The sequence below is a fragment of the Nautilia sp. PV-1 genome (assembly GCF_004006315.1).
Lineage (GTDB): Bacteria > Campylobacterota > Campylobacteria > Campylobacterales > Nautiliaceae > Nautilia > Nautilia profundicola_A.
Genome location: NZ_CP026530.1, coordinates 1,537,573 through 1,592,500 on the forward strand (window position 1 = coordinate 1,537,573; position 54,928 = coordinate 1,592,500).

The 54,928-nt window shown below is 35.0% G+C and carries 39 protein-coding genes and 1 tRNA gene (2 of these 40 running past the window's edge); 11 read left to right on the plus strand and 29 right to left on the minus strand.

Going from position 1 to position 54,928, the window contains the following annotated elements:
• The 3 genes from C3L23_RS08115 to C3L23_RS08125 all read right to left on the minus strand — a co-directional run.
• Nucleotides 1-1,360, minus strand: the 5' portion of a protein-coding gene (locus tag C3L23_RS08115; protein WP_127681623.1) for an autotransporter domain-containing protein. Its footprint begins 4,481 nt before the window's first position; only the first 1,360 of its 5,841 coding nucleotides appear in the window; the start codon lies at nucleotides 1,358-1,360; its stop codon lies off the left edge, out of view.
• 151 nt (nucleotides 1,361-1,511) lie between these two features.
• Nucleotides 1,512-13,190 carry a filamentous hemagglutinin N-terminal domain-containing protein gene (locus C3L23_RS08120; RefSeq protein ID WP_127681625.1) on the minus strand — a complete coding sequence of 3,893 codons (11,679 nt, stop codon included), beginning with the start codon at nucleotides 13,188-13,190 and terminating at the stop codon, nucleotides 1,512-1,514.
• Between the two features lie 9 nt (nucleotides 13,191-13,199).
• Entirely contained in the window at nucleotides 13,200-14,672 is a 1,473-nt protein-coding gene (locus C3L23_RS08125; RefSeq protein WP_168175730.1) for a ShlB/FhaC/HecB family hemolysin secretion/activation protein, read from the minus strand.
• Nucleotides 14,673-14,853: 181 nt separating this feature from the next.
• On the opposite strand from C3L23_RS08125, the gene C3L23_RS08130 reads away from it, so the two are divergent.
• From C3L23_RS08130 to C3L23_RS08150, 5 genes are all read left to right on the plus strand, one after another.
• Nucleotides 14,854-15,909 carry an AraC family transcriptional regulator gene (locus C3L23_RS08130; RefSeq protein ID WP_127681629.1) on the plus strand — a complete coding sequence of 352 codons (1,056 nt, stop codon included), beginning with the start codon at nucleotides 14,854-14,856 and terminating at the stop codon, nucleotides 15,907-15,909.
• Nucleotides 15,910-15,984: 75 nt separating this feature from the next.
• Nucleotides 15,985-20,361 carry a glutamate synthase large subunit gene (gltB, locus tag C3L23_RS08135; protein WP_127681631.1) on the plus strand — a complete coding sequence of 1,459 codons (4,377 nt, stop codon included), beginning with the start codon at nucleotides 15,985-15,987 and terminating at the stop codon, nucleotides 20,359-20,361.
• 9 nt (nucleotides 20,362-20,370) lie between these two features.
• Nucleotides 20,371-21,078, plus strand: a complete 708-nt coding sequence (locus C3L23_RS08140) for a (Fe-S)-binding protein (RefSeq protein ID WP_127681633.1) — start codon at nucleotides 20,371-20,373, stop codon at nucleotides 21,076-21,078.
• Between the two features lie 57 nt (nucleotides 21,079-21,135).
• A complete protein-coding gene (locus C3L23_RS08145) occupies nucleotides 21,136-22,437 on the plus strand; it encodes a lactate utilization protein B (RefSeq protein ID WP_127681635.1) in 1,302 nt (433 codons plus the stop codon).
• Between the two features lie 13 nt (nucleotides 22,438-22,450).
• A complete protein-coding gene (locus C3L23_RS08150) occupies nucleotides 22,451-22,792 on the plus strand; it encodes an LUD domain-containing protein (RefSeq protein ID WP_127681637.1) in 342 nt (113 codons plus the stop codon).
• On the opposite strand, the gene C3L23_RS08155 is transcribed toward C3L23_RS08150, so the two are convergent.
• Nucleotides 22,785-23,837, minus strand: coding sequence for an HD-GYP domain-containing protein (locus C3L23_RS08155; protein WP_127681639.1), 1,053 nt, complete (start codon nucleotides 23,835-23,837; stop codon nucleotides 22,785-22,787). The genes C3L23_RS08150 and C3L23_RS08155 overlap by 8 nt on opposite strands.
• A 64-nt stretch (nucleotides 23,838-23,901) precedes the next feature.
• On the opposite strand from C3L23_RS08155, the gene C3L23_RS08160 reads away from it, so the two are divergent.
• Genes C3L23_RS08160 through C3L23_RS08175 form a run of 4 tightly spaced genes read left to right on the plus strand, consistent with a single transcriptional unit; the run spans nucleotide 23,902 to nucleotide 26,448 of the window.
• Nucleotides 23,902-24,168 carry a NifU family protein gene (locus tag C3L23_RS08160; RefSeq protein ID WP_127681641.1) on the plus strand — a complete coding sequence of 89 codons (267 nt, stop codon included), beginning with the start codon at nucleotides 23,902-23,904 and terminating at the stop codon, nucleotides 24,166-24,168.
• A gap of 10 nt (nucleotides 24,169-24,178) precedes the next feature.
• Nucleotides 24,179-24,634 (plus strand): hypothetical protein, encoded by a 456-nt coding sequence (locus C3L23_RS08165; RefSeq protein WP_127681643.1) that lies wholly within the window; start codon nucleotides 24,179-24,181, stop codon nucleotides 24,632-24,634.
• Nucleotides 24,631-25,605, plus strand: a complete 975-nt coding sequence (locus C3L23_RS08170) for an NAD(P)/FAD-dependent oxidoreductase (protein ID WP_127681645.1) — start codon at nucleotides 24,631-24,633, stop codon at nucleotides 25,603-25,605. The genes C3L23_RS08165 and C3L23_RS08170 overlap by 4 nt, the downstream gene beginning before the upstream one ends.
• Before the next feature lie 24 nt (nucleotides 25,606-25,629).
• Nucleotides 25,630-26,448 (plus strand): PLP-dependent cysteine synthase family protein, encoded by an 819-nt coding sequence (locus tag C3L23_RS08175; RefSeq protein ID WP_127681647.1) that lies wholly within the window; start codon nucleotides 25,630-25,632, stop codon nucleotides 26,446-26,448.
• Here C3L23_RS08175 and C3L23_RS08180 read toward each other — a convergent pair.
• From C3L23_RS08180 to C3L23_RS08240, 13 genes are all read right to left on the minus strand, one after another.
• Nucleotides 26,435-27,586 (minus strand): murein transglycosylase domain-containing protein, encoded by a 1,152-nt coding sequence (locus C3L23_RS08180; protein WP_168175731.1) that lies wholly within the window; start codon nucleotides 27,584-27,586, stop codon nucleotides 26,435-26,437. The genes C3L23_RS08175 and C3L23_RS08180 overlap by 14 nt on opposite strands.
• Nucleotides 27,587-27,697: 111 nt before the next feature.
• Nucleotides 27,698-27,773 (minus strand) — tRNA-Asn (locus tag C3L23_RS08185).
• Between the two features lie 82 nt (nucleotides 27,774-27,855).
• Complete coding sequence (argJ, locus tag C3L23_RS08190) at nucleotides 27,856-29,040, minus strand: bifunctional glutamate N-acetyltransferase/amino-acid acetyltransferase ArgJ (RefSeq protein ID WP_127681651.1); 1,185 nt, start codon at nucleotides 29,038-29,040, stop codon at nucleotides 27,856-27,858.
• Between the two features lie 39 nt (nucleotides 29,041-29,079).
• Complete coding sequence (locus tag C3L23_RS08195; RefSeq protein ID WP_127681653.1) at nucleotides 29,080-30,228, minus strand: TrkA family potassium uptake protein; 1,149 nt, start codon at nucleotides 30,226-30,228, stop codon at nucleotides 29,080-29,082.
• A 21-nt stretch (nucleotides 30,229-30,249) separates the two neighbouring features.
• The gene (gene rpmB, locus C3L23_RS08200) at nucleotides 30,250-30,435 is read right to left on the minus strand and encodes a 50S ribosomal protein L28 (RefSeq protein WP_127681655.1); all 186 of its coding nucleotides are present in this window, start codon (nucleotides 30,433-30,435) and stop codon (nucleotides 30,250-30,252) included.
• 105 nt (nucleotides 30,436-30,540) lie between these two features.
• The gene (locus C3L23_RS08205) at nucleotides 30,541-31,704 is read right to left on the minus strand and encodes a 2,3,4,5-tetrahydropyridine-2,6-carboxylate N-succinyltransferase (protein WP_127681657.1); all 1,164 of its coding nucleotides are present in this window, start codon (nucleotides 31,702-31,704) and stop codon (nucleotides 30,541-30,543) included.
• A gap of 27 nt (nucleotides 31,705-31,731) precedes the next feature.
• Nucleotides 31,732-33,786, minus strand: coding sequence for an EAL domain-containing protein (locus tag C3L23_RS08210; RefSeq protein WP_127681659.1), 2,055 nt, complete (start codon nucleotides 33,784-33,786; stop codon nucleotides 31,732-31,734).
• Nucleotides 33,787-33,802: 16 nt separating this feature from the next.
• The gene (gene glmS / locus C3L23_RS08215; protein WP_127681661.1) at nucleotides 33,803-35,575 is read right to left on the minus strand and encodes a glutamine--fructose-6-phosphate transaminase (isomerizing); all 1,773 of its coding nucleotides are present in this window, start codon (nucleotides 35,573-35,575) and stop codon (nucleotides 33,803-33,805) included.
• Nucleotides 35,575-36,387 carry a UTP--glucose-1-phosphate uridylyltransferase GalU gene (gene galU, locus C3L23_RS08220; protein WP_127681663.1) on the minus strand — a complete coding sequence of 271 codons (813 nt, stop codon included), beginning with the start codon at nucleotides 36,385-36,387 and terminating at the stop codon, nucleotides 35,575-35,577. Before galU ends, glmS begins: the two co-directional genes overlap by 1 nt.
• A complete protein-coding gene (locus tag C3L23_RS08225) occupies nucleotides 36,387-37,997 on the minus strand; it encodes a cation:proton antiporter (protein WP_127681665.1) in 1,611 nt (536 codons plus the stop codon). The genes galU and C3L23_RS08225 overlap by 1 nt, the downstream gene beginning before the upstream one ends.
• On the minus strand, nucleotides 37,990-38,376 hold the full coding sequence (locus tag C3L23_RS08230) for a secondary thiamine-phosphate synthase enzyme YjbQ (RefSeq protein WP_127681667.1): 387 nt from the start codon (nucleotides 38,374-38,376) through the stop codon (nucleotides 37,990-37,992). Before C3L23_RS08230 ends, C3L23_RS08225 begins: the two co-directional genes overlap by 8 nt.
• Nucleotides 38,364-39,155, minus strand: a complete 792-nt coding sequence (locus C3L23_RS08235; protein ID WP_127681669.1) for a pseudouridine synthase — start codon at nucleotides 39,153-39,155, stop codon at nucleotides 38,364-38,366. Before C3L23_RS08235 ends, C3L23_RS08230 begins: the two co-directional genes overlap by 13 nt.
• A 119-nt stretch (nucleotides 39,156-39,274) precedes the next feature.
• The gene (locus tag C3L23_RS08240; RefSeq protein ID WP_127681671.1) at nucleotides 39,275-40,219 is read right to left on the minus strand and encodes an SIS domain-containing protein; all 945 of its coding nucleotides are present in this window, start codon (nucleotides 40,217-40,219) and stop codon (nucleotides 39,275-39,277) included.
• A 131-nt stretch (nucleotides 40,220-40,350) separates the two neighbouring features.
• On the opposite strand from C3L23_RS08240, the gene acnB reads away from it, so the two are divergent.
• Nucleotides 40,351-42,945, plus strand: coding sequence for a bifunctional aconitate hydratase 2/2-methylisocitrate dehydratase (gene acnB / locus C3L23_RS08245; RefSeq protein ID WP_127681673.1), 2,595 nt, complete (start codon nucleotides 40,351-40,353; stop codon nucleotides 42,943-42,945).
• A 116-nt stretch (nucleotides 42,946-43,061) separates the two neighbouring features.
• Here acnB and C3L23_RS08250 read toward each other — a convergent pair whose 3' ends face one another.
• From C3L23_RS08250 to pseB, 10 genes are all read right to left on the minus strand, one after another.
• Nucleotides 43,062-43,412, minus strand: coding sequence for a phosphate-starvation-inducible PsiE family protein (locus C3L23_RS08250; protein ID WP_127681675.1), 351 nt, complete (start codon nucleotides 43,410-43,412; stop codon nucleotides 43,062-43,064).
• Nucleotides 43,413-43,448: 36 nt separating this feature from the next.
• Complete coding sequence (locus C3L23_RS08255; protein ID WP_127681677.1) at nucleotides 43,449-44,168, minus strand: DUF445 domain-containing protein; 720 nt, start codon at nucleotides 44,166-44,168, stop codon at nucleotides 43,449-43,451.
• The gene (locus tag C3L23_RS08260; RefSeq protein ID WP_127681679.1) at nucleotides 44,165-44,506 is read right to left on the minus strand and encodes an arsenate reductase family protein; all 342 of its coding nucleotides are present in this window, start codon (nucleotides 44,504-44,506) and stop codon (nucleotides 44,165-44,167) included. Before C3L23_RS08260 ends, C3L23_RS08255 begins: the two co-directional genes overlap by 4 nt.
• Entirely contained in the window at nucleotides 44,503-44,874 is a 372-nt protein-coding gene (locus tag C3L23_RS08265) for a rhodanese-like domain-containing protein (protein ID WP_127681681.1), read from the minus strand. The genes C3L23_RS08260 and C3L23_RS08265 overlap by 4 nt, the downstream gene beginning before the upstream one ends.
• An 89-nt stretch (nucleotides 44,875-44,963) precedes the next feature.
• Nucleotides 44,964-45,983, minus strand: a complete 1,020-nt coding sequence (gene pseI / locus C3L23_RS08270; RefSeq protein WP_127681683.1) for a pseudaminic acid synthase — start codon at nucleotides 45,981-45,983, stop codon at nucleotides 44,964-44,966.
• Complete coding sequence (pseH, locus tag C3L23_RS08275; protein WP_127681685.1) at nucleotides 45,964-46,410, minus strand: UDP-4-amino-4,6-dideoxy-N-acetyl-beta-L-altrosamine N-acetyltransferase; 447 nt, start codon at nucleotides 46,408-46,410, stop codon at nucleotides 45,964-45,966. Before pseH ends, pseI begins: the two co-directional genes overlap by 20 nt.
• Nucleotides 46,376-47,212, minus strand: a complete 837-nt coding sequence (locus tag C3L23_RS08280; RefSeq protein WP_127681687.1) for a UDP-2,4-diacetamido-2,4,6-trideoxy-beta-L-altropyranose hydrolase — start codon at nucleotides 47,210-47,212, stop codon at nucleotides 46,376-46,378. Before C3L23_RS08280 ends, pseH begins: the two co-directional genes overlap by 35 nt.
• Entirely contained in the window at nucleotides 47,193-47,864 is a 672-nt protein-coding gene (pseF, locus tag C3L23_RS08285) for a pseudaminic acid cytidylyltransferase (RefSeq protein WP_127681689.1), read from the minus strand. The genes C3L23_RS08280 and pseF overlap by 20 nt, the downstream gene beginning before the upstream one ends.
• Nucleotides 47,861-48,964, minus strand: coding sequence for a DegT/DnrJ/EryC1/StrS family aminotransferase (locus C3L23_RS08290; protein ID WP_127681691.1), 1,104 nt, complete (start codon nucleotides 48,962-48,964; stop codon nucleotides 47,861-47,863). Before C3L23_RS08290 ends, pseF begins: the two co-directional genes overlap by 4 nt.
• 11 nt (nucleotides 48,965-48,975) lie before the next feature.
• Nucleotides 48,976-49,965, minus strand: coding sequence for a UDP-N-acetylglucosamine 4,6-dehydratase (inverting) (gene pseB, locus C3L23_RS08295; protein WP_127681693.1), 990 nt, complete (start codon nucleotides 49,963-49,965; stop codon nucleotides 48,976-48,978).
• A 66-nt stretch (nucleotides 49,966-50,031) separates the two neighbouring features.
• Between pseB and C3L23_RS08300 the strand changes: the two genes are divergently transcribed.
• On the plus strand, nucleotides 50,032-51,960 hold the full coding sequence (locus C3L23_RS08300; RefSeq protein WP_127681695.1) for a motility associated factor glycosyltransferase family protein: 1,929 nt from the start codon (nucleotides 50,032-50,034) through the stop codon (nucleotides 51,958-51,960).
• A 105-nt stretch (nucleotides 51,961-52,065) separates the two neighbouring features.
• Here the strand turns inward: C3L23_RS08300 and C3L23_RS08305 are convergent, their stop codons facing one another.
• Both C3L23_RS08305 and C3L23_RS08310 read right to left on the minus strand, forming a co-directional pair.
• A complete protein-coding gene (locus C3L23_RS08305; protein WP_127681697.1) occupies nucleotides 52,066-53,553 on the minus strand; it encodes a flagellin A in 1,488 nt (495 codons plus the stop codon).
• 190 nt (nucleotides 53,554-53,743) lie between these two features.
• On the minus strand, nucleotides 53,744-54,928 hold the 3' portion of the coding sequence (locus C3L23_RS08310) for a flagellin A (RefSeq protein WP_127681699.1). It continues 300 nt past the right edge of the window; 1,185 of the gene's 1,485 nt are visible here — the last part of the coding sequence; its start codon lies beyond the right edge, outside the window; the stop codon is at nucleotides 53,744-53,746.

Below are 54,928 nucleotides of genomic sequence, written 5' to 3' on the forward strand. Positions count from 1 at the left end.
CAACTTGTATACCCAATCCGGAATAAATATAAGCAATATTAGATATTAGATTATTATTATTTTGAACAAATATCCCCCCGTAGCCACCTGTTATTTGTCCACGATTTTCAACAAGACTGTAATTTGTACCATTAACTTCTAAAGAAAATTTACCACTTGATATGGTTGCTCCCCAGTCGTTTAACAAATAACCGTAATTATCTGATACCAATATTGCACTATTAGAAGTAGACATTGTTCCATCATTTGAAACAGTGCCGTTATTTGTTTGAACTATTATTCCGTCATTATTAATTATTTCATTGCTATTTATAACACTACCGCTATTATTATTCACATATATTGCGCCTAATGCAGCTGCATTTATTGAACCGTTGTTAATAATGTTTCCACTATTACTAGTCACTTCTATACCATAAGCATTTGTACTTGAAATAGTTCCGTTATTAGTAATACCCCCTCCGTTATTTGATACTTTAATAGAACTTTCGCTAGAATTAATTTGTCCATCCGTATCATTTACTATAACACCATTATTAATCATTGCTGATATTCCGCTACCATCACTGCTTGTAAGCGTTCCGTTATTTGTTATATTATTTTCATTATCATATACTAATATTGAAGATTTTTTTGAGTTTATGTCTTTATAATTAATAATAGTCCCATTATTATCTTGTGTAATTTCTATACCGCTTCCCTCATCACTGTTTATTACACCATCATTTTGAATTCCTCCAAAAACACTGCCTATAACATAAACAGCACTTAAATTTGCATCAATTTCACCACCCGTATAATTATCTATAACTCCGTAAGTATCAAAATTCACTATTCCGTTACCGGATATACTATTTAAAGTTCCTTTATTAGTTATAAACTGATTATTACTTCCTGTTGTTATTGCAGTTTTTTTTGATGTTATAACGGCACCTACATCATTAAGTATTGTACCTTCATTGTATCCTCCAACAACAATACCTGAATCTACCATATCAACCAATGAGCCTTTATTAATAATTTCACCATAATTATTTTCATACACTCCTATTGAAATTTGCGATGAATTAATTTTTCCGTCTGTATCATTGATTACAGTTCCATTATTGTCTTTTTCCAGATATATACCAATACGATCGCTTGTAATATTTCCGTCATTGGATATTACATATCCACTTAACAGTGTGTCAGAAACATCAATACTACTTACACTAGTAGTAATACTTCCTGTATTAGTCACTGTTATATTTTCATCTCCTGCACTTGTTATTTGAGATGTAGTTGAAGAATCTATTGTCTGATTAGCCAATGCTATACATGCAACTATACTTAATAAAAAGATTTTTTTTCCGACGTTCATAGTTAACCTTTTTTTTATAAAGTTTTAATTCTATTTTAATAAAATAAACAAATTGATGCCATGACATTTCAGCTCAAAATTGAATTAGTTTATTTTTTATTTGCAGTAACTTTTTGAAGTAAAAAAAAGAGTGAAAGAAAAATTAATATAATTAAATTTTTCCTTCTGTATTAATAATATTTTCTTTTTTCTGTTTTACGTCAGCATTAGGATTAGTTGTGTTTTGCAATTTATGATAAACAGAGAACAGAGTACTGTTATACATATCTATAAGAGTACCGCTTATAACTCTGTTGTTAAATACAATTAAATCCAAATTTATAAACGAATCGGACGGCAATAAATTACTAATCAAATAAGCTGACAATAAATTTTTTGATTCTAATGCGGCAACATTGACTTCTCCTCCTGATAACACATTTAAAGGTGTATCAGGAGCACCAATAATACCGTTTAATGCAGTTAAAAGCACATCGTTTGAAGCTACAATATTATAAGGCAGTTTTTCATTAGGGAAAATATTTCCATCTTCGGAAGTTATATATGCATTTTTAGTTTCTATATAAGATACAAGAACATCGTCTTTAGCATCGATATAAGTATTTGCTCCCAAAATTTCACTGCCGCTTTGCTGAGTGAACGCGCCGTCGGTTAAAATGTTAATATCTCCGTTTTTATTGTAAAGAGCATAACCGTCTCCGTCTATATCCGAAGCTGTAATTGATTTGTCGTTTCTGATATCGATATTGTTAGCCGCACTGTTATATGCGTCTATATAATTAACATCTGTATCCAGATATTTCTCATTTACCCCGTCATCTCCGATACCGTTTGCGGCTTTTGCTAATAAGCTGTCGCCTACGATATCAACATCTTCATCTCCGTCTTGAGTTATTGCGCCATTTTGTGATTCAAGAGATATCTCTTTTGGTGACTGAACATAATCGATATTCATATTTCCTGCGGAATTCAATGCCACGTTTCCGTTATCAGAAACTATATTAGAACCTTTTGCCTGTGTAAACGTTCCGTCTGTTGAGAATGTAATATCTCCTGACGCCTGAAGTCCACTTAATGTTCCTACCGCTCCTACAACTGTGTCTTTGCTGTTATGTAAATTTATATTGCCGTTACTGCTTACTGCCGCAACCACATCCGCTGAAATTTTTATAGCTTCATTTAATACTGACTGAATGCTTCCGGCTGCCTGAAGCATTACATTGTCTCCCGCTATATTCATACTTGATGCGTCATCACCTGATATTGCACCGTTTAACGTAGTAATATATGCGTTTTTACTTTGAAGGTCAGACAATAAGATATCGTCTTTGGCATTTATAGTCACATCCTGACCTGATATTTTTGTAGCACTTTGCTGAGTGAACGCGCCGTCGGTTAAAATGTTAATATCTCCGTTTTTATTGTAAAGAGCATAACCGTCTCCGTCTATATCCGAAGCTGTAATTGATTTGTCGTTTCTGATATCGATATTGTTAGCCGCACTGTTATATGCGTCTATATAATTAACATCTGTATCCAGATATTTCTCATTTACCCCGTCATCTCCGATACCGTTTGCGGCTTTTGCTAATAAGCTGTCGCCTACGATATCAACATCTTCATCTCCGTCTTGAGTTATTGCGCCGTTTTGTGATTCAAGAGATATCTCTTTTGGTGACTGAACATAATCGATATTCATATTTCCTGCGGAATTCAATGCCACGTTTCCGTTATCAGAAACTATATTAGAACCTTTTGCCTGTGTAAACGTTCCGTCTGTTGAGAATGTAATATCTCCTGACGCCTGAAGTCCACTTAATGTTCCTACCGCTCCCACGACTGTGTCTTTGCTGTTATGTAAATTTATATTGCCGTTACTGCTTACTGCCGCAACCACATCCGCTGAAATTTTTATAGCTTCATTTAATACTGACTGAATGCTTCCGGCTGCTTGAAGCATTACATTGTCTCCCGCTATATTCATACTTGATGCGTCATCACCTTGAATATCCCCGTTGCTGACCAGATACAAATCTTTACCTGTCAATGAGTCTATTGATAAAAGAGTCGGAGCAAACAGATAAATATTGTTACCGGTTGTAGCTTTTACAACACCGTTTGTATAAATAGGATTTTCCTGCGTTCCTATAGGAGTATCGTTCAACATAGTTAAAATTATATTTTTAGAATCTATTAAATTAGTTCCTAAATTATAAACACCGTTATTACCGTTTATTTCAGTAGTTCCACTTTGATTGTCAATATTTCCGTTTAACTGAACTTCTCCTCCGTTATTGCTGTTTACAACAACACTTCCGCTGTCATACCCCATACCGTTAAGTTCTATATTACTGTAGCTTTGCTGTTTAACTCCGTTGATATATAGTCCGTTATCCGGATTGCTGTTCGTATTGATTTCTTGTAAATTTACATTTTTACTTGTAAAGTTATTTACTGTAATATGAGTATTACCGTTGACATAACTGACTTTTCCGCTGCCTTCAAATGTTGCATCGTTTAAGTTAATATTGACAGCTCCTCCAGGCTGAACGATATCTTTAAGATATACTGTACTGTCATCAGAAGAAGCAATATAACGTGCATCCTCACTGTAAGGGTCAATATCGGAATAAATATTTACTGTCTGATCTGTAACACCGCTTTGCATTGTACCGTCTAAAACTAAAGAAACGCCTTTTTCAGCATTAATATTTATATTGCCGTTAGCTGTAATATTATCAATATAATATTTTGATTCCGCCGCGGTTTGTAATATATTCTCAGTTGAAATTTGTTCTCCTGTATCAGGGTCGGTAGAATATGTGTAATATTTATAATATGTAGCTCCCGGATTAAGTGTTAAGAAAAGATCTCCTTCGGTTTTAATATTGCTTAAATCCAATCCGTCTATGACATAATCTTCATTTAACGGAACATCTGTAAGTTCACTCAGTTTCAATCCAAGATAAGTGTCATAAAAACTGTTTGTAGTTATAGAAGGATTATCGCTGTCGCTTTTTTGAAGTTCAATTTCTACAGGATTTTCACTGCTTCCGATTGAACCTTTTACTGCGTTTATATTAATATTTTTTGACAGTAATAACGCTCCGCTGTTAGAATAAATATTCCCGTATGAATTATATACTGAAGTTTCTCCTCCGTAATTAGACACAACGCCGTTAAACACAACATCTCCTGAACCGTAATTGTTAATGTTTACGCTATGGTCCACACTCATTGAATGATATACCGGAATAAACGGAACAACATCTTCACTCGGCACATAAGACATTTGTAAATTAGGCTCGTTTGCATTATCGCTTTCAACATTAATATTATTTAATTCTAAATTTTTATTCGAATAGTTGTTAATGGTTACATCAGGATATACATTTTGAATGTAAATATCGCTTGTACCTGTTATTTGACCGTTGGAATTAAGTTCTATCAGTCCTTTATCGTGATTAATTAAATCATTAACAACTATATTGTCTCCGTCAGTTTGTGCTGAAATATCTCCACCCTGAGCGGTAATAGTGCCGTCGGCAGCAATATTAAGAGCTTGTGAAACTGAAGATTCCTGATAAATTTCCGAATTCATACTTATAACAGAACTGCCGTAATAATCACCGCTCATTTTTGAAACTTGCGTACTGTTTGTAAATTGAGGAACCCATTCATCGACAACTTTCCATACTTTTTTTACAATCCATCCGATAATAGGAATATTAGACACTACATCTACAAGTTTTTTGGTTTGTGTTAATACCCATGTTACAACCGTATGACTGGTTGTATCAGCAACATTTACATAAGTATCTGCATCTTTTTCTGGAGCATAAGTCTGAACATAAAGATCGGTAGTGATTAATTTGCTTCCGCTTTCGAAATTAGCATTGGAATTTACATGCATTTCATTATCGGTATAAGCTCTTAAACTACCGGTAACTCCTGCATCAATTGTAGCATTGGAATCGGTTTTGGATAAAAAGATATTGTCTTTATCCTGTTTGCTGATTACACTTATTTTGTAAGCTGCATTTAATGTGGCTCCGCTGTTAATATTTATATTGGTATTAGATGTTGCATCAACATTCGCATACGCTTCCGAATTAGAATCAGCCGCTACTGTTTCTGACGTAGCATGGGAATTCGCTTCAAAACTTGTAACTTCTGCTAATATGTTGATTGTTTTTGCTTTTAATTCTGCATTTTCTTTTACATTTACCTCAACATTTTGATTAACGTTGACATTTGTTTCAGTTTGATTATAAGTAACAGCCGATCCTGTAACAATACTGGCGACTGCATGAGCATTTACATAACTCAAAGCATTTAATCCTATATTTTCACCTGCAAGAAGACTTGCTCCGGCTTCAATATTCGTATAAATATTAGCATTAATATTAGTAGTGGCTATCGTACCTGTAGTAGTCAACAGTCCTCCCGTACCTCCGAGAGTATTACTTAATGCTTCATTTCCGGCATATGCATTAATACTGATATCCCTTCCGGCATTTAATACATTATCATCTCCAATTACCGAACCTACATTTGCATTGCTTGTAGAAACGGCTTCTGTTGCACCAGCAGCTAAAGCGCTGTACATAAATCCGTTGCTTGTAGCCTGTGTTTTACCAAAAGCTTTTGAATTTATATATATATCTCCATTTGTAGAAATTTGCGTATTATCACCGGTAACACTTAATATATTGGCGTTTCTTGTTGCTTCAGACAATGACCCGGTACCTCCGACTAAACTTTCCCCTACAGCTGAAAAAGCTTTCGCGTCAATTGTATTGTCGGTAAAATAATTACCGTTGTCATCCGTATTTTCAAAAGCTTTCATATAAAAATTATTCGCTTTTATATTATTATCAGAGCCTACCGTACTTGTTAAAGTAGGAGTCCATGTTGCAACAGCCTTAGAAAGTCCTACAGTTAATCCTCCTAAAGACACATCAACACCGTCGGCTTCACTTGAAAGAGTTGCAATAGATGATGATAAAATTGAAGTATCTCCACTGCTTGTTGAAATAACTCCGTCACCAAATCCGGCAATAAGAGTAGGAGTTAATTCTATATCGCTAAATGAACCTGTCCCGCTTAATATACCGCCTGCAGCCGCCTGGGCAAGAGAACTGGAGTTGTACTCATTATCTGACGCGCTTATATTTATATTTCCGGTTGTATCGACTTTAGAGCTTTTAACAATAGCGGTTGTACTGCCTTTTTGAATAAATTCAGCTTTTACTATACCGGCTGCAGCCGCTCCTATTGCCGCTCCGTAAGCAGTTACACTATTTGATGACAAATCACTGGAAGCCGCAATATTAAAATCACCTTTGCTAATTGTCAAAACAGAACCGCTGTCTGTATAAGCTTCATTTGTATAATTTACATTAAACTCTGAAACAGCCGCACCCAGACCAACTGAACCGGCAGCTCCGGCATAACTTTTAATACTGTTTTTATTCAAAATCAGATTACTGTTAATATTTAATGACCCTGTATTTATATTTACATTTTTACCTATATATGCTTTGGTATCGGCTCCGACATTAGCTATACTGACAGCTCCTCCTATACCTAATACACCGGAAACTGATATACCGCCTGAGATTAAATCTAAAGAAGTGGTATCAGATGTTTCAACTGACGTTGCCCCTCCGACATTTAAAACACTGTTATCTCCAATTGCCGCCTGAGTTGTTTCGTTTGGAACATAATCCGGATCAAATGCATTATCAACATTCAAGCTTGTAGTTTCAGCGTCAATTTCACTTTTTGCGCTTGTTGCGGTATCGGAATCTCCAATCTGATCACCTACATCACTTTTTGATATTAACGTATCTGTTTTATCTTTAGTATCTTTAGAAGCATCTAAAGCGTCGTCGTTTATATTCGTATTAATATTTGCAATTGAAACCGAACCTGACACGCCCTCAGCCAAACTTCCAGAAAGCGTACTCACTTCACTAGTAACACTTTTATAAGCTTCAGCACTTATTAAAAAATCTCTTCCCGCATTTAACAGGGTATAATCACCTAATTTTGCAGAAGAGGTATTATGAATCGTCGCTACGTCTATAGAACCGCTGACACCTACAGCACCGTCACTTCCGGCACCCGGTGAAGAATCTATTGATGAATGGTTTTTACTTTGGATTTTGACATCCTGCACTGAAGTTTTGTAATTATCGTCCTGATTGATTAACATTTTATTTGCGCCGCTTGCATATGTATATGCTTTTGCCGTTGAATCTATTGTATTAATTGTTACTGAACCTGCAGCCCCTGCAAAAGCGCCTACACTGCCGGTTGCCGCAAATGTAATGGTATCGGCATAATTATCAGCCAGTATTGACATAATTCCTTTTGCGTTTAAGATAGAATCCTGGGCATAAGCATTAGTGTTTTGAGTAACACTGGTAACTACAACTGAACCTCCGACACCTGCTACAAGTCCAATACCTGTGCCTCCGGCAAGGATACCTTGTTTTGTTTCATTGTTTAAAGTTCCGAGTTTTGTAGTATCAGAAGCGGAAACTCCCAAATCACCTTCCGAATTAACATTAGAATTTAAAATATAAGCGTTGACATGATTATCAACATTTATCACTGCAGCAGAACCTGCTAAAGACGCCCCTCCTGAGAATCCTCCGCTAACTACTACAGAGTTTAAATATTCCAAACTTTGCGCATTAACATTAACTGCTTTTTTGGCATATACATTACTGTTTTGAATATATGCGTTTAGAGTGTTTTGAAGCATACTTGTATCGCTTGAGGCGCCTATTCCGGCGTCTCCTCCTATAGCCAAACCGCCTATATTAGATTTAATATCATTATAACTTACCGCACGGACTCGGACTTGCTGAAGGGCATTTGCATTGTCATTATCGCTGTTAATATTAGATGAGTCTATATAGCTGTCTATACTGTCTCTGAGCAGATTAACCGAAACGCTTGCCGCAACACTTGTACTGCCGCTTCCTGAAAGATTGGCTACATCAGACTCTATTTTTTCACTTGCCGATGCCAATATATCTATACCGTTAATATTTTCTGTATCACCGCTTAAATCTGATTTTAAAGTTTCTACCGCTGCATTTCCGTCAGCTTTAACGCTGCTGCTAAAAATATATGATTTAATTGTATTTTCAATAATATTAGTCACAATTGAACCGTCAGCCCCTAAAGCAACGCCTACTGATAAAATCCCTGACATTGCTGTTAGAACATTTTTTTCTTCTGAAAGAATAGAAATTGAATTCTCAGCAACCACTGAGCTGTATGAAATATAGCTATTCATTGTATCTTTAATAGTATTGATTACCACCGCGCCTGCTGCGGAAGCCGAACCTGAAACAGCCGCTCCGGCTGCTTTGGCGCTAATAGATTTGTCACTTACAGAGGATATGATAATATTACCACCGTTATTAACTGTAGCATTGCTTATAAACGCATCAATTTCATTACTTATTGTATTATAAAGAGTTGAAAGACCAATTGCTGCACCGTCAGAACCAGCGGCCTGTCCCGCCTGAGTATCTATTGACGAACCATCATTTGCCAATATGTTTATATCCCCGTTTGCCGATACGGTTTTTGAATTGTTATTAATATATGCCTCAATGTCATCCGCAATATCATTAATAACAATAGCGGCAGAAACGGCAAGCCCTTCCGCTCCGATACCTAAAGACGCAGATAAAGCATTTATTGTTGCGGATTCAACGGAAGAGATATTTAAAGAATCTGCTGTAATTCCTGAATTGCTTACATAAGCATAAATATCGTTACTTATACTGTTTTTTGAAAATGCAGCACCTATACCTGCACCGCTTATGGCAATTCCTCCTGCTTTGGTATTAATAGTCGAGCTGTCTTCTGCTGAGAGACTAACACTTCCGCCTGCTGTAACGTCTGAACCGTTTGTAATATCAGCCGTGATATCATTCGAAATATTATTTATTGATACAGACCCGGCAATAGACACGCTTAAACCTAAACTTAAGCTACCACTGCAGCTTGCGGTATATGAATCTATTTCCCCTTTAGAAGATGAATCGATTTTAATAGTTTTGGCGTATATCGTACTTGAATCAATTGAAGCAGAAGTTTTATTATTCAAATCATTTTGAGAATAAGCCCCTGCCAATCCTGCCGATGTTTTAATAGCTGTAACGGCGCTTACGGCACCTGCAAAACTTTTTATATTACTGGTGTTTGATGCCGCAATATCAATATCATTAGCATTGTTCTGATTTGCCTGATTATTTGAACCTGTAATAGCTGCGGTTGTTGTATCATTTATTCTATTTAAAGATACAGACCCGGAAAGCCCTATACCGAATTGCCCCGCCATACTGTCCTGAGGTTTTTGAGTTCCGAAAGTAGTAGTAACGGCTCCGGCTAAAGACACTGCATCTATTTCACCGCTGTTTAGAGAACCTATATTAGTAACACCCGTATTGTCAAATCCTGTACCGTTTAAATTAGCCTCGGTATCCCTGTCAATTTCATTTATAGAAACCGATGCTCCTATACCTACACTTGTAGATAGCATCACTCCACCGGTTACATTGAAAAGTTTTGAATAATCACTGGAGAGCAGGTCAATACCGTCAGTTGAAGAATCTCCTGTTACAACTAAATTGGCATTATTTATATTAGCCTGAGTAACGTTATTAATTTTCAAATATGAAACGCTTCCCGCTATTCCATACTGTTCTGCATTTCCTCCTGATGCGGCAATTGAAATATTTTTTGTATTAGTATTAGCTTCGACTGACAGCTGTTTTGTCAAAATATTTGAATTATCTCTTATTTCCGCTTTTGTAGTATCATCATACTGAATATCAAGATACGAACCTCCAAGCCCGTTTCCGCTGCTGTCTGTTAGTCCCACTACACCTGCAAGGTTCATAGTTTCAATATTTGTTAAAGCGTTTACTGACAATGTACCGTAATCGCTTTGTCCCTGATTGATTTGTGTATTTTCCCCCAAATAAGCTTCAGTATCGTTTTTCATATGAAAATAATTCACAGATCCTGCTATTCCGGCCATCTCACCCGCCGCGCTGCTTTGAGCCCAGGTAGTAAAGAAACTCGTTTTTGTAATATCCAAAGCTGAATTAACTTTATCTGGAATATCCGATACATCTGTCACATCGTCCCAGGAAATCTGATAAGGCATTTCAGTTTTTGCCGAAACTGCTATATTTCCTTTAGAATTAAGAGTTGCACCGTCGTCTACGTATGCATTCACCGTATTATCCAAATTAGTTACGGCCACAGCTCCCGCAGCCGAATATACTGTTGTACTGTCCTCACTGCTTGGAACGGCCGCCATAGCAACGGTTTTAATTCCGCTTTCACCGTTATCGGATGTTAAATAATTATTTAAAGCCTCTATATCAGTATCTTGATTAATATTGACATTGGAATTTGCCGCTATATCCGCCGTAGTTGTTGAGGTATGATCAGAATAAGCAAAAGCCGCAGACAGTCCTAAAGGAGAAGACGTAGTGGTTGTGCCGTCACTTGATTCTTCAGTTGCCGGTATTTCTGATTCAAATGAAGGCATTTTATCAGACACCCAGTCTTGAATTTTTTCAGAAAGCCCGTCCTCAACATTAGAAACCACATCTCCAGCAGATGGATTTTCAGCTCCGGCATATGCCGCTGTTTTTAAAACATCATTGTCTGTCTGTGCATTTATAATTAAATTATCTGCATTTATATTTCCTCCTACACTGGCCTGGGTAGTGGAATCAGAAGTGCCTATAGCTACACTTGCCCCTAACGAACTGTCCTCATTTGCCCCGTCATCGGCGGAAACATCCATAGATTTTTCCGTATATGCGTTAACATTAAGCACACCTCCCGCATCAATATCGGCTCCGTCTTCGATTATTGCTTTAGAAGTAGTCGAAGAAGTTGCATAAGCCAAATTTACATTGATTTTTGCACCGTCGCTGTCTTCAGCTTCTTCTGTATATGCTTCCACACTGTTATCTGAAACTGAACTGCTTTTTATGTTTATATCTCCGCTGCTTATTATTGTTGCACCGTTTTGTATGATAGTTTCCGCATCCGCTGTTGTTTTACCGTAACCGACACTGACACCGCTTGCAGCTACCGAAACGGAAGCCGTAGAACTTGCGCTGCTTTGTATATTTACAGAACTTCCCTCTATATTGCTTCCGCTACCGATATTTATCGTAGCTTTTGACTGGGCTATACTCAATCCGACATTTACGAGCGGAGGAGTATCGTCAGCTGATGAAGTTAAAAAATCAAGAGCGTAATCAACTAAATCGTTTCCTGTTGTGAATTCATTTGCAGAACTTGAGCTGGCTGATATATTAATATTTCCGCCTTTAATGGTAGCACCGTTTATATTAATGGAAGAAGTGGCTTCAAGTCCAACATCTCCGCTACTTCCTACCGCATTAAGAGTAATGTCCCCTGACGCATATCCGTTATCGGCAAAACTTAAAAGTTTACTGCCTGCTTCTAATATTATACTGTTGGCGTTAATTTCTATATTACCTGAACTACCTTGTGATTCCGCATTTTCATAGTCATCCCCATCTATATCTCTTGTAGAAATAGTTACTCCACTATCTACTATGAAACTTCCATCGGTAGTCCAAACTGCATCTGCACCTACTTTTACTGTATCATCCGTAATTTCTATACCGTCTTCCGGATCAATATAAAACACTCCTCTTTTACCGTCAACGGCATATAATGAAACTTCGCTCCCTCCAAAAATAACACTTTTATCCGCACTTATTTCCAAAAATCCGCCGTCACCGTTTAAAAGTCCCCCGTTAGCGATGTATGAAGCACCATGATCGGAATATGTCAAATCATTAGAATAAATAAGTATATTACCGCCGTTTCCTACATCAGCGGCATTTGAAGAAAGTTTTGCCCCGTCAAAAACAAAAGCCTGTTTTTGTCCGTCGACTATAATACTTCCCGCACTTTTTCCGTCAACCGCATCTGTATTTATATTTGAACTTACCAATGCAGTGTTATCTGCTCCTACAAGTTCTATCTGATCGCCGTTTTTTACCATTTTTATAGCGTTTGAAGCGGTTCCGGTATTTATAATATTATTAATAATGTTATCAGCCGTTTCGGCAGGCAGTATTATAGGAGAATCACTGCTTGTACTTTTATCATAAGTATAATTTATTAATCCGTTTGCATCAAAATGAATGTAAAAATTATCAGTAGCTCCTATTACCACTTTACCTGATTTGGCTATAATAGCCCCTTCGCTGCTTACAAAAGGAGCTGCTAAAATCACAAATCCTTCGGGAGACACATTTATCATCCCTCTTTGTATTATATATGAAGGAGCCAGATTTTTAATCTGTTCAAAATGATAATTTCCTTTTAAGAAATCCTCATCGCTAATATTAAGAGTAGTTGCCAAAAAACTGTTAGCGTTAACTACCGAATTAGCTCCGAAAAAGATTCCTGCAGGATTAACTAAGAACACATTTCCGTTCGCGCTTAAAGTTCCGAGAATTGAAGAAGGGTTAGCTAAAACAACCCTGTTTAACACAACTGCGTTTGAATTAGGCTGAACAAATTTTACCAGTTCGTTCGCACCGATATTAAAGCTGTTATAATTAATAATAGCTTTATCGGAAGCATTGATAACCATTTCATTTTGCGTTGTATTAATAGTAACGCTTCCGGAAGCAACACTTGCACCTGTAGGCAAAGCTATAGCCTGCATAGGCATAAACAATAAAGTAATACTGACCACAATTGATAGACGCTGTTTTTTATTTAGTAACATATTAATTCCTTACCATAATTTCGCATTGAAAATCATGTAAACGCTTTTATTATCGCTGTTAACATCATAAGAAGAATGTATCGGATAACCTACTCCGATTCTGCAGGAATATCTTTTCTTTATACTTATAATAATTTCGCCTCCCCCTCCCGTTAAAACAAGAGATTTCTCTTCTCCAGGAATCGGGTCGTTTACATATGCTCCTGCATTATCTATAAAAAAACCTATCTGCACACCGTTTTTAAAATATTTGTTTTTAATTTCAGGATGATAGAACCATTCGATGGAGGTACTGTATCCGTAATCCCCGAGTTTAACGGATGGATTGTAACCTCTGACGCTGTTCATACCGCCTATAGAAAACATTTCCGATAAAGGAAGCCTGTAATTAGAATACTGCATATTCAAAACAAACAAAAAACTGTTTTTCAGATTAAGATAAAAGTTATAAGAGGAATTAAGATTATATTTGAAAAAATTTCTGTCCTCTTCAAATCTGCTTCCGACCGCGTCATCTCCGTCCCAGCCTCTGGATACGGATAAAACCGCATTTATTTCACTAAAAATTTTACTGTGTTTTAAAGAAGCGGATAATGTAAGAATTTTTATATCGTCTTTTGAAGAAACACTGCCTAAAAGATAACTTTTTGATTCTTTTTTATTGAAATTAAGCATCATGTTTACTTTGTCAACAACGGTATAAAGCATAGGCTGCGTAATGCCTAATGTTGCAATTTTAGTATCCCCTTTTATGTCCAAAACTGCAAATGTGCCTGTTACTACATAATTGGCGTATAAATATGTCATATTTATTCTTGTGTGATATCTGCCAAAAGGTTTTGTAGTATATGTGGTTTTATATAATTTAGTACTCCAGTTGTTTAAACCAAGCGTAGTATGAAAATTAACTAAATCGCCGTCCGAAAACAGATTACCGTATAAAATATCCGCTGAAATTCTGTCTTTTGAAGTGCTGCTTGAACCAAGATTGTCATATGAAACACTTCCGTGAAACGGCCTTGAATCGTTTACGTCCAAATTTACTTTTGTTTCTCCGAATTTTTTACCTTTTTTTAAATAAGCTTTAACTTGCAGATCCTGATTTTCGTTAAGAAGCAATAATGACTTCATAAAAGTTTTATAATCTAAATAATCACCCTTTTTCATATTTAAATTACTTTTTATAAATTTTTTAGAATAATATTTGTTTCCGTATACTGAAATACTGCCTATTTTTGCTTTAATTATTTCAATAACCAAAACATGGTTTTTGATTTTTTGAGGAGGCAGAAGCACTTTTGTAAATACTTCTCCGTTTTTTTTAAACAGTTTGTTCAATTTTTCTTTTAATTCTTCTATCTGTTTTAATGTTAGTTTACGGTTTTCATATTTTGACAAAAGAGGTTTTGCCAATATTAAATCCTGTTTACTGACATCGCCTTTTAATATGATTTTTTGAATAAAGACAGTAGATGAAGCCAATAAAAAAATTACACTTATATTTAATACTAAGAATAATTTTAACAACAAGTTATTATTTTTACTTTGCATATCTGTATCTTTTGTATACGTTTATGTTATTATTGTATATCAAAAGAAAAATTAAAGGAATGACATTTGAGTTCATTTTCGTTTAATAAAACTAAATCAATAAGAAAAAGTCATGAATTTTAGTTATTTTGCAAAAAAAGATGCCAATTTTTTATTTAAAAACTTCACATTATCAGCACTGTTTTATAATTTTTTAATAGAGCTTCTGCCCACTATTAATATAGATAAAAAAGAACTTGAAAAATTCACTAATTTTAAAATAGAACCTATATCAGACAACGAAAGAGTATCCATTATTAAAGCTTATAAACTATGGAAAGGAATTGAAAAGTTATCCGGCCGCAGTGACATCGGTCTTGTTATTGCTGATTATTTTACTTTGTCAAAAGCTGGTTTAATCGGTAAAGTTTTTATCCATACATCCAATTTAAGAGAATCAGTTGATATTATGAAAAGATATTTATCATTAATTATCAACAATATTAATACAAAATATGTAGAAATCGGCGATACGGTTATATTTTATTTTGACATAATACCTAGATTTATAATTCCTCTCAGCGTATGCGAATGCTATGCGAAAATATGCTATAACTGGATCAGACAGTATACCGGCTTAGAAGTACTGCCAATTAAAGAGATAAATTTTTACGGAAAAAAGCCTAAACATATTGAATTTTATAAACAAACTTTTCCGAATGTTAAAGTGTCTTTCAATCAGTACACAAATTATATTATTTTGGATAAAAGTATTTTTTACATACCTAATTTCAGAGAAAAATATCCTCCTTATAAATTTATGCTAAAACATATTCAACAAATGAAAAAAGAACTTTTTACCAGATCATCATACACCCAGAAAATAATAAACGAAATCATCATAACGATGCCGGAAGGAAACAATCACGCCGAAATTATTTCAAAAAGGCTTAATATCAGCCCCAGCACACTGAAAAGACATTTAAAAAAAGAAAACACAACTTTTAAAAAACTTACCGAACTAATAAGAAAAAAACTTTCTTTTTATATGTTACAGGACAAAAATTTATCATATGAGGAAATATCTTATCTTTTAGGCTATTCCGAATACAGCCCTTTTTTCCGGGCATTTAAAAAATGGTATAACATGACTCCTTCAAATTTTAGAGCTTCTAAAGCCGGTATATAATCATTAACACCCCCTAAATTATGTTATAATTAGCAAATTATAAAATCGGATTAATAACCTCTTAAAGGAATATATATGTCAAAAATGTTAGAATTTAAAGATAACTGCGGTTTTGGTGTTATTGCACATATTAAAGGAAAAGCAACACACAAAATGGTAAATCAAGCACTCGAAGCGCTTGAGAGAATGATGCACAGAGGAGCTATTGCGGCTGACGGTAAATCGGGAGACGGTAGCGGTCTTTTGTTTTCACTTCCAAAAGAATTTTTCAGAAAAATAGCTCACACACAGGGAGTTGACCTGCCTGACACATTTGGAATAGGCGTTATTTTTTTAAAAAACGAAAATCAAAAAACCACTATTGAAGAGTTTTGTGAAAAAAACGATTTAAAAGTCGCGTTATGGAGAGAAGTCCCTGTAAATACAGAAGCTCTCGGGGAACTGGCACTTAAAACACTTCCAAAAATTTATCATGCGTTTATCGTTCCTAATTCAATTATAGCTATAAAAAGATTTGAAGAACTTTTATATTTAACAAGAAAAGAAATAGAAAACTTCATTGAAGACAAAGATTTTTATATTCCTACTTTCTCAAGCAAAAAAATAGCCTACAAAGGGCTATTGATGCCAAATCATATTAAAGAGTTCTATCCTGATTTGGCGGATAAGGATTTTAAAATTTCTTTCGCGCTGTTCCATCAAAGATTCTCTACAAACACGCTTCCTGAATGGAGACTCGCACAGCCTTTCAGATTTATCGCCCATAACGGTGAGATTAACTCTATCCAGGCAAACAGAATAAACGCTCTAATCAAAAGCGAATCAATTAAATCTGAAGTATTTTCAAAAGAAGAGCTTGAAAGACTCCTTCCAATCGTAAGATTTGATGAAAGTGACTCAAGCTCGCTTGATCGTATGGTTGAATTTTTAATTATGAACGGAATGGACTTCTTTAAAACCATAAGAGCGCTTATTCCTATGCCTTGGCAAAACGCCCCTTATCTTGACAGTGAGCTTAAAGCATTTTATGAATATTTCTCAACCCGTTTTGAAGCATGGGACGGTCCGGCTGCGGTAAGTATTACGGATGGAAGATATATAGGAGTAGTACTCGACAGAAACGGGCTTAGACCTGCAAAATACGTAATCACAAAAGACGACACCATCCTTATCGCCAGTGAATACGGCGTAATCGACTTCCCTGAAGAAGACATTGTTCAAAGAGGCAAACTCCAATCAGGCCAGATGATAGGCGTTGATACGAAATTCGGCGTAGTTCTGAAAAATAAAGATATCGACGAATATCTCAAATCCAGCAACCCTTATACAAAATGGCTGAATGAAAACATGATATATCTTCAGGAATATATTGAAAATCCGTATGCAATAGATGAACAGATTGAACTTAGCGAGCTGATCTACAAACAAAGATATGCGGGAATATCAAAAGAGGTTATTAATTTAGTTATCAAGCCTATGATGGAAGACGGAAAAGAACCGACAGGGAGTATGGGCGACGATACTCCGCTTGCGTGCTTTAGCGATTATCCTTTTAGAAGTTTCAACGACTTCTTCAGACAAAAATTCGCTCAGGTTACAAACCCTCCTATCGACTCACTTAGAGAAAAAATAGTTATGTCTTTAAATACGGGATTCGGTGAAATTCACAATATTTTAGACGAAGCTCCTGAACACGCCAAAAGAATCAAAACAACTTCACCTATTCTTACACAGACTAAACTAAGCGTTCTTAAAAGCTTCGGTGATGAAACTTCTCCGAGATTTGAGAGTGATTACAAAAACGCTACATATTCAACGGCGTTCAAAAGTGATCTTAAAAAATCGCTTGAAGAGCTGACTGACAAAATCGTAGAAGATGTTAAAAACGGTGTAAGAATTATATTCCTTGACGACAGCGGCATTGATAAAGATCATAAAACAATGCCTATGGCAATGGTAATCGGAAGACTTCACAAGAAACTTCTTGATGCAAAACTCAGACACCTTACAAGCATTGTAGCCCTTACAAGCGAGGTTACAAATCCTCACGACGCGGCTGTAATGATAGCATACGGTGCAACTGCGATATATCCTTATCTTTTATTCAAAACAGTTTGCAAACTGTGCGATGAAAAAGGCCTAAACAGAGACGACGCGCTCTTTAACGTTCACAGCGCACTTAACAAAGGTATTTTAAAAATTATGTCAAAAATGGGTATTTCTACAATTGCAAGCTACAGAAACTCGGCTCTTTTTGACATTATAGGCCTAAGTAACGAAGTACAAGAAGAGTGCTTTATAGGAAGTAAAACACTGCTTCCGGGACTTACTTACAAAGACATTGAAGAAAGACTCACTATCAGACATCAAAAAGCGTTTGAAGAAGAAAAACTCCTTCCTGGAGGAATCATTAAACAGAGAAAAGGCGAAGAATACCACGAAATAACGCCTCAGGTTACAAGAGCATTCCTTAAAGCTATCAAATCAGGCGAAAAAGCGGATTATGAAGAGTTCAAAAACCTTGTAGAAAACAGACGTCCTACTTACATAAGGGATTTCCTTGATATCAAAAGCGACAGAGAGCCTATCTCAATAGATAAAGTTGAGCCTCGAGAAAATATTATCAAAAGATTCATAGGTGCGGCTATGAGTATCGGTGCGCTAAGCCCTGAAGCGCATGAAATATTAGCAGAAGCTATGAACAGCCTGGGTGCCAGAACAAACTCAGGTGAAGGCGGGGAAGACAAAAGAAGAAACGGCACAATTAAACAGAGCAAAATCAGACAGGTGGCTTCGGGTAGATTTGGTGTAACTCCTGAATACCTTGTAAACGCGGAAGAGATCCAGATTAAAGTTGCTCAGGGTGCAAAACCGGGCGAAGGCGGACAGCTTCCTGGATTTAAAGTTACGACTTACATCGCTAAACTCAGACACACAACACCAGGAAAAACGCTTATTTCACCACCTCCTCACCACGATATATATTCAATCGAGGATCTGGCACAGCTTATATTCGACCTTAAACAGATAAACCCTGAAGCGACTATCAGCGTTAAGCTCGTTTCAACTGCGGGAGTCGGAACAATTGCCGCCGGTGTTGCAAAAGCGTATGCGGATCAAATCGTAATCAGCGGTAGCGAAGGGGGAACCGGTGCGGCTCCTATCACGTCTATAAGACACGCGGGTAACCCGTGGGAGATCGGACTTATCGAAGCACACAACGCATTAAAAGAAAACCACTTAAGAAAATACGTAGCCCTTGAAACAGACGGTGCGCTTAAAGTCGGAAGAGACGTTATGTTTGCGGCTCTTTTAGGTGCTGAATACTATGCGTTCGGTACAAGTTTACTAATGGCGGTTGACTGTATCTTCTGTAGAAGCTGTCAGACAAACAAATGTCCTGTGGGAATTACAACTCAGGATGAAGACTACAGAGCCAAATTCAAAGGTAACGTGGAAAAAGTTAAAAACTACATCATTGCACTTGCCGAAGACGTAAGAGAATGGCTGGCAAGAATCGGTTATACTTCACTTGACGAAGTAATCGGAAGAAACGATTTAATTACCGTTAAAGATATCGATTTAGCCAAAAAATTCGACTTTTCTATGATATTCAGACAGGTTGAGGGAGTAAACACTAAACAGGTTGAAAACGAACCGTTTGACAAAAACGAATTTGAAAAAGAGATGCTCGAACTTGTAATGGATACAATCAAAAATCCAAACCACAAATCAGTCGTAAAAGCCGAAATCTGCAACCTGAACAGAAGTTTCGGAGCAAGAATCAGCGGTGTTGTGGCTAAATATTACGGAGATGAAGGCCTGGCTGACGACAGCATCGTATTTAACCTCACAGGTACTGCAGGACAGAGTTTCGGGGTATTTTTAAGTAAAGGTATAACTCTTAGACTCCAGGGCGTTGCCAACGACTACGTAGGTAAAGGAATGGCCGGAGGAAAAATTATAATCACTCCTGCAAAAGGCGCAGGTGCCGGAAATACGTGCCTGTACGGTGCAACTGCAGGTAAACTGTTCATTGCGGGACCTGTGGGTGAAAGATTTGCCGTAAGAAACTCAGGCGCTGTTGCAATCGTAGAAGGTACGGGTGACCATCCTTGTGAATACATGACAGGCGGTGAAGTTATAATCCTCGGTAAAACGGGTATAAACTTCGGTGCGGGTATGACAGGAGGGGTCGCGTTTGTTTACGACAAAGAGCATGAATTCGTAGATAAAATCAATGCGGAACTCATCGAAATCAGAAGAATCGACATCGACGAAAACGAAAAACCTAAACTTTACCTCAAAAAAAGACTGATTGAATACTATAACGCAACGGGAAGCGAAAAAGCGAAATACATTCTTGATAACTTCAGAAGCGAAGTTAGACACTTCTGGCTTGTAACTCCAAAAGACAACCGCCCGCCTCTTGATCCAAACGACATGGATTAAAGGAAGGCTATGAAAATAGCCCTCCATGTCCCGTGTTACATAAATGAACTCTTCCCGCATGTGGCAAAAAACACCACGCTTCTTTTAAGAAATCTCGGCTACAATGTAACCATTCCCAAAAACCAGACTTGCTGCGGACAGCCTTTTATAAACAGCGGGTTTGAAACCACACTTCCCAATATATACGACGAAATATTCGGAGAGTTTGAGTGTATCGTTTCACCTTCAAGCAGCTGTGTAAGCACCATAAAGTCCCAAAAAATCGAAATTAGTGATAAAACATATGAACTTACCGACTTTTTATATTCCAAAGGACATCTATACCTTGCAAAAAACCGTAAATCTGTAATACTTCATAACTCATGCCACTCAATGAGGCACCTGGATGTGGCGACTCCGAGCGAACTTAACATACCTTACAAAAACAAAGTAAAAGAAGTGCTCGGATGTGAAGTTTTGGAAGCCGCGAGGGATGAATGCTGCGGATTCGGAGGCGTTTACAGCGTAAAAGAAGGAGAAATGAGCTATATTATCGGGAAAGAAAAACTAAACGACCTCCTTAGCAGCTGGAAATACGACTTTACACCTGTAATAACTGGGGTGGATATGAGCTGTCTTATGCACTTAAAAGGCATAGCCGAAAAAGAGGGAATTAATGCCGAGTTTAAACACATAAGCGAGATTCTTCTGGAAAGCGTAGAAAACAGTGAAAAGTGAAAAATGAAAAATGAAAAGTGAAATTATCCACTTTAGAAAACTAATTAAAGGTAGACAGTGAAACATTACGAATTAGCCGTAAAGTTTTATAAACAAAAGGGTCCCCGCCACGATAAAAGCCTCTGGGCTATAAGACAAAAAAGAGACAAAGCAATAAAAGAAGTCAAAGAGTGGGAAGAGCTTAGAAACAAAGCCTCCGAAATTAAAGATTATGTAATTGAAAACCTGCACTCTCTTGTGGATGAGTTTATAAAAAACGCAAAAAACGCAGGAATTGAGGTTATTTTTGCCAAAGACGCGAAAGAACACAATGAAACGGTACTGAAATACTTAAAAGAAATAAACGCAAAAAAAGCGGTCAAATCAAAATCGATGCTTACAGAAGAGTGCGGACTTAATGTTTATCTGCATGATAACGGGATTGAAGTAATAGACACCGACCTTGGCGAAAGAATTGTACAGCTAAGGGGTGAAAAACCGTCTCACATCGTCCTGCCCGCAATCCACACCACAAAAGAGGACGTTGCCGAAATTTTAAACGAAACAAACACGGACCCGACATATCTTACACATAAAATGAGAGCGCTTTTACGAAAAGAGTTCCTATCAGCCGATGCGGGACTGAGCGGCGCGAATTTCCTTGTGGCGGACAAAGGCTGGGCGGTGGTGTGCACCAATGAAGGAAACGCGGACCTCGGAGCCGTTTTACCTCCACTACATATAATCAGCGTAGGAATTGAGAAAATTGTTCCCAATATGAAAGATTTGGGAGTGTTTTTAAGAATGCTTGCCAGAAACGCCACGGGGCAGAAAATCACAACATATACATCCATTTTCGGTAAAAAAGATAACGGCAAAAGAGTAATAATTTTAGTCGATAACGGAAGGTTTGAGAGGCTCGAAAGCGAATTTAAAGAAACCCTCAAATGTATAAAATGCTCGGCGTGTCTTACCACATGCCCGGTATTCAGAAGAAGTGGCGGACACTCATACAGATACGTAATCCCCGGACCTATCGGAAGCCTGCTTGCACCATTAACAGATAAAGATGAATATTCCGACCTGCCGTTTGCATGTACTCTTTGCGGAAGCTGTGAGACGGTGTGTCCTGTGAAAATTCCTTTTACAAAACAGCTTGTAAATATGAGACACTATGTTAAAAAAATTGAGAATGGAGAATGGAAAATGGAGAATTTTGGTGTAAGATTGGCTGAAAAAGCGATGCATTCACCTAAAATGTTTAAACTTTTTAGCACCATCTTACGTCTTACTCCAAAGCCTCTGCTTGAGAGCATGGCAAAAGAATGGAGCAGATACAAGGCTCTTCCGGCTATTCCGAAAGAGAGATTTATAAAATAGTGGAGAATTGAGAATGAAGAATGGAGAATTAACTAATGAATTTATAAAAAACCTGAAATTAGCCGGAGGGGAAATTCTGGACGAAATACCTGAAGGGTGGTATGTAACCGAAGCAAAGTTCGGTATTGCTGAAAACGGAGCTGTTTGGGTGGAAAATTATGAAAAAGACTTATTTTTAAGTGAAAAAGTAGCCGTTAAAATGCCAAAAAAAGTAGTTCCTACAATGCATGAAGCGGTTGAGATGATTGAAAACCCGGGAGTTTTCATCTCAGGGCCTTCCAAAACGGCTGATGTTGAAAGTTTCCTGGTATTCGGTGCTCACGGTCCGATGAAATTCGGCATCTGTTTTATATAACGTAATTTATCAGTTTTTCAAAATTATAATCAAGTTCTTTTTCTTTAAATATAACGTTTAAATCAATTTCCGCATGATCTATTTTCAAATCTAAAAAAGGCTCCATTTTCTTTAAAAACGTTTTACTGTCACCGAAACCTAAAAAAACAAACCTGGCCACACTTTCTTTAAACACGTATATATTATTTTCATTTAACGGATCATTTACTGTGTGGTCTTTAAATTCTTTTTTTATTTTTATAGAAATAGTTTTTATAACGTTTTCTACATTTTCTATACCGTGTTTTTTGTGCAATAGCTGATAATTTTTTATATTAAGCTCAACCATCGTTATTTTTAAACTGTTCTCAATAGCTCTTCTCAAAATAAGCATTAATGCATTTCTGTTCAACAATCCGGTAAACGTATCCTCAAAAAATATTTTATACCTTAAATTTTCAAGAAATTTTTCTTCTTTTTCTTCTATATGGAACAGTTTATCGTTAATTATTCTAAACTTATCTATAAAACTTAAAAATTTTTCAAAAAGCCTAGGGTCGAATTTATATTTCATATGTTCAAGAATTTTGATTGCTTCATCAAAATCAAACGCCTCACGGTAAATCCTGTCTGTCGTTAAAGCGTCAAAAACATCTGCAAGCGTTAAAACCCTGCTTAAAAAAGGTATATTTTCACCTTTTAGCCTGTCAGGATAACCGCTTCCGTCATAATTTTCATGATGATGCTTTACAATATCGCTGAGATAAGAAAATTCATACATTCTATCTACAAGATTGGCGCTTAATATAGGATGATATTTAATAATATTATATTCTTCGGGATTTAAAATCGAAGGTTTAAGCAAAACGGAATCCGGAATGGCAATTTTCCCTATATCATGAAGAAGCCCGGCATAATAAACATCTTCTACCTGTTTATTTGCAAAATCTAAATATTTTAAAAATTCACTGGCGTAAATGGCAACTCTTTCACTGTGCCCTTTGGTATAAGGATCCCTTAATTCTATAGAATAAATCAACGGTTTTATTTTTTCTATTTTTTCCAATTTGCCCCCGCTTTCTTGATATAATTTTTAAATTACGATATATTTTAACAAAAAAAGGAAATTAATGAAATTCGAAGAAATGAGCCTTAAAGACAAAATTGAAGCTATAGAAAAAGTAATACAAAAAGATATCCTTCCTATGCTTGCGTTTGACGGAGGTATGGCTGAAGTTTTGGATGTAAGAGAAAGCAACGGTGAAACTCACGTATTTATCAGATATGGAGGAGCATGCGCGGCATGCAGCAGTGCGGGAGGAGCGACTCTTTTTGCAATTGAAGAGACATTAAGAAGAAATTTGGATACGGATAAAATCAGGGTATTCCCGATTTAAGGAAACAGTTATGAAAAAAAGCGTACTTTTATTTTATATCGTTTCTATAATAGGATTTTTCTTCCCTTATGTTTTAAAATTTTTAATCGCCTCTCCGAATGAAAGCGTTAAAATATTTGCAATATACACGCTAGGAAAATTTAATTTAATCTATTTTGCGGTAGTGGTTGTTTTTTTCTTTATCGGACTGAACAAAAAATTCCAGTTTATACGTATAGCTCAAATAATATTCGTAACCGCTTATATTGCTTATGTACTTGCAGATTATTTTATATTGGCAAAAATTAATGTTCAAAATTATATAAAAGAACATCACTTAAATGCCCGGCTGGTTAAAATTACGGATTTAAAAAAATATCCTAATTTCAAAATTTACTACAAAAAAGCAAACTGGGCGGCAGTCAAAATCCTTCCGGAAACTAAAAAAGAACTTCCTTTTAACTACAGAAAGGACAGAGGTCTGTGAAAATAGTGATAATAGGAGGCGGACCTGCAGGCTCTACAGCCGCAAGGGCTCTGGCTCCATATCATGACGTCACAATTGTACAAAACAGACCGGACTTCGACAAACCGTGCGGCGGAGGCGTAAAAACAAAAATATTTGATGAATTTAGCATTCCGAAAAGTTTAATTAAACATTCCTTAGACCATGTATATATGATTTACAAAAACGATAAAATAAAAATAGATTTAAACGGAGAAAATCTGTCGATTGTCAAAAGAGCGGAATTTGACGAAAAATTAAGAAACCTGGCAGTTCAAGCCGGAGCAAAAATACTATACGGAAGATTTAAAACTTTTCAAAATAAAAAAGCGGTAATAAAAACCCGAGAAAAAGATATTCTCTTGGAATATGACATTTTGATTGCCGCAGACGGAGTAAATTCAACAGTCAGAAAAGCTGTAAATATTTCTCAAATCCCGTCAACAATAACACATTATGCAAGAACAGACGGTTACAAAGTAAAAACATGCGAATTTTTTTTTGATTTTAATATAGGCGGAGAATACTACGCCTGGGCATTCCCTCACGAAAATTTAACCCATCTCGGAACAGTCAGCAGAAAAAATTTCGAAAACTTATGCCATTATCTTAATCTGTCGCTAAAACCCAAAGGTTATAAAATACCTACCTGGGAAAGAGACATAATAATACAAAAAGAAAATATATATTTTGTCGGTGATGCGGCCGGACAGGTTATGCCTCTTAGTTTTGAAGGTATCTATTACGCTATAAAATCCGCCGATCTTTTGGCTAATTGTATTTTAGAAAACAAAAACTATCCGAATGAATGGAATAAAAGATTTTTTAAAGAATTTTCCCTTATGAAAAAACTCGAAGCTCTAAATAAAACGTTTATAAGAGGTTTTGTCGTTAAAGCTCACAAACTGAAGCTAATACAAAATTTCAGCGTTAAAATGTGGCTTGGAGAATAAAGCTTTCTAATTAAAGGAGTTCAAATGTTTAATACACCGGTGTTTCAATTAGATAATATTTCCGTTAAGCTAGAATATAAAAATCCGGCCGGAAGCATAAAAGACAGACCGGCACTGTTTATGCTTGAAGACGCTTTCAAAAAAGGCTACAGAGAAATAGTCGAAGTAACAAGCGGAAATACAGGTATAGCCCTTGCTTTTTATGCTCAAAAATTCGGTATTAAAGCCACTATATTTATGCCTGAGAGCTTTTCTGTCGAAAGACAAAAGCTTTTAAAACTTTACGGTGCCAATCTTATACTTACAAAAGGCACGATTTCAGATTCTTTAAACGAAGCGCTTAATTATGCAAAAGAAAAAAACGCTTTTTATACAGACCAGTTTTCAAATCCCTTAAATGCGAAATCACAGGAAATTACAGCCTTTGAAATACTGAACCAGGTTAAAAATATAGACTGTTTCGTAGCGGGAGTCGGAAGCGGAGGTACAATTACAGGAATCGGAAAAATTTTAAAACCTCTGGGAGTAAAAATAATAGCGGTTGAGAGTATAAATTCACCTGTGATTTACAATAAGCTGAAAAACAAACATCTTCCTGTAAAAACACATAAAATCCAGGGAATAGGAGCCGGATTTATTACTAAAATAACAGACTTGGATTTAATAGACGATGTCATTTTAATACATGACGACGAAGCGGTTGAATTCACAAAACAGCTTCCAAAACTTGGCATTACCGGAGGAATTTCGACAGCCGCCAATATACTTGCGGCAAAAACGCTTAGCGGAAATGTTGTTACGATTGCGCCTGACGGTATTGAAAAATATATCAGTATCCTATAAAAAGTCTTTTATTATTCAAAACCTTCGGAAGATATCTTCTTCCCTCATCACTAGGCAGCCTCATGGTTAAACGCACATATACTTCTTTAGGAGACAGGGAATTGATGATATAATAAGCCCTGTCTCTTCTTGTACTGAAAACTCTTAATACGTTACCGATACCGCTGTTATAAGCTGAAATCGCACAATATTCCCTTGATAGCGGATTTTTAATATTTTTCAGATATCTGTAAAAAAGAATACTCAGATACGCAGAACCCACATGTATGTTGTTTTTCGGAACGAATAAAAACTCTTTACTTGGAATATGTTTATATCCGTATGCCCTTTCATAACCTTCTACACCCGCAGTGGTAGGCACTATCTGCATTAACCCGAACGCCGGCACGTAACTTACCGCATAAGGATTAAAATCGCTCTCGGTTTTTATAATGGCAAGTATAAGAGTTCTTGAAATATGAAACTTGTTTCCGTACTCTTTTACATACGGCAGATATTTTTTCGCTCTTATGTTTTGAGAATTTTTAGCCAGACTAAACGTAACATAATATACTTTTTGTTTTTTATATATATAGCTTTTTAATTTATGGGATATCAGCCATTTGGCATACCTCTCGGCCCTCCACCTGTAAAGTACCACTTTATGCTCAAAATCGTATATCTGTCCTGCCAGAAAAGGTTTGCCGTTTAATTTTATTTTATCACTGAAAAGATCAACGCTTCTGGGATCTTCAGGCATAAGCATCGTATTTACAAGTGCAATCTGAAGCGCCTGTTTATAGTTTTTGGCTATTGTTTCTACCTTTACGTAACCTTTATCAAAATTAATTATAGCTCTTGCTTTGTAATTTTCAGAATATTTTACAAGTGTTGTGGTTTTAGGTTTTTGAGGATTTTCCCATATGCTTATAGCTTTAGTAAACTTTTTGATTTCAAGATTAAAATGATAAATAAAACTTTTTATATCTCTTGCTAATACCTGAGGATGCGTTAAATAGTAATTTTTTTTACGGTTTGCGTAGGATTTTAAAAACGCTGAAGGATTTTTTGAAACCGCAGCTTCAACCACCGTCTGATAATCACTGACCGAACAACCCAAAAACATAAAAATAATTACCCCGTATATCAACCGTTTCATAGACATAAGTATAACAAAACAAAAAATTATTTTAATATATCATAAAATTAATAAATAAAAGAAGAAATAAGCAGTTAATTAGTGCCAGACACTATTAATAATAGATTTAAATGGCTCCGGCGAGAGGACTCGAACCTCTGACCCGACGGTTAACAGCCGTCTGCTCTACCGACTGAGCTACGCCGGAATGTGAATAGAATTATACCAAAAAAATTTAAGATTGCAAGTTTGGAATACAAAAAATAGAGAAATTTTTATAAAACTCCCTATTAAGTTCTATATTCGGCGTTTATTTTTACGTATTCATAGCTTAAATCGCACCCGTAAGCCGTAAATTCACCCTCTCCGATACCCAAATCGACACTTATTTTAAAAGAATCTTTTTTCATTACTTTATGGGCTTTTTCTTCAGTTTCAGAAGTAAAAAGTATATTGCCTCTGTCATATACCAAAACGTCGCCTATTTTTATACTTAATGTATCTTCACTGCATTCCACTCCGCTGGCTCCTATAGTCGACGCAATTCTTCCCCAGTTCGGGTCTTCTCCGAATATTGCTGTTTTCATAAGCAAAGAGTTAGTAAGTGCTTTTGCGGCTCTTTTGGCTTCTTTTTTATCTTTGGCGCCTTTAACTTCAAATGCCACCAGTTTCGTAGCCCCTTCTCCGTCTCTTACGATATCGGTTGCAAGTTTCAACATAACCTGCTTTAATGCTTCTTTAAACGCTTCTTGGTCATAATCCCCCTGTGACGTTGTCATTAAAAATACACTGTCGTTTGTAGATGTGTCTCCGTCCACACTTATAGCGTTAAAACTTTGTTCGTTTATTTCCGAAAGAATATTTTTCATATCCTCATCAGGTATATCCGCATCAGTTGTTATAAAACAGAGCATTGTTGCCATTTGAGGGTTTATCATCCCGGCCCCTTTGGCAACCCCTCCTATTTTAAACTTACCGAATTCACCCTCAACTTCAAAAGCAATTTCTTTTTCAAAACTGTCTGTTGTCATTATTGCTTTTGCGAATTTGTTAGAATCTTTTTCGTTAAAATCAAATTGATCAATTGCCTTTTTTATTTTGTCCTTGTCTATTCTTACGCCTATAACTCCTGTTGAACTCATAACAGGATTTTTGACATCAATTTTTGTACCCAGATATTCCAAAATTTCTTCAATATCTTTAATTCCGCCTTCTCCGGTCATTGCGTTAGCGTTTTTTGAGTTTGCAAGTAAAAAATTTGTGGTTTTAATACCTTTTCTTAACACATATTTTAAAGGCGCTGCCTGAAATCTGTTAGTTGTAAAAAGATATGCTACTTTCATTTCTTTTCCGCTTCTTATAAAACCCACATCAAACCCGTCTTTTTTAAATCCCGCGTTTACTCCACCTGCAAATATACCGTCAACGGCACAGACACCTCCGCTGATTGGTGTGATTCTAAATTTTTTCTCCATTTTTTCTCCCTTCACAACTTATCTACTTACCTACTTATCTTATATAAAATCTATTTCTTTAGGTTTAACTGAACTTCTGATTACTTTTCTGACTTTACGCATATCTTTTCCCGTACCTATTACAAGCAGCACATCATTAGGTTTCAAAACTACGTCGCCTTTAGGTATCGGTATAAACTTACCGTTTTCCTCTTTAATCCCTACAACCGTTACATTAAAAAGCTCTCTTAAATGAACTTCTTTTAATTTTTTATGTGCAACCCATGATTTCTTGCTGACAGTGATTTCTTCAAGATCCAAAGGCGTATCTACAGAATATACAAACTCTTCGAGAATATTTTTAACATCAGGATCAACAGTGACTGCCGTCATTCTTTTGGCTATTAACTTGGTAGGAGAAAGAACTTCGTCAGCCCCCAATCTCATAAGTTTTTCTATTTCTTCATCGGAATTCGCCACTGACAGAATATAATACGGATTTCTTTTCAAATCTTTTTCATAAAGTCTTACGCTGCTGACTACCGCTATATTATCCGTAACACTTTTAGAAAGTGTAATTACTCCTCTCGCACTGCTTAAGTGAGCTTTTTTTATTGCAAGGGTTGTATGGGGATCCGCATTAATAAAATAAGGATATTTATATTTTTTTGCAATTTCTTCCAGATTGTCGTTATTATCGATAACAACGAAAGGTATATGTGCTTTTCTGAGTTCTCTGGTTAACTCTATCGTATAGTTATTGTGATAGCATATAACCATATGTTTTTTAAGCCTTGCAATTTTATAAAGCATTCTATTCTCCTTAAACAGTGCGATTAAACGTCCTTTATTTATTACGTCAACAAGTATACCTACAGCATATGAAAATACAGCAAATCCCGCAACTATCAAAAATATCGTAAACAATCTTCCAAAAGGTGATATAGGAGCAATTTCACCAAATCCAACCGTTGTAAAAGTAATACCCGTTTGATAAATAGCATCTAAAAGTGAAAAATTATCTATCCAGATATATCCCAAAGTTCCGAACAGCATTATTAAAATAGTTAAAATAACAGGTATTCTGAAAGGTTTTAATTCACCCCATAATTCAGAAGAAAGATCAACTTCAGGTTTAGGACTTCTTTGCCAGTGAAGTGTAGTAGCTAGTTTTTTGAGAAAATCCTCTAAAAAAGAGTCTTTATTCATAATGACCCCGAGAGGGGAGCTTTATACTGATTTTTTCAAGCTTCTAAGACAGCTTGTACAAATTTTAACTTTTCTGCTAACTCCGTTAATTTCGATTCTAACGCTTTGAATGTTAGGATTGAATTTATGTCTTGTTTTTTTGTTTGAGTGGCTCACTCTGTTCCCGAACTGAGGACCTTTACCACAAATTTCACATTTTCTTGCCATTGTGTTTCCTTTATTATAATTTAAGCGCTTTATTTTTTAAGTTTGAAATTATATCAAATTTTTATAAAAAACAAATTTTGTTTTATCCTTGAAAAAAGGAAAAGCTTAGTGAAGCTCCTCGTTTAATTTAACTTCTCTTCTGCTTCTGAATGCTACCATTTTGCCTTTTGTAGTGTCAAATCTGTAATGAATCCCGTTTAATCCGGCAAGTTCCAAGCCTTTAAAGTATTCTTTATATCCTACTTTCCATTCTGGATTAACTTCTTTTATTTTATTAAATTCATCTTCGCTTATCCATATTTTAGTTCCTTCAAGTACTGCAATACCCGCATCTACGATACATCCGTCCCCTACAGGTATACCTGTAACGCTGTTAGCTCCGAGAAGAGTGTTTCTTCCGATTGTAATAGGGTTGCCGTTTGTTCCGCTGAGTACTCCAAGAATAGAAGCTCCCCCACCGACATCGGCACCTTCTTTTACGACGGCAGATGAAGAAATTCTACCCTCAACCATAACAGGGCCTTCTGTCCCTGCATTAAAGTTGATATAACTCGCCCCAGGCATAACAGTAGTTCCCGCGGCAAGCTGGGCACCCATTCTAACTTTTGAAGTATCTAAAATTCTTGTATTATCGTCAGGTATGATATGTGAAAGGAATCTTGGGAATTTATCTACATATTCAACTTCAGGATATGCGTCTTTAAGTTTTAATTCTATTTCGTTTTCTCTTAAATAATCAAGTTCGATAGGAACGTTTCCTACCCATGCACAGTTAGTAAGTATACCGAAAGCTCCGTTTAAGTTAACGCTTCTCAGCGCCGCTTTTCTTGTTGAAAGAGCATATAATTTTAAATATACGGCTTCTACGCTTTTAGGAGCTTCGTCTTCAAATAAAAAGCAGATTCTGTAATTATCCATAACCTCATCATCAAATATTTCTTTTAAAACTTTTAATACCTGGATATTTTTATGTTTGTCTCCCTCTGCTTCTTCGACTAAGTCTTTTCCGAACAGCTCAAGTGCGGTATCAACAAATTCTTTTGTAACATCCGCTACGAATTCGCTTGAATTAAAATCCACTTCCACGCCGTTTTCAAAAAGACTTCTTATAAACACGGCTGCACTGCCGAAATTTTCATTCCAGTTTATTACAGGATATGTGGCCTGAAGAACCTTCTCACGGTTTACCTGACCGAAATCAACCCTTGCAATACCGAATGCAAACGGCTTTTTATATCCTTGTATGTTTTCTACAAGATTTTCAAACATAAATTATCCTTTTTTATTTGAATTATATCAAATTTCTATATCTTCCTTAGGCTCAGAGAAATAATATCCCTGAAAACAGTCTATTCCGAGATTTTTTAAATATTCAAATATTTCTTCGTTTTCAACAAACTCGGCAATCACCTGCATATTAACCTCTTTTGCGAAATTAACTATGGTATTTACGACAATTTGAGAATTTTTATCTTCTAAAATATTTTTAATAAGACTGCCGTCAATTTTCAATCCGTCGGCACCTAAAGAAAGAAGATAATCAAAATTTGCATATCCGCTTCCGAAATCGTCTATTAAAATTTTACATCCGAAACTTTTTAACTGCTGAATAAATTCATAAGCGTTTTTAGAATTTTTAATATCTTCACTTTCAACGATCTCAAAACTTATTTTTTTAGGATTTTTAAATCCTTTAAGTTTTTGAATAATAAAATTTTTTATATTATCGTTTTCCATATCAAGTGTGCTCAAATTCACAGAAAACTCTGTACCGTTTTTTTCGAATTTTTTGAAAGATTTATCAATAACCTGCTTTGTTATTTCAAAATATAGTCTTGATTTTTTAGCAACATTTAAAAAGAAATAAGGGCTTATAACATTTCCGTCTTCATCAATAAGTCTGACCAACGCCTCATATTTACAGATTTTTCTGTTTTGATCATATATAGGCTGATAAAAAGGTATTATTTTATTATGTTCAATTGCAATTTTAAGTTTTTTAAGCCAAATCAAATGTTCTTGATAAGAATCTCTGATTTGATCAGCTTCACTGCAAAAAGCTATGTCTTTATTTAATATTCTTGTTGCATCCAGTGCTGAAAGCGCTCTCATAAAATTACGCTTAGTATATGCAATTCCGGCCCTAAATTTAACTATTATTGAATAATCATCTATATCATAAGGCTCTTCAAGTTTTTTAATAAGGTTTTTAGTCAATTCGTAAATTTCGTCTTTACTGATATTTTCCCTTTGCAGTATTACAAATTCATCTATTTTAATATGAAAAGTACGGTAATCTCTTAACCTTTCAGCAACCTGTTTAATAAGTTTATTGGCTATCTCTTCACCGTAAAAATAATTTATTTCTTTAAATGAATCTATATCGAGAAGAATTAAAGGATAATTTTTCCTTTTTATAATTTCAATAAGTTTTTTTCTGTTAGGAAGACCTGTAAGCTCATTATAATAAAGACTTTTATATAATGTTTTTTGATAATTTTTTAATGATTTTACTACACTATTTATACCCTTTTTAATAATATCGAATTCAAAAAAATTCATCTTAGCCTTAAAAGGCCTGTATATATTTTTTGCAAGTTTTGTTTGTAAATATTCGTTAATATTATCAATATCTTTAAATATAAGTTTGTTAATTCTGGTAAACAGTACAATTCCCAATAAATATAAAAACAGCAAAAACAGTGAAAGTTTTAAAAACAGTATATCTACTTTATGCTTAATTTCACTAAAAGGTATTTTTATCGAAATAATTCCTCTTATCTGTCCTAATTTATATCCAAACGCCCTGTCACCATATATTTTTTCTATTTTATTAAGAAGCGGTTTAGGTATGTCTTTTTTAGGCCCGTGACATTTTAAACAGCTTCTGTCGATTTTAAGAGGATATGCATAAAACAGATGTTCAGACTTTATATTTTCGTGACCCCTGTGAATTTGAAAAAATTCTTTTGCATTCGGATGAGATTTAAAATAATAAATGGCAGTCAGTTCATGTTCGTTCGGTTTGTTTTGAGGATCTCTATATTTATCTGAAGTCTGTTTGACATACAGATGCTCTTTCATTTGTATTGTTTTGGCTATTTGACTGACGGCGTAAGCCGGTGTTAAAGAAAAAGGATGAAATTTTTTGTTTTTAACTTCTACAAACGGAGCAACTTTTGCCAGATATTCTCTTGTATATAATAAAGTATGGGCAAGAAGTCTTGCTTTTTGTATTTCCTGTTCAATAATAAAAGACGATATAGATTTATATAAAATAAAAAGAAGAGTTAATAACCCTACCCCTGATAAAATAAATGATTTTATCATTTCATTTCTAATTTTTTTCAAAAACGCCCTTTAATCATCATTCAACAGTAACGGACTTGGCGAGATTCCTAGGCATATCCACGTCATTTCCCATCCTTACGGCAACTTCTAAAGCCAAAAGCTGAGTAATAACCATCATTTCAAAAAACTCTATCATAGGATGATCCGTATCGTTTATTTTAACAAAATCATCTGTCATTTCAATAAAATCGCTTGCTATCGTCAGAACCGTCGCATCTCTTGCAACGAGTTCTTCAATATTAGCTTTTGTTTTTTCATAAAGAATGTTTTTACTTAATAATGCTACCACAAAAAGCTCTGGATCCGCAAGTGCAATTGGACCGTGTTTCATCTCTCCTGCCGGATATCCTTCTGCATGAATATAACTTATTTCTTTAAGTTTTAGAGCCCCTTCAAGCGCTAAAGGGAAAAATATATCCCTGCCTATAAAGAAAAACCCGTGCCCATGCAGGTATCTTTTTGAAAGTCTTTTGATTTTTTCATGTAAAGCGCTGTCGACTTTTGTGGCCTCAATTGCCCTGTTTATGGCATCAAACTCATTTTTTCCGCCTAAATAGTTGCTAAGCATCCATAGAGTCATTACCTGTGTGGCAAATGCTTTGGTGGAAGCAACTCCCTTTTCTATTCCGGCCCTTAACAGAACTGTTTTATCAGCAACCCTTACGATAGAAGAATTGTCCACATTGCAAAGCGCAAGTGTTTTAAGTCCCGCCTCTTTTGCCATTTTAAGAGTTTCAAGGGTATCGGCTGTTTCTCCCGATTGTGAAATAACTATAAAAAGAGTATCTTTAGTCAAAAGAGGCTCACGATATCTAAGCTCGCTTGCAACTTCTACATCCACTTTAATTTTTGCGTTTCTTTCTATTAGATATTTTCCCACCAGTCCGGCATGATAACTGGTGCCGCATGCAGAAATAATAATATTGTTTATACCGCTAAAAAATTCTTTTTCTAGCTCGTCAAATTTTATACCTTCATCAGTATTTCTTCCTAAAACTGTCTCTTTTAACACCTCATGCTGTTCATATATCTCTTTTTCCATATAAAATCTGAAGCCCTGCTTTTTAGCAGACTCTTTATCGCTCGGCAAATCTTTAAATGCCGGAGAAACAATCATATCATTATTAAAAATATGTATTTCATTTTTATTTACATAACCGTATTCACCGTCATCCAGATAATGCGCCTGGGAAGCATGCCCTATAAGGGGGGCGTCCGAAGAGGCAAAATAGATACCTTCTCCGTCTTTTGCCACTATTAAAGGAGAGCCTTTTTTTGCAAAAAATATTTTTTCGGGTTCTTTTTTGGTAATAAGAAGAATTGCATAAGCTCCTTCAATTTTATGAAGCATTTTTTTAAACGCTTCAAAAGGATCTCCGTTGCAGTAATATTCAAAAAGTTTTACGATAACCTCGGTATCGGTTTGTGAAACGAAATTGATATTTTTATTTTCCAGATATTTTTTAATTTCCTGATAGTTTTCAATAATTCCGTTGTGTACAACGGCACTGAAAGCTCCTGTCTGAGGATGTGCGTTAATTTCTGTCGGTTTTCCGTGTGTCGCCCATCTGGTATGGCCTATTCCTACTTTAGGGTTTTTAAATTTTATCTGATCAAGTTTTCTTTCAAGGTTTTTCAGTTTGCCTACGGCTTTTATAATTTTTAGCTCGTTTCCGTCTATAACTGCTATCCCGGAACTGTCATATCCCCTGTATTCAAGCTCTTTAAGTCCTTCAATAAGATACTTTTGAGGATTTTTGACTCCCGTACACCCAACAATCCCACACATTATTTAAATTCCTTGTTATAAAAATAATTAGTGGCCTCTATAAACCCTTTTACGCTTCCGCAGTCAAATCTTTTTCCTTTAAATTTATATGCTATAACCATACCTTCTTTTGCCTGTTTAAGCAAAGCGTCCGTCAGCTGTATTTCTCCTCCTCTGCCAGGTTTGGTAATTCTTAAAAGATCAAAAATATCAGGTGTAAGTATGTATCTTCCTATTATCGCCAGATTACTTGGGGCCTTGTCAATTTCAGGCTTTTCTACCATATCGTCGACCATATAAACACCGTCTTCAATTTCTTTTCCGGCTATCACGCCGTATTTGTTAACTTCATCTTTCGGCACTTCTTCAATAGCCACAATAGTACATTTAAATTTAGTATAAAGTTTTACCATTTGCGCAAGTACATCCCCCTCGCATAAATCATCGGCTAGCACCACGGCAAACGGATTATTTCCGATTAACGGTTCTCCCGTAAGTACCGCATGTCCGAGTCCGAGCATCTCTTTTTGTCTAACGTATGTAAATGTACATTTATGTATCATCTCATTTGTTTCATGTAAAAGCTTGGCTTTGCTTGAGTCTTTTACTTTTTCTTCCAGTTCCGGAGAAAAGTCCAAATAATCTTCAATTGCTCTTTTGTTTCTTCCGGTAACAAATCCTATTTCATTTATACCTGCATTCATACACTCCATTATTCCGTAATGAATCAGAGGTTTGTTTACAACAGGCAGCATCTCTTTTGGTACGGATTTAGTAGCAGGTAAAAATCTCGTTCCGTATCCTGCAGCCGGAAATAAAGCTTTTTTTATCATCAATTCTCCTTTAAATCACATTTTAACGATAATTCTATTAGTTTTTGAGCCAACTCTTTGCTTTTATCGATAACATAAACGTTATGATTCGAATAAAATTCTTTTTCAACATCAGAATCCGTTAATACAATTATATTCAAATTAGGGTTAATATCCAGTATGTTTTCGACTATCATATGCGTATGATCTTCGTTCTGGGTTGTTATAATTACCGCGCTTGCGTCTTCAATATTTAAACTTTCAAGAACTTTTTTATTCGCGGCATTTCCGAATATAACGTTATCCCCGTTTTTAAGACCTTTTTTTACTTCTTCAATCTGCTTGTCTATAGCCACATAAGGTATTCCGGCATTTGTAAGTTTTTTGGCAACTCTTTGACCAATTTTGTCATATCCGATTAAGATAATATGACCTTTAACTTCTGCTGGGGCTATTTCAAACTCTTCAAAATCCTGCAGATCTTTGTCAAAAATATCCGCTATTTTATAAATATACCTGACAATAAACGGAGTAAGCACCATAGAAATAACCGTAGCAACAACAAGTTTTTGTAATAGATCGTTTTCAACAAGATTATGTTTACTCATTAAAGCAAAAATTACAAAAGCAAACTCACCTATCTGGGAAAGAGTAAAAGCGGTTTTGATAGCTATACGGTTATGTTTTACAAAATATTTAAGCATTATGTAAATAACTCCGGCTTTTGCAAACATAAACGCTAACGTCATTATTAAAATTGTAAATATGTTATTTATAACGAAATGTATATTTACCATTAAACCTACAGATATAAAAAACACCCCGAGCAAAATATCTCTAAAAGGCACAAGATCGGCTTCAATCTGATATTTATATTTTGTTTCACTCAAAATCATACCTGCCAAAAACGCCCCTAAAGAATAACTAAGCCCAAAAAAATGTGCAATTTCGGCAGCCGTTAATACTACCAAAAGAACGGTTGCTATAAATATTTCATCAGATTTCGTTTTTGTGGCGTGCGAAATTACAAACGGAGCGATATATTTCCCGTATACCCATATAAAAGCCCCTAGCGCCGCAAATCCACCAAGCGTTTTTAAAATAAGCTGAGTTAAATCGGCATCTTTGTTTACGATAATAGATATCGCTATAAGTATTGGAATAACCGCAATATCCTGAAAAAGAAGAATCCCAAGGGAAATACGTCCGTAAGGTTTTGCAATTTCCCTGTTTTCATTTAAAAGCTTCAAAACTATTGCGGTAGAACTTAACGCTATCGCGCTTCCGACTATAAATGCTATCCTTACATCAAGCCCTAATGCAAGCCAAAAAAACAGCCCGAAAAATCCGCTCACAAGTGTCATTTCGGCCAGTCCAAAACCAAAAACCTCTTTTTTCATTGATTTCAGTTTATCAGGTGAAAACTCGAGCCCTATCATAAACATCAAAAAAACAATTCCCATTTCAGCAACTATTTCAATCGTATGTTTGTCTATATCAAAAATATTGCTGACAATTATTCCGGTAAATATGTATCCTATAATAGGAGGTATTTTATATTTAGCAAAAGGAATATTAAAACTGAGTGCAATAAAAAGTAAAACAATTACAATCAACACAGGACTAACCATTAACCGCCTTAATTAATACTTTTCTCTCCCTCGGCCCGTCAAATTCAACCAAAAATATCCCCTGCCAGTCTCCTAAAACCACTTTTGCATTATCAACTATAAGAGTTAAATTACTTCTTAAAAAAGCGGCTTTTAAATGTGCTCTCGCATTTGAATGAGAATAGTCTCTGTATGGAACGACATCTTTAAGCATTCCAAGCAGATCCCTTCTTAAAGTGGCGTCGCTTTTTTCAAAAATAATTATGCTTGCAGTTGAATGAGGGCAAAAAACTGTTACTATTCCGTTTTTTACACCGCTTTTGATAACTGCTTCTTTAATATCTTCGGTAATATCGATTACTTCGGATTTGTAATTCGTTTTAAATGTTAATTTCTGCATTCTTTCTCCTTTTTATTTGAAATGTTTTTTTCATCCGTTTTATGTAAAAAGTCTTTTAAAAGTTTATATTCTTTTTTATCAAAATACCTGGTTTTCCCAGTCGGAAGCGCATTAAGACTCACCCATCCGTAAGAAAGCCTCTTAAGATCTACCACTTCGCTTCCGAAATTGGCAAAAAACCTCCTAAGTTCTCTGTTTTTCCCCTCTCCAATTGCTACTTTTAGCGTAGAGTATTTAGGTGAGTTTTTAATAATCTGTGCACTTAAAAAAGGCTTAAGAACCATCTTTTTAATATTACTCTCTTCATGCGCTCCGGCATCGCCGACCTCAACGCCTTCTTGCATGGCTTTTATCATGTCTTCGGTAACTTCGCCTTTGATTTTCAGTTTATACACCCTAGGCAGATCCGAATTCATAAGCGCATGCGCGACTTTCGGTGAATCCGTTAATATTAAAAGCCCTTCACTGTTAAAGTCCAGCCTTCCCACAGGTATAAAATGTCTGTATTTTTTCGGCAGAGAATCATAAATAGTTTTTCTGCCCCTGTCGTCTTTTTTTGTTACTAGTTCGCCTCTTGGTTTATTGTAAACAATACACGTATATTTGGTGCTTTTTTTAACGGGTCTGCCGTTAACGGCAACTTTGTCGCCTTCTTCAACTTCAAAGCCCGGTTCTTTAACTATCGCGCCGTTAACTTTGACACGTCCGTCAAAAATCAGCTTATCCGCTTCTCTTCTGCTGTAAGTCGTATGATGACTTATAAATTTATTTAATCTCACTTTTTTCCTTTATTTCTATTCATAAATCTTTTTCCATCCCTTTATCCTCTTTTCCTTCTCTCTTCCTCTTCACCACTTATCCACTTCACCACTTACCTACTTCACAACTTATCCGCTTATTATTTAATTCCCGCTTCCACCAAATCGTGAATGTGTATAACCCCGGCTATTTTTCCATTTTCATCAGTTACCGGTAAAAACTGTATTTTATTGTCTTCCATGTATTTTAACGCATCCGCGGCCAAAACTTCTTTATTGATTGTTTTTGGATTGTGGGTCGCAAAATTTATAGCTTTTTCTTTTAAATCAAACTTTTCGCTCATCATAGCTCTTCTTAAGTCCCCGTCGCTTAAAATAGCTTTTACTTTATCGTTATCTACAAACAAAACATGCCCGAGTTTTCCTTCGGTCATTTTAATAATAGCTTCTTGAAGCGTATCGTTTTCATCAGCAACAGGGAATTCTTTTTTCATCAAATCCTTAACTTTTACAAAGAGTTTTTTACCAAGACTCCCTCCCGGATGAAACGAAGCGAAATCTTCTTTTGTAAAGTTTCTTTTTTTCATAAGGCATACGGCAAGCGCGTCACCCATAGCAAGAGTAAGTGTTGTGGAGCTTGTAGGAGCTATATTCAAAGGACAGGCTTCTTTATTTACGTGAATATTTAAAACAACATCGGCATACCTTGCAAGCGTAGAATCCTCTCTTCCGGTCATGGCTATTAAAGGCACTTCGAATCTTTTAATATGAGGCAAAATTTTTATAAGCTCTTCGCTTTCACCCGAATAGCTGATAGCAAGTACCGAATCGTCTTTGGTAATCATACCAAGATCGCCGTGCAAAGCTTCAGTTGGATGTAAAAAGAAACTAGGAGTCCCCGTACTCGCCAGTGTGGCAGCAATTTTAGAACCTATAAGCCCGGATTTACCTACTCCCGTTACGATTAGTTTGCCTTTAGTATTATATGCGATTTCTACAGCTTTTTCTATTCCCTCAACAGTTGCGTTTAAAAGTTCGTTTGCTTCTATTTCAAGCACTTCTCTTGCTATTTTTTTAAAATCCACCTGTTTCCTTTTTAATTAAAATTATATCAAAAAAACGGTGTTACTTTTTCACACATATGTTTAAATAAAATATTTTAAACTGTAACTATTTGTAAAAATAAGCGTTATAATTCAAACAAAAAAGGATTCTCATGAGTTTCATTGAAGAATACAAAAAACATACTGAAGAGAGAGCAAAACTTGGAATTCCTCCACTGCCTTTAACTGCAGAGCAGACTGCGGAACTCGTTGAACTTTTAAAACAGGTTCCTATTGTTGAAGAAGAATATTTAATGGACCTTTTCTTAAATCACATCAACCCGGGTGTTGACGACGCGGCATACGTAAAAGCGGCATTTTTAAATGATATAGTTCAGGGCAAAACTTCATCTCCTGTTATTTCTAAAAAAAGAGCTGTTGAAATCCTGGGAACCATGCTTGGAGGATATAATGTCAAACCTCTAATCGATGCACTGAGCCACGAAGATGAAGAAGTGGCAAAGACCGCTGCAAACCAGCTTAAAAACACTCTGCTTGTTTACGACGCATTCCACGATGTTGAAGATTTGGCTAAAGCCGGAAACAAATACGCAAAAGAAGTACTTGAAAGCTGGGCAAACGCTGAATGGTTTACTACTAAACCGAAACTTCCTGAAAGCATTAAAGCGGTAGTATTTAAAGTACCTGGAGAAACAAACACAGACGACCTTTCACCTGCCAGCGAAGCGTTTACTAGAAGTGATATTCCTCTTCACGCAACATCAATGCTAAAAGCTAAAATGCCTAACGCTCTTGAAACTATCGAAGAGCTTAAAAAAACAGGCCATCCTGTAGCATTCGTAGGTGACGTTGTAGGTACCGGAAGTTCAAGAAAATCTGCAGCAAACTCTGTAATCTGGCACATCGGTGAAGAAATCCCTTACGTTCCGAACAAAAAAAGAGGCGGTATCGTAATCGGCGGTGTTATCGCACCTATTTTCTTCAACACGTGTGAAGATGCGGGAGCGCTTCCAATCGAAGCACCTGTTGAAAACCTTGAAACAGGCGATGTTATCGAAATCAGACCGTATGAAGGCAAAATCCTTAAAAACGGTGAAGTTGTTAGTGAATTTAAACTTAAACCAAACACTCTACCTGATGAAGTACAAGCAGGCGGTAGGGTTCCGCTAATCATCGGTAAAAACCTGACTAAAAAAGCAAGAGAATCACTTGGTTTAAATCCTGATACAGATATTTTCACAAAACCAGAACAGCCGGAAGACAAAAAAGGTGTAGGTTATACGCTTGCTCAAAAAATCATCGGTAAAGCATGCGGAATGGAAGGCGTTAGACCGGGTATGTATGTTGAACCTACATGTGCGACAGTAGGTAGCCAGGATACTACAGGCGCAATGACAAGAGACGAAATCAAAGAGCTTGCGGCACTTGGATTTAATGCAGACCTAGTAATGCAGAGTTTCTGTCACACAGCAGCTTATCCAAAACCTGCGGATATCAAACTGCACCACACTCTTCCTGCGTTTATTACAAGCAGAGGCGGTGTTGCACTAAGACCGGGAGACGGTGTTATCCACTCATGGCTTAATAGAATGATTCTTCCTGATACATTAGGAACAGGTGGGGACTCACATACAAGATTCCCTATGGGTATTTCATTCCCTGCAGGTTCAGGGCTAGTGGCGTTTGCCGCTGTTACAGGAAGTATGCCTCTGAATGTTCCTGAAAGCGTTCTTGTAAGATTCAAAGGTGAACTTCAGCCTGGTATCACTCTAAGAGACCTTGTTAACGCAATTCCATACTTTGCAATCAAACAAGGGCTTCTAACGGTTGAAAAGAAAAACAAAAAGAACGTATTCAACGGTAGAATCCTTGAAATTGAAGGTGACATCATCAGAAACCTTACAATCGAGCAAGCATTCGAACTTGCCGACGCTAGTGCTGAGAGAAGTGCGGCTGCATGTACTGTAGACGTAAGTGAAGATCAGGTTGCTGAGTACCTAAAATCAAACATCAAACTTCTTGAAGCTATGATTGAAGCCGGATATGAAGATAAAAGAACAATCCAAAGAAGAATTGACAAAATGAAAGAATGGTTAGATAACCCAACTCTTCTAAGAGCGGACAAAGACGCAGAATATGCGGCTGTTATCGAAATCGACCTTAATGAAATCAAAGAACCGATCGTTGCGTGTCCGAACGATCCGGATGACGTTGCAACAATTTCTGAAGTACTTGCAGACAGCAACAGACCTCACAAAATCGACGAAGTATTTATCGGAAGCTGTATGACAAACATCGGTCACTACAGAGCTGCAGGTGAAATCCTGCAAGGTGAAGGTCAGGTGCCTACAAGACTTTGGATCGCACCTCCTACAAAAATGGATAAAGAACAGCTGACAGAAGAAGGATATTACTCAATCTTCGGTCAGGCGGGTGCAAGAATCGAAATCCCTGGATGTTCATTATGTATGGGTAACCAGGCTAGAGTTGCGGATAACGCAAACGTATTCTCAACATCAACAAGAAACTTTGATAATAGACTCGGAAAAGGTGCAAAAGTTTACCTCGGAAGTGCTGAGCTTGCAGCGGTAACAGCAATGCTTGGAAGAATTCCTACTAAAGAAGAATACCTTGAAATCGTAGAGAAAAAACTTGCAGGTAAAGAAGATAAAGTTTACAAATACCTATACTTCCATCAAATGCCGGAAGATTACGTAAGAAAAATGCTAAGCTTAACGCTTCAGTAATTTCTCTTCCTTTTTTTATTTATGATATCAATCCAATATGTAATGTTTAGCAAATTATCCAGTAAAGTGACAGACACCTAAACAAGTTGTATTAAACTGATAATTAATTATTTATTTTACGAAGTTTTAATCTCATTATCGCAATATGTAACATTTAGCGCCAAATACCTGAAAAAGAAAAATAAACCAATAAGTCCTACATATACCAATATAATTTTTAACGCCTTGTGAGTTGTAGTAGCGATAAGAAGTTCTCTGATAAAAAATATAATTGAAGCATCCACCATAAAGCGTATTTTAATCCTCTGTTTTTTAAAAAACACAAAAAGCATCTGCATAACTTCTATAATAACCATAAGTTCAAGTATTAAAGCCAGCACATCATAAAAATCCAGTTTAAATACAAAAATAAATCCAAATACAATAAAAGCCGAAATTATTTCAAAATATTCTTTAATTATTTTCATAAACTCCCTTTTTAAGGGAATTATGACTAATAATTATTACATATTAGTAACAACAAAATATTGAATAAAACCTATTATGGCACCTAATGCGGCTCCTGCAAAATTAATAAAACTAAAATGTTTTTTCATTAATGAAAAAAGCATATCTTCAAGCGTTTTTTCATCAAAAGAAGCAACTCTTTCCTCTACAATTTTATCTATATTGGCTTTAATAAATATTTTAGGAACTTCTTTTTCCAAAAATTCAAAAATTTCATCCCTAATTATATTTTTTGCTTTTTTAGTATCTATAATAGAGTCTATTCGAACATGAAAGTTAACACTTTCAAAAACTGATTTAATCATATTTCCGCTTACAAAACTTGCAAACATTGGAAACTTTTCGGCAACAAATTTTTCTATAAATGAAGAAAGCTTTTCTATTATTTCTTCTTTTGCCATAAATTCGGTTATATTTTTTGCAAAAATCAAATCAAGTTTTTCATCTATAAAATGTTTTATTTCACTTTTAACTTCTTCGTTTTGAAGAATTTTTTTTATTTCTTCCTCACTTAAAATATATTCTTTTACCATGCTTCCGACTTTTTTAGCCAAAGCTTTTTTTTCTCTTGGAATAACCCCTTGAGGGAAAACGGTAATACTGCCAAATTTTAACGGTTTATAAGGTCTGAACAGAAGCTTTATAGCAACATAATTTGTTACATATCCTATTATAGCCCCTATAGTAACGCTGCTTGCAAGCAATCCCGCATTCATGCGAATATTTCCTTATATTTATCTTCATCAAACCCTACAACAACATCTCCGCTATCTTGCTCAACTACCGGTCTTTTGATAAGCAGATTTTCCTTGCAAAGCCACTCTCTTTTACCTTTATCGTCAAGATTTAATTCTTTAAGTTTTAATGTTCTGTATTTTGTCCCTCTGCTGTTAAACAAAACGTCAATTCCGACTTTATTGATCCATTCATCAATTTTTTCACACCCTACAGGCTCTTTTTTAAAATCGTGAAATTCATATTCAATTCCTTGATCTTTAAAAAATTTAAGCGCCTTTTTTACACTCCCGCATGTTTTTATTCCGTATACTTTCATTCAGTCTCCTTAACAGGTTTAATATTCATTACTTCCGTCAAATAAAAAAAACCTCCTCTAAGTTCTACAGCATCAACACCTATTTGTTTAAGAATTTCCAAAGCCTCATTTATATAAACACCTCTTAAATCCATAACACCGTATTTCTTATTCTTATCCAGTTTCATTGCAGATTCGGTAAATCCGGGATGAAAAGGTATATTTATAGAATTAGGCATTTTACCGTATTGTTCAATCTCATCTTCATCTCTTATATCTAAAATTATTATTTCCTCTAACAGTTCGTAAGTAGGAAAAGCATCCGCTCTGGGCTCTCTTTTTTCTTCCCCCAGTTTAAGTTTTCTTCCTTTCACAAAAAAATCGAACAAATTTTATCCTTTTTTAGATTTTTTGGAATATTATCATATTTTTATAAAGCAATTCGTATATATTTTACACTTTTATTGTAAATTTTATATTAATAAATATCTTCCCATCTGAGTCTGTCGCCTTTTTGTAAATCCTTGCAGGCTTTTTTACCCAGTATTTCAGGAAGATATTTAGGATGAAGTCCGTATCCCGGACGTATTGATTTTATATTTTCTTCACTGAACGTTTCGCCTTTTTTAATATCTTTTACAACATACAGGCTTCTTGCAAACTGACGCCCGCTTTTAGGCTTAAAATTCACTTCTCCAATCATCTCTTCCGTTTCTCTTACAGCTTTTACCATTTCTTTAAATTCATCAGGTGTTAAGCTAAAATATTTATCCGGAGAGTTAATAGATTTATTTAAAATAAAATGTTTTTCAATTATCCTGGCTCCCATTGCAACTGCAGCAATCGGAGCCGATATTCCAAGAGTATGATCCGAAAAACCAACTTCTACTTTAAAAATCTCTTTAATAGCGGGTATCGTTTTAAGATTCACTTCACTTCTTGGTGCCGGATATGCAGAAGTACATTTTAAAAGAGCCAAATCAACACCTCTTTTTTTACAGATATCAGCCACATTCTGAATTTCCTGTAATGTAGCAATCCCTGTTGAGATTATCATAGGTCTGCCTTTGCTTGCGGCGTAATCTATCAAATCATAATCCGTAATTTCAAAAGATGCAATTTTATATGCGGGTGGATTAAACTCGTCAAGAAAATCCACAGCCTCTTTACTAAAAGGTGAACTAAACACCTCAAGTCCCAAACTTCTACCGTAATTAAACAGTTCCTCATGCCATTCAAGAGGCATTGCAGCCTGCTTATAAAGTTTATAAAGATTTATTCCGTCCCATAAAGTTCCGCCTTTAATAATAAAATCTTCCTTTTCACAATCTATTGTCATCCAATCGGCAGTATAAGTCTGAAGCTTTATAGCATCAGCCCCCGCTTCTTTTGCCGCATAAACTGTATCTTTTGCCACTTGCAGACTACCATCGTGATTTGCACTAAGCTCGGCTATTATAAAAACTTTTTCATTTGTATTAATTTTTCCAATCTGCATTGATAAGCTCCATTTTAATTAAATTGTCTTTCCTGTCTGTTTCTTTAAAACCAAATTTTTTATATAAACTAATCGCTTTTTCATTATTTTCAAATACATAAAGTATGATTTTTTTTGTATTTAAATAATCAAACGCATAATCTATTGCAAATTTAAGCAAAATATTTCCTACACTTTTTTTCACCGGGTTTTTATGTATTCCTAAATCCACATAATCTTTAAAAATTATAAAATTAACAACTCCCAAATCATCAACTTTTAAATAAATTTTATTGGAGTTTTCCAAAGTATCTATAAATTTTAAATGTTCTTCCAAAGAAATTTCATTTTTATTATACATCCATTTTCTAATTTCAGGATGGTTTCTCCACTTTAAAACTTCTTTTTTTTCTTCAAGGGATAAATCTTGAAACTTTATATATTTCATTTTCTTTTAAAACCTTTATTCTTTTTTGTTTCAAATATTTTGTTATCAGATTTTGATTTTCCGCCACCTTAACAGCAATAAAAGGCATTTTCATATAAATCGCCTCCCAAGTTATCGTAGAAGGTGTAATAATCCCGAATTCCGCTTTTGCCATTCCTATAGAGACATCTTCATCAATATGGAGTTTACACCATTTGTTAAGTCTGCAAAAACGTTTTAATTTATTAATATTCTTATTAGCGCTTGTAGTATAAAAATTTACTATTTCACCTCTGTTTTTAAGCTCTTTTAATATTCTAAGCCCTATACCCTTTGCATCTGTAGCACCTAAACTGATAAAAATCCCTTTTTTCTTATATTTTTTATTTTTTGTTTTTTTAAATTCTTCTCTTATCAGAGGCTTTATAATATTGATTTTTGTAAATTCAGGATTTTTACTTTTATATTTTTCCGGTTTTGCGTAAAGATTAATATTTATTATTTCATCACAAAAATGTTTTTCATAATTATCGTCAAAACATACAAGTTTAATATTTTGAAAAAGTTTTTTAAAATTTTTTTCGTTTTCGTATGTAAAATTATAATTGTCAATTATGACTGTTTCGGGGTTTAACTCTTTTACTTTTTCAAAAAATTTGTTTTCATTTTCTACTTTTATTATAGGAATATCCGTAAATTTTTGATCACATTCTTTACATATAATCAAAACATTATCAATATGATACTTATTTATGTAATTTTCAATTCTCTTTAAATGCCCAAAACCAATATTGGAACTAAAATCAACCCTTATTACTGTCATTTAAGGCCTTATACATAAGTTCTGCTCTTATAAAATCCTCCAGCGTATCAATATCCTGAACCAGATACCTTGGAATTAAAATTGGAATATTGCCGTCAAATTTAAATTTTTCTTTGCATTTTACTTTTTTCCAGTAAAACTGTCCGGCATCATGATACACTTCTTTTAAATCCTGACTTCTTTTTTCCATATATTCCGGCCATAACATTTGCGCTTTGCCGTTTTGTATTTCAAAACCTCTCCAAATAGGAAAATCATAAGTAGTTGACGCAAAAGAATAACAAGAGTCACTATTTTTAAGTTTTTCATATCCTTCTTTTAAATACTTTACCTGCAAAAACGGAGCCGTGGCATATATCATACATGCATACTCAAATCCTGGATTTCTCGATATTACATACTCAAATACATCTATACTTCCAGTATGGTCATCTGCTAAATGAGCAGGCCTCATCTGCACTTCGGCTCCGTATTTTTCAGCCACTTCAGCTATTTTTTCACTGTCTGTAGATACGATAATTTTATTAAAAAGTTTTGATTTTTTGGCTACTTCAATACTATGGGCAATTAAAGGTTTACCATGAAAAAGTTTTATATTTTTTCCGGGTATTCTTTTACTGCCTCCCCTTGCAGGTATTACGCATAAATTCAAAGCAGTTCCTCCAAAGATTTAATCACATAATCCTGTTCTTTTTTCTTTAAACTGTAATATATCGGCAGAGAAAATGCTTCTTTATAGTATCTTTCCATTTCCGGAAATTTTTTAAAGTAGCCTTTTTTTACATAATAAGGTTGCCGGTTAATTGGAATATAATGATATTGAAGTCCTATGCCTTTTTGACGCATTTTTATAAAAAACTCAGCTTTTTCATCAAACGATTTAAAAGGATACCTCACTACAAAAAGATGATACGAACTTTTTTTATTATAAGGATAAAGAGGTTTGATTTTCTCAGGCAGATTATCATGGTAATATTTTGCAATCTGACGTCTTTTTTCTAAAAACATATCTATTTTCTCAAGCTGGCTTAACCCAAGTGCACACGCTACGTCACTGAGGCGGTAATTATATCCCAAATCCACCATTTTATATTCCCAAGGATACATTGAATTATCTTTTACCATACCGTGATTTCTAAGACGAAGCAGCTTTTGATATGTTTTTTTATCATTAGTAGCTACTGCCCCGCCCTCAAAAGTAGTAATATGTTTAACCGGATGAAAAGAATAAGTGGTAATATCGCATATTCCGCTGTCTTTTCCAAAATAATGGGCGTTATCAAGTAAAATTTTAACCCCGTACTTTTCTTTTAAATATTTAAGTTTTTCATCATCAAACGGCAACCCGCTAAATGTTACTAAATAAACGGCTTTTATTTTTTTATTTTTTTTTAGTTCCTCTTCCGCCAAGTCAAGATTAATAAGACCGTTTTCTTCAATATCCACAAATACAGGTTTCGCACCTACGTAAAGAACGGAGTTTGATGTAGACAAAAAAGAATTTGGAGTAGTAACCACCCTGTCACCAACATTCAAAAGTACCCTGCTTGCAAGATGAAGAGCCGCAGTTCCATTGCATACTGCAACTACATATTTAAATCCGAGCTTTTCAGCCAATGCTTCTTCAAACTCCTGAACCTTAGGTCCTGTCGTTAAAAAGTCACTCTCTAATACATCTAAAACAGCTTTTTTATCATTTTCATCTATAAACTGTTTACCGTATGGAATAAAATTAAAATATTCATTCTCCATTACTACTCCATTTATATAAATTCTACTGCTTTTTCTAAAAATTCTTCACATGTAAGCCACCAGTCATTTTTACCTGAAGAATATTCAAAACCTATTTCTTTCTCAGTTCCTTTTTCTCCAATCATATTTTTTGTATAATCAGCTTCAAAACTGAAATTAATAGTAGGTTTTATTACATAATGATCACTAAACTCAATACATTTATCATCTTTTGTAATCATAACTTCATGTAATTTTTCCCCCGGACGGATTCCTATTTCTTTTAATTTACATTTCGGACATAATGCCTTTGCCAAATCAACAATTTTCATTGACGGAATTTTAGGAACGAATATTTCCCCTCCCTGCATTCTTTCAAAGTTTTTAAGCACAAACTTTACACCCTCTTCCAAAGTAATTAAAAATCTTGTCATATCTTTATGTGTAATAGGAAGTTCTTTTTCGCCTTTTTTAATTAAATTCACAAAAAAAGGCACTACACTTCCCCTGGAACCAATAACATTTCCGTATCTGACTACCGAAAATCTGGTTTTTCTTTTTCCTACTAAGTTATTTGCTGCAATAAACAGTTTATCACTAGCTAATTTCGTAGCACCGTATAAATTAATAGGAGCAGCCGCTTTATCTGTTGAAAGTGCAATTACTTTTTCTACTTCGTGCTCTATAGCGCAGTCAATTACATTTTGTGCCCCGTTAATATTGGTTTTAATACATTCCATAGGATTATATTCTGCTACAGGCACATGTTTAAGAGCTGCGGCATGTATTACAATATCCACATCTTCCATGGCTTTTTTAAGTCTTTCTTTATCCCTTACATCCCCAATAAAATACCTCATACACTTATCATTATATTTTTGTGCCATTTCAAACTGTTTAAGCTCATCTCTGCTGTAAATTATAATTTTGTTCGGTTTATAATTTTGAAGTAAAATTTCCGTATATTTTTTTCCAAAACTTCCTGTTCCGCCCGTAATTAATATATTTTTCCCGTTAAACATCATCTCTCCTTTACAAACTGTTATAATTTTAACAAAATAACCGATATAAAAACAAAAAGGAATATTATGTCCCAAATTTTTGAAAAAAATTTACAGGCTTTGCTTAAAAAAAATCCTCAGCTTGCATCAAAACTTTTTTCCATTCCGACACATAAAAATTTTGAAGTAGTCCAACAGGGCAAAGACCCGATTAACTTAAATATTATTGATATGAAAAACAAATTTCCTATATATAAAACCCAGCCTTTAGAAGAAATTCAAGAAAAACAAAAAAAATTTAAACTATACGAAAGATATCCCGTATTATTTTTTTACGGCCTTGGAAACGGTATTTTTATAAAATTATTATTTGCCAATCCAACTCATAAAAAAATATATGTTTTCGAACCGAATTTAGAAATAATATATATTGCAATGCATATAGTTGATTTTAGTGAAGAAATTTTAAATGAAAAACTTGAAATAATTATCCCTGAAGAATTAACATATGCACAAGCATTAAAAATATTTTTACATAAAGACGTTCAACTTTTTGCAAAAACATTTGAATTACATATCTATTCTGAATATTATGAAAACTTTTTCGCACAATCAATTATTGAAACTAATAAAACATTAATAAGAGCCATAAAACAAACAATAACAAATTTCGGAAACGACACAATAGATACATTAATAGGAATAGAACATCACATAAACAATCTACCTTTAATGCTTACATCACCTCACTTTTCACAATTAAAAAATAAAAAAATTTCAGATTTAGCTATTATCGTCTCAACAGGGCCTTCTTTAGCCAAACAGCTTCCGTTATTAAAAGAAATAGCCCCTTATGTAACCATAATAAGTGTAGATGCTTCACTGCCTATTTTGGCAAAACATAATATCAAACCTGATTTTGTAACGTCGTTAGAAAGAGTACAGCTTACAAGCGAATTTTTTAAAAACACTCCAAAAAAATTCCAAAAAGACATAATCATGCTTCATGCTTCGCTGCAGCATAAAGATGTTTTAAAATATTCGCACGGAAGAAAAATCTTACCTATGAGAGGCTTCAGATATACAAAATATTTCGGTATGCATAAATACGGATATTTGGGTATCGGCATGAGTGCGGCTAATATGGCTTATGAACTGGCATATTTCCTTGGATATAAAAAAATAGTTTTAATCGGACAAGATCTGGCTTACAGCGAAGAAGGACAGTCTCATGCTAACGGACATGTCCTAGGTGAAAAAGAAGTACAATTTAAAGACAGTGACGAATATGTAATAAAATACGGTGGAAACGGTACAATCAGAACCACAAGAGTCTGGAATATGTTTAGAAACTTCTTTGAAAAAGATATTGAATTTACAAAAAAAGAGAATATATTAACAATCAATGCTACAGAAGGAGGGGCAAGAATCCATGGCACAGTTGAAATGCCTTTTAAAGAAGTAATTGAAAAATATGTGGACAAAAATATCAAAAAGAAAAATTTAAAACTAAGAACACTTTCAGAAAAAACAGTTAATAATTTACTACTAAAAGCACACAATAAAATTTCACATATGATTGATTATGGACAAAAAGTTCAGAAAAAAATAGAAAAAGTATTTTTAGATGTAGCAGAAGAATGTGAAAACTTAGAAAAACTAAAAGATGAAAATAGACTTGAAGAAATTGATTACAATAAGTTAATGAAGTTATCAAGAAAAATAGACAGAATAAAAGACATTATTGAAACAAAAAAATTAGCTCTTATGTACGGAGAAACAATACAAAGCTATCTTGTAAACAAAGAACTTGATCTTGCAAAAATCATGGTTAGACCTTCAAATACAGAAATAGAAAAAAAAGCAAAACTTATTGAATGGATAATGCAACATAAAGAATGGCTGTTTATGCTGGCAGGTAGTATTAACGCCCAAATAATTACTGTAAAAAGGGCTTCTAAAAATTTAGAAAAAGAGCTTAAAAAAAGAAATATCCCTTTCGTAAAAATAAAATAAACAGTTTTTTTCTCTCTTTTTTATTCTTTATTTATATAAAACAATTCCTATAATTAGTATCATACTTATTTTATATAAATAAAAAGCCCAAAAAGGCCAAAACTGTTATTGTAACAGTTTTAAAACATTCTGCTGAACTGCATTTGCTTGAGACAATGCATAACTTCCTGATTGTGCAAGAAGATTGTATTTTTGGAATTTTGCAGTTTCTGCTGCAAAGTCTACGTCTCTGATTTGTGATTCTGCAGCTTTTACATTTACCTGTGTTACTGAAATGTTGTTAATTGTACTTGTTAACTGATTTTGCACTGAACCTATATCTGCTCTAATTTTGTCTAAATAATGTGCTGCAGCATCTGCAATATCCATAACTGCCATAGCACCTTTAAGTGTTGTTACACCTGCACCGATTTCTTGATTATAATCTGATACATTACTATTAGCATAAGCACCGATTGCACTTGCCTGATCAACAGTAAAATTCCCTTTAATTGTTCTTAAGTTAATTGTCTGCTGTGCAACAACACTATCAGCCATTCCAACAGCACTGCCCCCACTTACAATAATATCTCTAGCATCAAGTCTTGTTAATGTAAGTCTTCCGTATGTTTCCACACCATTTGCATTGATACCTGCAATACTTAAGTTTGCACCGCTTACTTTAATTCCTCTTCCGTCTAAACTTCTTAAGTTTAGATTACCTCTTTCGTCAATATAAGCTTCAACACCTGTTTGGTCTTTAACAGCATTAATTGCTGCAACTAATTTACCGTCGCTGTCGTTTGCTTTAACGTCTGTAATATTTCCAATATCAACACCGTTGATTGTCAAACTTTGAATTGCCACAGTTCCTGCATCTTGTACAGTTGTGCTACCTGTTGCAAGTACTTGCCAAGTTGCTTTTACTCCTGTTTTATCAGAATTTTTGTTAATTGTTTCTGCAAGTACTCCAATACCTGTTCCTGCACCAGTTGAAATAACTACGCTTTCAAGTTTTACATCATGTACACCGTCTACATTTTTAAATGTTAATGAAACATCTCCTGACTCAGTAATAGTAGCACCTGTTTCAAATCTTGTAAGTCCAATCTTATCCGAAGATGTTGGACCAATACTTGCTTTAACAGTTTCATTCGAATAAGCACCAATTTGGAATTCTTTGTTTGTAAATTGACCGCTTAATAAACTCATTCCGTTATAACTTGTTGTACCTGCGATATTATCAAGTTCTTCCATAAGTCTAGTAATATCTTCTTGAAGAGCTTTTCTAGAATCAGCACTTTGTCCATCCTGTGCTGCCTGAGTAGCTTTAACTTTAATTGTATTAAGAATTTTTACTTGCTCATCCATTGCTTTATCAGCTATCTGAAACAGTCCAATTGCATCGTTAGCGTTTCTGATAGCTTGACCTAATGAATCAGCCTGATCTCTTAATGAGTCTGCAATTTGCAAACCAGAAGCATCGTCTGCAGCTTTGTTGATTCTTAGACCTGTACTTAGCTTTTCTAATGAATCACTAAGCTTTCTATTATTTTCTACACCAGCTGCATGTGCATTTAATGCAGCAATATTGGTATTTATCCTAAATCCCATTGCTATTCTCCTTTATTTTTTTATAGAATAGCAATTAATGTTCCAAAAAATAATAATATATATTAAAAATTCATTAAACATATGTATTAAATTAATTGTATCAGTTAGAAGCAGTGTCTGTCACCATATAGCTAAATTATATTTATCATTAAAATTTTAATTTGTATATTCTCCCAAAAGGGAGAAGAGATTATTGAAGTAGTCTCATTACGTTTTGCTGAACAGCATTTGCTTGAGATAATGCATAACTTCCTGATTGTGCAAGAAGATTGTATTTTTGGAATTTTGCAGTTTCTGCTGCAAAGTCTACGTCTCTGATTTGTGATTCTGCAGCTTTTACGTTTACCTGTGTTACTGAAATGTTGTTAATTGTACTTGTTAACTGATTCTGTACTGAACCGATATCACCTCTAATTTTATCTAACATTTTAGCAGCACTATCTGCAATATCCATAACTGCCATAGCACCTTTAAGTGTTGTTACACCTGCACCGATTTCTTTACCATAATTCACAACATTTGAGTTAGCAAATGCACCGATAGCAAGAGCTTGAGCAGATGTAAAGTTACCTTTAATTGTTCTAAGGTTAATTGTCTGCTGTGCTACCTCAGAAGTTGCACTAAATCCAGCACCACCACTTACAATAATATCTCTAGCATCAAGTCTTGTTAATGTAAGTCTTCCGTATGTTTCCACACCATTTGCATTGATACCTGCAATACTTAAGTTTGCACCGCTTACTTTAATTCCTCTTCCGTCTAAACTTCTTAAGTTTAGATTACCTCTTTCGTCAATATAAGCTTCAACACCTGTTTGGTCTTTAACAGCATTAATTGCTGCAACTAATTTACCGTCGCTGTCGTTTGCTTTAACGTCTGTAATATTTCCAATATCAACACCGTTGATTGTCAAACTTTGAATTGCCACAGTTCCTGCATCTTGTACAGTTGTGCTACCTGTTGCAAGTACTTGCCAAGTTGCTTTTACTCCTGTTTTATCAGAATTTTTGTTAATTGTTTCTGCAAGTACTCCAATACCTGTTCCTGCACCAGTTGAAATAACTACGCTTTCAAGTTTTACATCATGAATTCCATCAACTTTTTTGAATGTAAGAGAAACATCTCCTGACGCAGTAATAATAGCACCTGTTTCAAATCTTGTATTACCAATTTTATCTGAACTTGTTGCACCGATTGATGCAGTTACAGTTTCATTAGCATACGCACCGATTTGGAATTTTTGATTAGTAAATGAACCTGAAAGTAATGATTTACCATTATAACTAGTTGTACTAGCGATATTATCAAGTTCTTCCATAAGTCTAGTAATATCTTCTTGAAGAGCTTTTCTAGAATCAGCACTTTGTCCATCCTG

Bases quoted from the DNA above. Each gene is read 5' to 3' on its own strand.
- C3L23_RS08120 (WP_127681625.1), bottom strand. From the start codon at position 13,190: ATGTTACTAAATAAAAAACAGCGTCTATCAATTGTGGTCAGTATTACT.
- C3L23_RS08130 (WP_127681629.1), top strand. From the start codon at position 14,854: ATGAATTTTAGTTATTTTGCAAAAAAAGATGCCAATTTTTTATTTAAA.
- gltB (WP_127681631.1), top strand. From the start codon at position 15,985: ATGTCAAAAATGTTAGAATTTAAAGATAACTGCGGTTTTGGTGTTATT.
- C3L23_RS08140 (WP_127681633.1), top strand. From the start codon at position 20,371: ATGAAAATAGCCCTCCATGTCCCGTGTTACATAAATGAACTCTTCCCG.
- C3L23_RS08150 (WP_127681637.1), top strand. From the start codon at position 22,451: ATGAAGAATGGAGAATTAACTAATGAATTTATAAAAAACCTGAAATTA.
- C3L23_RS08160 (WP_127681641.1), top strand. From the start codon at position 23,902: ATGAAATTCGAAGAAATGAGCCTTAAAGACAAAATTGAAGCTATAGAA.
- C3L23_RS08165 (WP_127681643.1), top strand. From the start codon at position 24,179: ATGAAAAAAAGCGTACTTTTATTTTATATCGTTTCTATAATAGGATTT.
- C3L23_RS08175 (WP_127681647.1), top strand. From the start codon at position 25,630: ATGTTTAATACACCGGTGTTTCAATTAGATAATATTTCCGTTAAGCTA.
- C3L23_RS08180 (WP_168175731.1), bottom strand. From the start codon at position 27,586: ATGAAACGGTTGATATACGGGGTAATTATTTTTATGTTTTTGGGTTGT.
- argJ (WP_127681651.1), bottom strand. From the start codon at position 29,040: ATGGAGAAAAAATTTAGAATCACACCAATCAGCGGAGGTGTCTGTGCC.
- C3L23_RS08195 (WP_127681653.1), bottom strand. From the start codon at position 30,228: ATGAATAAAGACTCTTTTTTAGAGGATTTTCTCAAAAAACTAGCTACT.
- rpmB (WP_127681655.1), bottom strand. From the start codon at position 30,435: ATGGCAAGAAAATGTGAAATTTGTGGTAAAGGTCCTCAGTTCGGGAAC.
- C3L23_RS08205 (WP_127681657.1), bottom strand. From the start codon at position 31,704: ATGTTTGAAAATCTTGTAGAAAACATACAAGGATATAAAAAGCCGTTT.
- glmS (WP_127681661.1), bottom strand. From the start codon at position 35,575: ATGTGTGGGATTGTTGGGTGTACGGGAGTCAAAAATCCTCAAAAGTAT.
- galU (WP_127681663.1), bottom strand. From the start codon at position 36,387: ATGATAAAAAAAGCTTTATTTCCGGCTGCAGGATACGGAACGAGATTT.
- C3L23_RS08225 (WP_127681665.1), bottom strand. From the start codon at position 37,997: ATGGTTAGTCCTGTGTTGATTGTAATTGTTTTACTTTTTATTGCACTC.
- C3L23_RS08230 (WP_127681667.1), bottom strand. From the start codon at position 38,376: ATGCAGAAATTAACATTTAAAACGAATTACAAATCCGAAGTAATCGAT.
- acnB (WP_127681673.1), top strand. From the start codon at position 40,351: ATGAGTTTCATTGAAGAATACAAAAAACATACTGAAGAGAGAGCAAAA.
- C3L23_RS08250 (WP_127681675.1), bottom strand. From the start codon at position 43,412: ATGAAAATAATTAAAGAATATTTTGAAATAATTTCGGCTTTTATTGTA.
- C3L23_RS08255 (WP_127681677.1), bottom strand. From the start codon at position 44,168: ATGAATGCGGGATTGCTTGCAAGCAGCGTTACTATAGGGGCTATAATA.
- C3L23_RS08260 (WP_127681679.1), bottom strand. From the start codon at position 44,506: ATGAAAGTATACGGAATAAAAACATGCGGGAGTGTAAAAAAGGCGCTT.
- pseI (WP_127681683.1), bottom strand. From the start codon at position 45,983: ATGCAGATTGGAAAAATTAATACAAATGAAAAAGTTTTTATAATAGCC.
- pseH (WP_127681685.1), bottom strand. From the start codon at position 46,410: ATGAAATATATAAAGTTTCAAGATTTATCCCTTGAAGAAAAAAAAGAA.
- C3L23_RS08280 (WP_127681687.1), bottom strand. From the start codon at position 47,212: ATGACAGTAATAAGGGTTGATTTTAGTTCCAATATTGGTTTTGGGCAT.
- C3L23_RS08290 (WP_127681691.1), bottom strand. From the start codon at position 48,964: ATGGAGAATGAATATTTTAATTTTATTCCATACGGTAAACAGTTTATA.
- pseB (WP_127681693.1), bottom strand. From the start codon at position 49,965: ATGTTTAACGGGAAAAATATATTAATTACGGGCGGAACAGGAAGTTTT.
- C3L23_RS08300 (WP_127681695.1), top strand. From the start codon at position 50,032: ATGTCCCAAATTTTTGAAAAAAATTTACAGGCTTTGCTTAAAAAAAAT.
- C3L23_RS08305 (WP_127681697.1), bottom strand. From the start codon at position 53,553: ATGGGATTTAGGATAAATACCAATATTGCTGCATTAAATGCACATGCA.